General features: G+C 49.7%; 52 protein-coding genes, 1 tRNA gene and 1 other RNA gene (2 of these 54 running past the window's edge). 48 read left to right on the top strand and 6 right to left on the bottom strand.

All coding sequences use genetic code 11. From position 1 onward, the window contains the following. From hisF to L6H98_RS24935, 13 genes are all read left to right on the top strand, one after another. Positions 1–486, top strand: the 3' portion of a protein-coding gene (hisF, locus tag L6H98_RS24995; RefSeq protein WP_236420400.1) for an imidazole glycerol phosphate synthase subunit HisF. The gene continues 276 nt to the left of window position 1, outside the view; only the last 486 of its 762 coding nucleotides appear in the window; its start codon lies beyond the left edge, outside the window; it ends in the stop codon at positions 484–486. After that, on the top strand, positions 479–1,186 hold the full coding sequence (gene hisIE, locus L6H98_RS24990; protein WP_236420399.1) for a bifunctional phosphoribosyl-AMP cyclohydrolase/phosphoribosyl-ATP diphosphatase HisIE: 708 nt from the start codon (positions 479–481) through the stop codon (positions 1,184–1,186). Before hisF ends, hisIE begins: the two co-directional genes overlap by 8 nt. A gap of 13 nt (positions 1,187–1,199) precedes the next feature. Continuing rightward, positions 1,200–2,024, top strand: a complete 825-nt coding sequence (gene hisJ, locus L6H98_RS24985) for a histidinol-phosphatase HisJ (protein WP_236420398.1) — start codon at positions 1,200–1,202, stop codon at positions 2,022–2,024. A gap of 79 nt (positions 2,025–2,103) precedes the next feature. Continuing rightward, complete coding sequence (locus L6H98_RS24980) at positions 2,104–3,051, top strand: ribose-phosphate pyrophosphokinase (RefSeq protein WP_236420397.1); 948 nt, start codon at positions 2,104–2,106, stop codon at positions 3,049–3,051. Positions 3,052–3,313: 262 nt separating this feature from the next. Continuing rightward, positions 3,314–5,584 (top strand): helix-turn-helix domain-containing protein, encoded by a 2,271-nt coding sequence (locus L6H98_RS24975; RefSeq protein WP_236420396.1) that lies wholly within the window; start codon positions 3,314–3,316, stop codon positions 5,582–5,584. Positions 5,585–6,088: 504 nt separating this feature from the next. Beyond that, positions 6,089–7,687 carry an extracellular solute-binding protein gene (locus L6H98_RS24970; RefSeq protein WP_236420395.1) on the top strand — a complete coding sequence of 533 codons (1,599 nt, stop codon included), beginning with the start codon at positions 6,089–6,091 and terminating at the stop codon, positions 7,685–7,687. A gap of 121 nt (positions 7,688–7,808) precedes the next feature. Further along, positions 7,809–8,708, top strand: coding sequence for an ABC transporter permease subunit (locus L6H98_RS24965; protein ID WP_236420394.1), 900 nt, complete (start codon positions 7,809–7,811; stop codon positions 8,706–8,708). Positions 8,709–8,771: 63 nt separating this feature from the next. Next, entirely contained in the window at positions 8,772–9,644 is an 873-nt protein-coding gene (locus tag L6H98_RS24960) for a carbohydrate ABC transporter permease (protein ID WP_236420393.1), read from the top strand. Between the two features lie 48 nt (positions 9,645–9,692). Next, positions 9,693–10,649 (top strand): TIM barrel protein, encoded by a 957-nt coding sequence (locus tag L6H98_RS24955; RefSeq protein ID WP_236420422.1) that lies wholly within the window; start codon positions 9,693–9,695, stop codon positions 10,647–10,649. Between the two features lie 78 nt (positions 10,650–10,727). Further along, positions 10,728–12,509: a hypothetical protein gene (locus L6H98_RS24950; RefSeq protein ID WP_236420392.1), complete on the top strand. Its 1,782-nt coding sequence runs from the start codon at positions 10,728–10,730 to the stop codon at positions 12,507–12,509. Between the two features lie 164 nt (positions 12,510–12,673). Next, entirely contained in the window at positions 12,674–14,419 is a 1,746-nt protein-coding gene (locus L6H98_RS24945) for a tetratricopeptide repeat protein (protein WP_236420391.1), read from the top strand. A gap of 198 nt (positions 14,420–14,617) precedes the next feature. Further along, on the top strand, positions 14,618–15,577 hold the full coding sequence (gene trxB, locus L6H98_RS24940; protein ID WP_236420390.1) for a thioredoxin-disulfide reductase: 960 nt from the start codon (positions 14,618–14,620) through the stop codon (positions 15,575–15,577). Between the two features lie 163 nt (positions 15,578–15,740). Next, entirely contained in the window at positions 15,741–16,772 is a 1,032-nt protein-coding gene (locus tag L6H98_RS24935) for an AI-2E family transporter (protein ID WP_290371491.1), read from the top strand. A 195-nt stretch (positions 16,773–16,967) separates the two neighbouring features. Here L6H98_RS24935 and L6H98_RS24930 read toward each other — a convergent pair whose 3' ends face one another. Genes L6H98_RS24930 through L6H98_RS24915 form a run of 4 tightly spaced genes read right to left on the bottom strand, consistent with a single transcriptional unit; the run spans position 16,968 to position 20,408 of the window. Next, the gene (locus tag L6H98_RS24930; RefSeq protein ID WP_236420388.1) at positions 16,968–17,570 is read right to left on the bottom strand and encodes a response regulator transcription factor; all 603 of its coding nucleotides are present in this window, start codon (positions 17,568–17,570) and stop codon (positions 16,968–16,970) included. Beyond that, positions 17,567–18,703, bottom strand: coding sequence for a sensor histidine kinase (locus L6H98_RS24925; protein ID WP_236420387.1), 1,137 nt, complete (start codon positions 18,701–18,703; stop codon positions 17,567–17,569). The genes L6H98_RS24930 and L6H98_RS24925 overlap by 4 nt, the downstream gene beginning before the upstream one ends. A 9-nt stretch (positions 18,704–18,712) precedes the next feature. Continuing rightward, the gene (locus L6H98_RS24920) at positions 18,713–19,450 is read right to left on the bottom strand and encodes an ABC transporter permease (RefSeq protein ID WP_236420421.1); all 738 of its coding nucleotides are present in this window, start codon (positions 19,448–19,450) and stop codon (positions 18,713–18,715) included. A 7-nt stretch (positions 19,451–19,457) separates the two neighbouring features. Next, complete coding sequence (locus L6H98_RS24915) at positions 19,458–20,408, bottom strand: ABC transporter ATP-binding protein (RefSeq protein WP_236420386.1); 951 nt, start codon at positions 20,406–20,408, stop codon at positions 19,458–19,460. A gap of 364 nt (positions 20,409–20,772) precedes the next feature. On the opposite strand from L6H98_RS24915, the gene L6H98_RS24910 reads away from it, so the two are divergent. From L6H98_RS24910 to L6H98_RS24880, 7 genes are all read left to right on the top strand, one after another. After that, positions 20,773–21,723 carry an ROK family glucokinase gene (locus tag L6H98_RS24910; protein ID WP_236420385.1) on the top strand — a complete coding sequence of 317 codons (951 nt, stop codon included), beginning with the start codon at positions 20,773–20,775 and terminating at the stop codon, positions 21,721–21,723. Between the two features lie 51 nt (positions 21,724–21,774). Beyond that, the gene (gene rapZ, locus L6H98_RS24905) at positions 21,775–22,674 is read left to right on the top strand and encodes an RNase adapter RapZ (RefSeq protein ID WP_236420384.1); all 900 of its coding nucleotides are present in this window, start codon (positions 21,775–21,777) and stop codon (positions 22,672–22,674) included. A 13-nt stretch (positions 22,675–22,687) separates the two neighbouring features. After that, complete coding sequence (locus L6H98_RS24900; RefSeq protein WP_236420383.1) at positions 22,688–23,674, top strand: YvcK family protein; 987 nt, start codon at positions 22,688–22,690, stop codon at positions 23,672–23,674. A 6-nt stretch (positions 23,675–23,680) separates the two neighbouring features. Beyond that, positions 23,681–24,619, top strand: a complete 939-nt coding sequence (gene whiA, locus L6H98_RS24895) for a DNA-binding protein WhiA (protein WP_236420382.1) — start codon at positions 23,681–23,683, stop codon at positions 24,617–24,619. A 137-nt stretch (positions 24,620–24,756) separates the two neighbouring features. Beyond that, positions 24,757–25,026: an HPr family phosphocarrier protein gene (locus L6H98_RS24890; RefSeq protein ID WP_236420381.1), complete on the top strand. Its 270-nt coding sequence runs from the start codon at positions 24,757–24,759 to the stop codon at positions 25,024–25,026. Between the two features lie 147 nt (positions 25,027–25,173). After that, positions 25,174–25,929, top strand: coding sequence for an SIMPL domain-containing protein (locus tag L6H98_RS24885; protein ID WP_236420380.1), 756 nt, complete (start codon positions 25,174–25,176; stop codon positions 25,927–25,929). Positions 25,930–26,310: 381 nt separating this feature from the next. Further along, positions 26,311–27,408, top strand: a complete 1,098-nt coding sequence (locus L6H98_RS24880) for a DUF4163 domain-containing protein (RefSeq protein WP_236420379.1) — start codon at positions 26,311–26,313, stop codon at positions 27,406–27,408. 444 nt (positions 27,409–27,852) lie between these two features. On the opposite strand, the gene clpP is transcribed toward L6H98_RS24880, so the two are convergent. Beyond that, a complete protein-coding gene (clpP, locus tag L6H98_RS24875) occupies positions 27,853–28,449 on the bottom strand; it encodes an ATP-dependent Clp endopeptidase proteolytic subunit ClpP (protein WP_290371490.1) in 597 nt (198 codons plus the stop codon). Positions 28,450–28,627: 178 nt separating this feature from the next. Next, positions 28,628–28,702: transfer RNA gene (locus L6H98_RS24870), tRNA-Arg, on the bottom strand. A gap of 437 nt (positions 28,703–29,139) precedes the next feature. Between L6H98_RS24870 and L6H98_RS24865 the strand changes: the two genes are divergently transcribed. From L6H98_RS24865 to L6H98_RS24730, 28 genes are all read left to right on the top strand, one after another. Continuing rightward, entirely contained in the window at positions 29,140–30,165 is a 1,026-nt protein-coding gene (locus L6H98_RS24865; RefSeq protein WP_236420378.1) for a sugar-binding domain-containing protein, read from the top strand. Positions 30,166–30,275: 110 nt separating this feature from the next. Beyond that, a complete protein-coding gene (gap, locus tag L6H98_RS24860; protein WP_236420377.1) occupies positions 30,276–31,283 on the top strand; it encodes a type I glyceraldehyde-3-phosphate dehydrogenase in 1,008 nt (335 codons plus the stop codon). A 152-nt stretch (positions 31,284–31,435) separates the two neighbouring features. Next, positions 31,436–32,617, top strand: coding sequence for a phosphoglycerate kinase (locus tag L6H98_RS24855; protein WP_236420376.1), 1,182 nt, complete (start codon positions 31,436–31,438; stop codon positions 32,615–32,617). 33 nt (positions 32,618–32,650) lie between these two features. Next, positions 32,651–33,403 carry a triose-phosphate isomerase gene (gene tpiA, locus L6H98_RS24850; RefSeq protein ID WP_236420375.1) on the top strand — a complete coding sequence of 251 codons (753 nt, stop codon included), beginning with the start codon at positions 32,651–32,653 and terminating at the stop codon, positions 33,401–33,403. A gap of 1 nt (position 33,404) precedes the next feature. Then, on the top strand, positions 33,405–34,949 hold the full coding sequence (gpmI, locus tag L6H98_RS24845; RefSeq protein ID WP_236420374.1) for a 2,3-bisphosphoglycerate-independent phosphoglycerate mutase: 1,545 nt from the start codon (positions 33,405–33,407) through the stop codon (positions 34,947–34,949). A 225-nt stretch (positions 34,950–35,174) separates the two neighbouring features. Continuing rightward, positions 35,175–36,461: a phosphopyruvate hydratase gene (gene eno, locus L6H98_RS24840; protein ID WP_236420373.1), complete on the top strand. Its 1,287-nt coding sequence runs from the start codon at positions 35,175–35,177 to the stop codon at positions 36,459–36,461. Positions 36,462–36,645: 184 nt separating this feature from the next. Next, positions 36,646–36,879 (top strand): preprotein translocase subunit SecG, encoded by a 234-nt coding sequence (gene secG / locus L6H98_RS24835; RefSeq protein ID WP_236420372.1) that lies wholly within the window; start codon positions 36,646–36,648, stop codon positions 36,877–36,879. 534 nt (positions 36,880–37,413) lie between these two features. Then, the gene (gene rnr, locus L6H98_RS24830; protein WP_236420371.1) at positions 37,414–40,140 is read left to right on the top strand and encodes a ribonuclease R; all 2,727 of its coding nucleotides are present in this window, start codon (positions 37,414–37,416) and stop codon (positions 40,138–40,140) included. Between the two features lie 279 nt (positions 40,141–40,419). Further along, positions 40,420–40,902 (top strand): SsrA-binding protein SmpB, encoded by a 483-nt coding sequence (gene smpB, locus L6H98_RS24825; protein ID WP_236420370.1) that lies wholly within the window; start codon positions 40,420–40,422, stop codon positions 40,900–40,902. A 293-nt stretch (positions 40,903–41,195) separates the two neighbouring features. After that, positions 41,196–41,560: a transfer-messenger RNA gene (gene ssrA, locus L6H98_RS24820) on the top strand. 287 nt (positions 41,561–41,847) lie between these two features. Next, entirely contained in the window at positions 41,848–42,753 is a 906-nt protein-coding gene (locus L6H98_RS24815) for an ABC transporter ATP-binding protein (protein ID WP_236420369.1), read from the top strand. A 25-nt stretch (positions 42,754–42,778) separates the two neighbouring features. Continuing rightward, positions 42,779–43,522 carry an ABC transporter permease gene (locus L6H98_RS24810; protein WP_236420368.1) on the top strand — a complete coding sequence of 248 codons (744 nt, stop codon included), beginning with the start codon at positions 42,779–42,781 and terminating at the stop codon, positions 43,520–43,522. Further along, on the top strand, positions 43,523–44,695 hold the full coding sequence (locus L6H98_RS24805; protein ID WP_236420367.1) for a sensor histidine kinase: 1,173 nt from the start codon (positions 43,523–43,525) through the stop codon (positions 44,693–44,695). Continuing rightward, a complete protein-coding gene (locus tag L6H98_RS24800; protein WP_236420366.1) occupies positions 44,696–45,301 on the top strand; it encodes a response regulator transcription factor in 606 nt (201 codons plus the stop codon). Between the two features lie 400 nt (positions 45,302–45,701). Continuing rightward, positions 45,702–45,902, top strand: a complete 201-nt coding sequence (locus L6H98_RS24795; RefSeq protein ID WP_236420365.1) for a cold-shock protein — start codon at positions 45,702–45,704, stop codon at positions 45,900–45,902. Between the two features lie 79 nt (positions 45,903–45,981). Beyond that, a complete protein-coding gene (locus L6H98_RS24790) occupies positions 45,982–46,194 on the top strand; it encodes a cold-shock protein (RefSeq protein ID WP_236420364.1) in 213 nt (70 codons plus the stop codon). A gap of 192 nt (positions 46,195–46,386) precedes the next feature. Then, the gene (locus L6H98_RS24785) at positions 46,387–46,584 is read left to right on the top strand and encodes a hypothetical protein (RefSeq protein WP_236420363.1); all 198 of its coding nucleotides are present in this window, start codon (positions 46,387–46,389) and stop codon (positions 46,582–46,584) included. Next, complete coding sequence (locus L6H98_RS24780) at positions 46,577–47,146, top strand: hypothetical protein (protein WP_236420362.1); 570 nt, start codon at positions 46,577–46,579, stop codon at positions 47,144–47,146. The genes L6H98_RS24785 and L6H98_RS24780 overlap by 8 nt, the downstream gene beginning before the upstream one ends. Positions 47,147–47,936: 790 nt before the next feature. Continuing rightward, positions 47,937–48,665, top strand: coding sequence for a YheC/YheD family protein (locus tag L6H98_RS24775; protein ID WP_236420361.1), 729 nt, complete (start codon positions 47,937–47,939; stop codon positions 48,663–48,665). 42 nt (positions 48,666–48,707) lie between these two features. After that, complete coding sequence (gene aepX / locus L6H98_RS24770; protein WP_236420360.1) at positions 48,708–49,607, top strand: phosphoenolpyruvate mutase; 900 nt, start codon at positions 48,708–48,710, stop codon at positions 49,605–49,607. Continuing rightward, positions 49,604–50,767 carry a phosphonopyruvate decarboxylase gene (gene aepY, locus L6H98_RS24765; protein ID WP_236420359.1) on the top strand — a complete coding sequence of 388 codons (1,164 nt, stop codon included), beginning with the start codon at positions 49,604–49,606 and terminating at the stop codon, positions 50,765–50,767. Before aepX ends, aepY begins: the two co-directional genes overlap by 4 nt. Further along, entirely contained in the window at positions 50,764–51,864 is a 1,101-nt protein-coding gene (locus L6H98_RS24760) for a 2-aminoethylphosphonate aminotransferase (protein WP_236420358.1), read from the top strand. The genes aepY and L6H98_RS24760 overlap by 4 nt, the downstream gene beginning before the upstream one ends. 25 nt (positions 51,865–51,889) lie before the next feature. Beyond that, positions 51,890–52,630: a YheC/YheD family protein gene (locus tag L6H98_RS24755; RefSeq protein WP_236420357.1), complete on the top strand. Its 741-nt coding sequence runs from the start codon at positions 51,890–51,892 to the stop codon at positions 52,628–52,630. Between the two features lie 934 nt (positions 52,631–53,564). Then, positions 53,565–54,491, top strand: coding sequence for a metal-dependent hydrolase (locus tag L6H98_RS24750; RefSeq protein WP_236420356.1), 927 nt, complete (start codon positions 53,565–53,567; stop codon positions 54,489–54,491). 216 nt (positions 54,492–54,707) lie between these two features. Continuing rightward, positions 54,708–55,070 (top strand): hypothetical protein, encoded by a 363-nt coding sequence (locus tag L6H98_RS24745; RefSeq protein ID WP_236420355.1) that lies wholly within the window; start codon positions 54,708–54,710, stop codon positions 55,068–55,070. A 59-nt stretch (positions 55,071–55,129) separates the two neighbouring features. Then, positions 55,130–55,756 carry a polysaccharide deacetylase family protein gene (locus L6H98_RS24740; RefSeq protein WP_236420354.1) on the top strand — a complete coding sequence of 209 codons (627 nt, stop codon included), beginning with the start codon at positions 55,130–55,132 and terminating at the stop codon, positions 55,754–55,756. A 142-nt stretch (positions 55,757–55,898) separates the two neighbouring features. Then, positions 55,899–57,155, top strand: coding sequence for a mechanosensitive ion channel domain-containing protein (locus tag L6H98_RS24735; protein ID WP_236420353.1), 1,257 nt, complete (start codon positions 55,899–55,901; stop codon positions 57,153–57,155). Positions 57,156–57,368: 213 nt separating this feature from the next. Further along, a protein-coding gene (locus L6H98_RS24730) for an aldo/keto reductase (protein ID WP_236420352.1) crosses the window boundary here: on the top strand, positions 57,369–57,671 show its beginning. It continues 552 nt past the right edge of the window; only the first 303 of its 855 coding nucleotides appear in the window; its start codon is at positions 57,369–57,371; the stop codon falls past the right edge of the window.

The following is a 57,671-nucleotide window of genomic DNA, read 5'->3' as shown; positions in this document are numbered from 1 at the left end:
TTGCGCGCAGGCGCAGACAAAATCGCGGTGAATACGGCTGCCGTGCTGAACCCGCAATTGATTGCGGACGGAGCACGGCGTTTTGGCTCCCAATGCATCGTGGTGGCGGTGGATGCCAAGTATAACGAAGCATGGGGAGAATGGGAAGTGTACACCCACGGCGGACGCAAGCCATCCGGAATCAAGGCGCTGGAGTGGGTGAAACAGGCCGAAGCGCTGGGCGCCGGAGAAATCCTGTTGACCAGTATGGACGCGGACGGAACCAAGGACGGGTTTGACCTGAAACTGACGGCCGCGGTATCCGAATCGGTACGGATTCCGGTCATCGCTTCCGGCGGCGCAGGCAAGGAGTCCGACTTCTATGACGTGTTCACGGCAGGCAAAGCCGATGCGGGCCTTGCGGCTACGATTTTCCATTACAAGGAAATCGCTGTGCCGGAGTTGAAGAAACATTTGAAAGAACAAGGGGTGGAAATCCGTGAGTAACGTAAGCAGAGAAATCAGGGAACAGTTGTCCCTGGAGCAAGTGGTCGAGCATATCCGTTGGCAGGACGGGCTAGTGCCCGCCATCGTGCAGGATGCAACTACCAACGAAGTGTTGATGATGGCATACATGAATCGAGAATCGCTGAAATTGTCGCTCGAATCGGGAGAGACCTGGTTCTGGTCGCGTTCCCGACAAGAGTTGTGGCATAAAGGCGCAACGTCCGGAAACGTGCAAAAGATTACTTCGATCAAATACGATTGTGACGGAGATACGCTGCTGGTAGCGGTCAAACCGGATGGTCCTGCTTGCCATACCGGCGAGGTAACGTGCTTCCACAACGAAATCGTGGGTTTGCCGCAGCAAACTGACGGCGAAAACGCGGCAGCTTCCCCGGCCTCGGGACGGTTTGATGTGCTCGCCGAGCTGGAGTCGGTCATTGCGGAACGTGAACGCGAGCGTCCGGAAGGAGCGTACACCACATATCTCTTCGATAAGGGCGTCGATAAAATTTTGAAAAAAATCGGCGAGGAAGCGTCCGAGACGATCATCGCCGCCAAAAATAAGGATAATGAAGAGCTCCGCCTAGAGGTTAGCGATCTGCTGTACCACTTGCTCGTCTTGCTGCAGGAGCGAAAGCTGCCGCTGGACGACATCATGTCCGAATTGAGCCGTCGCCATGAGCGGCCACGCCGCGATTAGGGGGCAGCCACTTATGCGGATCGATTATCATACGCACCATGAACGCTGCGGTCATGCCGTCGGCAAGCTGGAAGAGTATGTACAGCGTGCGGTAGAGATGGGCTTTTCCCACATCGGGTTGTCTGATCATATGCCGCTGCTGCACGTCGACCCGGCTCAGTATTATCCGGAGATGGCCATGCCGATGGACGAACTCCCGCGTTATGTGGAGGAATGCTTCTCCTTGAAGGAGCGGTACCGCGGACAAATCGAAGTTCGTGTCGGGCTTGAAGGCGACTACATTGAAGGCTGGGAAAATGAAATCCGCGCCATCATCGAACGATATCCATGGGATTATGTGATCGGTTCGGTCCATTTTCTCGGCGAATGGGACATCACCGACTTCAGGCAGACGCATGGCTGGGAAGGACGCGACGTGCTGGAGGTATACCGTCAATATTATGATGCCGTCGGCAAAGCCGCAGCTACCGGCATGTATGACATCATGGGACATACGGACGTGATCAAACGTTTCGGACATGTACCGGCGGAGGAGCAGACCGGAGAACGCATTGCACTGGAAAATGCAGCGCTTCAAGCTATTGCCCGCAGCGGCTGCGTAATGGAGCTGAACGCATCCGGCTTGACCAAACCCTGCGCCGAGATGTTTCCAAGCCGGCGCATGCTGGAGGAAGCCCTCCGACTGGGCATTCCGCTGACGCTTGGATCGGATTCTCACGATCCGAAGAAGCTTGGCGAGAATCTGGAGCATGCCGAAGCCCTGCTCGCAGAACTTGGTTGTACGGAGGTTGCCGTGTTCGAAGGCCGGCGCCGTTCTTTCGTTCCTTTAAATGTATAGGGCACTGGAGTATAATAAGCTTGAAAGTCCTGATGCATCAAAGGACAATTAAGGGGCGTTAACGCTCGGGAGGGGCATTATGCAACAATCATTACGTATTTTTTCCGGTTCTTCGAACCCGAAGCTGGCGGAAGAGGTATGCGACAAGCTGGGCGTTGAGCTGGGCAAAATCAAGCTGTCTCGGTTCAAGAGCGGGGAAATCTACGTTCACTACGAGGAAACCATTCGCAATTGCGATGTGTTTCTTGTGCAGTCGTTGTCTCATCCGATCAATGAACTGTTTGTGGAGCTGCTCGTCATGATCGATGCAGCCAAGCGGGCTTCTGCCCGTACAATCAACATCATCGTTCCTTATTATGGATATGCCCGGCAGGAACGCAAGTCTGCCCCGCGCGAACCGATCTCCGCCAAGATGGTCGCCGATGTGCTGACCACGGCCGGAGCAAGCCGCGTGGTTACCATTGACCTGCATGCCGCGGCCATTCAAGGCTTCTTTAACATTCCGGTCGATCACATGACTTCCCTTGATTTGATCAGCGATTATTTGCTCAGCAAAGGGATCGAGAATCCGGTCGTCGTATCGCCGGATGCCGGCCGGGCCTCCATGGCCGAGAAGCTGGCGAATCGCCTGGATTCCCCGTTCGCGATCATGATCAAAAAGCGTCCAAGCCATAACGAATCGGTGATTACGCATGTCATCGGGGATGTGGAAGGCCGGACGCCGATCATCATTGAAGATTTGATCGACACGGGCACGACGATTCTGAACGTGGTTGAAGGATTGAAGGAACGCGGATCGAAAAATGTGTACGTGTGCGCAACGCACGGTCTTTTTTCCGACGGCGCATTAAGCAAGCTGGATCACCCTTCGATCGCCGAAGTGGTCGTTACGGACTCGATTGCTCTGCCGGAATCGCATCCGAATTGCGTCACCGTACTACCGGTCGCACCTATGCTGGCCAGAGCGATACGCATCATCGTCGATGGCGGCTCGATGGCGACGCTGTTCAGGGATTCCGGAATTTAGTGAAGGCGGCAGCGCCTTGTTTTCAATCTCCGTGTCGGGGCGGTCGCCGCTCTGCACGGTTTTTTGTCATGCGTGGTTAAGGTATCCGGATCACATCCGCCAGAATCTCTGCTTTGTCTCTCCATGCGATGTGTTATAATACAGAAAATTGGTACGGAATCACCTGCTGGTTACCCATTTTTGTGGTGTTGCACCAGATCTTTCGAATACAGCAGAACCGCAGCCGGGCGAAGTGGCAGCGAGAAATGAGGAGTGGGTTCCATTGTCACGTACATGGTATTATCGCTTACTGTTTTCGTATTTTCCCATTTTTCTGCTTACCGTGACGATCATCATCTTTATTGCCTTTGTATTTGTAAACGACATTTCCAGGGAGGAGACCCGGAAGGCGGACCGGATATCGTCCAGCTATCTCGTGGACAACGTGGACCGGATTATTCGGGATATTGAGTTATCCGTCCTAAACTCGGTGGAAGCTAACCCTGCATATAAACTCTATTTCAACAACCAAGGCCAGGTCAGCCGAGATGCGGTGTATGCCATTGCGCAGAATTTGCGGGAATTGACCAATTCGTCTTCCAACATTCAATCCATCTACTTATATGACAAGATTAATGAAAGCGTTTTAACAGTTAGCGGGTCCAAAGAGATTGAGGGTTTTTCCGACAAAGCCTGGATTGACGAGATCGCCTCAGGGGCTGTAGGACCGGGCTGGCAGCCTGTCAGGGAATACAATGCCGGGTTGGTCCAGCGGACGCCGGTTCGCGTACTGACCGTCAACAAGGAGATGCCTCTGCCGTTCGGCTCGGAAGGCGTGCTTGTCATCAACGTAAAGATGAGCAGCATCGAACAGAGCATTGATAGCATGGTGAACGGACAACTATCGTTTATGACGATCCTTGACCATAACGGTCAGGTCGTATACGACGCGCATTCAGACCACGAGGGCGTGGCGAACGGAAGAAAACTGAACACCCTGACGCTGGAAAGGCTGGGATGGACATTCACCAGCGGCATTAAGGCAGGCAATCTTTTTGGATGGGTATCCGTCATTTCCTATGTGTGGGTGGGCATTGCCTTTGTCACCGTCGTGTGCTCCATCATTTATATCGTTTATATCACGCGTCGCAACTACAAACCGATCCAGGTCATCATGAACCGGATCGAGGCCCATCAGATTCGAACGATGGAACAATCGGGCTCCCGCACGGATGAGATGAAGCTGATCGACGGCGTTCTGGAGAACCTGATTAACCACATGATGGACTACGACAAAAAAAGCAGGGAAAATATGCTGCTGCAGCGCAGCAAGCTTTTCAACGACCTGCTGCACGGCGAAAATCTGGACGGCATTATGGAGCGTCTGCAGGAGCTCTCCCCGCTATCGGGCTTCGATGATTCGAATTCGGCGCGGTTTGCCGTCGTTGTGGGGGAGATCAACCGGTTTGAAAAAGTATTCCAACAGAAATACACGCGAAGCGAGCAGAACACGCTTCGATTTGCGTTAATGAACGTATTGCAGGAGTTGTCCCGCGATCAAGGGCTGCAATGCTGGACAGAGTGGATCGGCGCCGACCGGGCCGCCATTCTGTTCTTGTCAACGGGGAACGAAGCAGAAACGACGGAGCAGATTAAAGCGGTTGCCGAGGAGTGTCGGGATTGGGTCGAGCAGAATTTGCGCATCCCGCTGAGCTTCGGCATTGGACCCATTGCGGAAGGGGCGGAACATATCCGTCATTCTTATGCAGCGGCAGAAGCGGTCCTGCACCGCAAATTGCTGATGAACGGAGACGTAGCACTGGCCGCCGAAAGCGGCGAGACGCCCCAGCGTTTATTGGTGACCTATTCCTGTTTGCAAATGATCTCCGAGTTCGTGAAACGGTTCCGCATGTCGAGCAGTCAGTGGCGGGATCAACTGGAGGAAATGTTCGAGGCGTTCGAGCAGAACCAACTGCAGGATGACCAGATTCGTTCCTTGATCCAGGCGATGCTGCAGATGTTGAGCCGCGAAGTAGCGGTCATGTCGGAGCAACTGCAGGAGCAATTGTCCGAAGAACGGATCGGGGAACGTTTGAAACGAATGGATGAGGCCGAAACATTCGAAGAGGTCAAAGCGCTGCTGCTTGATGATCTGACCGACTTATTCCGAACGTATGTCTCCGCCAGCGAAACGAAGAGTTACCGGGCCATGGTCAACGAAATGAAAAATTACATCGAAGAGCAGTTTGCCAATCCGGACCTTTCGCTGAAGCATTTGAGCGAGCGCTTCCAGATCTCCGGCAAACATGCGAGTTATTTGTTCAAGACCGAGTTCAACATGAAGTTCGTTGATTTTGTCACCGAGCTCCGCATGAAGGAGGCCGAGCGGCTTCTGCTGAATTCGGATCTGTCGCAACAGGATATCGCCCTGAAAGTGGGATATGCCAATGCGATCTCCTTTGGGCGCGTGTTCAAACGGATCGTCGGCATTACGCCGGGAGACTATCGCCGTTTAAAGCGTGAGCCCCCGGCAGCAGCCGATGCGAATCACTAAAAAGCTGCGGGGAAATCAGACGTACTTTGTTTCGTCATATTCTCGAAGGAACTCTGCTAATTTCGGATCATGATTATTGAACCAGAGGGGCGGAATCCGTGCAGGCGCTCTCCGTCAGGAGATCCGTCCTGCCGGATCGCCTTTTTGGTTTACCGGCGTAATCGCTCTTTCAAGGCGTCACATGGGTTTTGTCCGTTTATTGTGTGAGGGCGTACCTTGTTATCATGGCTCTCATTTCGTGTCTTTACGAAAATAGGCAGTGCATGAAAATGGTTTATTCGTTCAAACCACGGGAATAACATCCGGTAGGACGCAGAGAGCGGTATGTGCGGTCAGAGCGGTCATGGTTATGAAACGGGAACATCTGCGAAAATAGGCAGCAGGCATAAACCATAATCCGTATGTAAGCGTTTCCGAAACTGGTTTATTGCTGAAGTGCGATGCCATATGAAATACTCGGTGCAGGCTTCAATCAATCACGCAAAGTCAAAGGAGATGACACAAATGACAGGAAGAGCACCCAAGGGGAGTCTAAAGAAATGGGTTGGGATGGCGCTTACGATGGTTATGGCCGTATCCCTGCTTGCAGGCTGTTCGTCTTCATCGGAACAAGGCACAGCAGATAACGGCTCGTCGGGCGATCGTGTAACATTAAAGGTCGAGATTTTTGATCGCGGAAACAGCCCTGCTCCGCAAACGATTACCAGCAACTACTTGCAAAAGCTGGTGCAGGAACGTTTTGGGGATCCGAATAACATTGACGTACAATTCGTGCCGATCCAACGTTCCGAAGAAGTAACGAAGCTCAACGTGCTGATGGCCAGCAACACCGATGTTCCTGATATCGTATTTGTGTATGACTCCAGCGTGTTTTACCGTTATGCCCAGCAGGGCGGTCTGACTGACGTCGGCGAGCTGCTGGACCAGTATGGACCGAATCTTAAAAAATTCCTCGGCGAAGATACATTGAAGTTCGGCCAGGTGGAGGGCCAGCAATTCGCGATCCCGGGCAAACGCGCCATTACGGGCCGCTACAGTTCCTACATCCGTCAAGACTGGCTGGATAAACTGGGCTTGCCTGTACCGAAGACAACCGATGAGCTTTATACCACGTTGAAAGCGTTTAAAGAGAAAGATCCGGGACAGCTCGGAAGCAAAAACATTCCGATGGGCATGGCGCTGGCACCGGCTCAATTCGAAACGTTAATCTATTCTTTCATTAAACCGGTGAGCGGAGACCTGACTTACGGACAGCGTTACGAGCTGCCGCTTCATGACGGATTCAAGGATGCGATGCAGTTCCTGAACAAGCTGTACAACGAGGGACTGATTAGCAAGGATTTCAGTTTGGACGAGGACAAGGCCCAGTTGGCCAAAGATATCCAAAACGGAAATACGGGGTACTGGTCCGAAGACGTCGACGCGATGTTTTATGCCGACGGTACCATCGACAACTTGAAGAAGAACGTGCCTGATAGCAAAGTGCTGCCGGTAGACGTATATACGAACCCCAATGCGGACAATAAGCATATCAAATCACGGTACGGAACGAACGGGATGTACATCATGATTCCGAAGAGCAGCAAACGTGCCGTAGAGGCCGTCAAATACTTGGATTGGATGGCGTCCGACAATAACTTGAGAGACATCTACAGCGGCGTTGAAGGTGAGAACTATGAGCTGGTTGACGGAATTCCGGTCGTTAAAGAAGACGCTTCTCAAGAAGCCAGGGATCGCCTGTTCAACGCGGGAGACATGGCAATCATCTCGAACGGTAAAAACATCGGCGACCAGGCTACCAACGAAAAGGCATGGATCATGGGCTTCCCTGAACGAAATCAGGGATTGTTGAGACAGTCCATCGACATCGCCAATACCGATACCGTGGGTCCGATCATCTTTGACAAGCCGATTCAGGCCGAGATGAAATACAGCACCGCACTGAAAGATAAGCTCAACGTCATTATCGTCAAAACGGCAATGGCCAAACCATCTGAATTCGAAGCGGTATACGAGCAGGAAATGAATGATTACATGTCCTTGGGCGGCGCGGATTTGAAGAAGGAGCTTGAGGAGGCATTACAGGGAACTGCAGCCAAATAATGCGTGGTGTAATGCACCGCTGAACGGTTTAGGTTGCCTTTGCCTGTGGCTATTAAAAAAAGAGACGTGTGCCGCCGCTGCCGGCGGCACGCAGTTTCTCCGTAGATAGGAGGAGAACGACTTGACCACATCATACTTTAAACGGTATTGGCAATTGTATGCACTGCTTTCGCTGCCCTTGCTCTATTTCCTCATTTTCCGTTATGGCCCGATGTACGGCGTGCAAATCGCCTTCAAAGATTTCAACCTGTTCCAGGGCATTAACGGCAGCGAATGGATCGGTTTTGATGCCTTCCGCGAAGTGTTTGCCATGAGGGATTTCTATACGACTCTTCGCAACACGTTTATGTTGAATTTTCTGGATCTGGTTGTCTCGTTTCCGGCACCGATTATTCTGGCCATCATGCTGTATGAAATCCGCTTCAAATGGTTCAAGAAAGTATCGCAAACGATTCTGTATATTCCGCATTTCATCTCCTGGGTCATTATCGGGGGGATCGTGTACCAATTGTTCGGCAATCAGTCCGGTATGGTAAACGGCGTGCTGGAAAGCATGGGACTGAACACCATTCCGTTCCTGACCGAAAAAAATCCATGGCTTGTCACTTATCTCTTCACTGGCGTGTGGCAAAGCGCGGGTTGGGGCACGATTCTTTATCTAGCTGCGCTTACCGGCGTGAATAAAGAATTGTTCGAGGCAGCCGAAGTCGATGGCGCTTCGCGTCTGAGAAAAATATGGCACATTACGCTGCCGGGAATCCGCACCACCATTGTCACGCTGCTCATCCTCAATTTGGGGAAAATGGTCAGCATCGGCTTTGACCGCCCCTACATCATCGGGAACACGGCCGTACGCGAGTACTCGGATGTTCTCAGTACCTTCGTATACCGGGTTGGTCTAGAATCGGGCCAATATACCATTGCGACCGTCGTTGGCTTATTTCAGGCCGTGGTCGGGCTTGTGTTCGTGCTTGGTTCCAACTACATTTCGAAAAAAGTGACCGGAGACGGCATTCTATAGCCCCTGGCGGGCAATATCGCATATGTCTGTTTGGAAGAACTGTATAAAGGAGTTGTGGAGCCTATGAGTGAACGCACCTCAAACCGGATTTTCGATATCGTTAATATCTCATTTGTTGCTTTGTTTGTGCTGTTCTGCCTGGCACCGTTCTTGCACACGATCGCAATCTCGCTTAGCTCCAACCGCGCGATTACGTCCGGGGAAGTAACCATTTTCCCTAAAGAGTTCAATTGGGATGCCTATGTCAAAGTGTTCTCCGATCATTCGATGCTCTATTCGCTTGGGTACACGATCATTCTGACCATCGTGACTACGGTGCTGTGCATGGTCTTCACGATTGCTGCTGCGTATCCCCTCACCAAGAAAAAACTGAAGGGGCGCAAGCTGTTCATGTACGTCATCATTATCACAATGTTTTTCAGCGGCGGCATCATTCCCGAATACCTGCTGATTCGCGATCTGCACCTGTTGAACTCGGCATGGTCGCTAATTCTCCCGGGCTTGGTCAGCCCATTTAACTTGATCATTATGATTTCTTTCTTCTACAGCATTCCGGAGTCGCTCGAAGAATCGGCCGAAATCGACGGCAGTTCGCATCTGCATACGTTGTTGAAAATTGTATTGCCTTTATCGATGCCGGTGATGGCGACCCTTGCTCTCTTCTATGCGGTCGGACGCTGGAACGGATTCCAGGATTCCTTGATGTATATCAACGACCCGCAGCTGTACCCGCTTCAACTGAAGCTGTTCCAGATGGTGCAAAACAACATGGTGAGCGAGCTGACGCAAATGGAAGGTGCCAACCGCACGGCGCTGACGCCGGAGAGCCTCAAAGCGGCTACGGTGATCTTCGCTACGGTGCCCATCCTGCTCGTTTATCCTTGGCTGCAAAAGTACTTCGTCAGCGGTGCGATGCTTGGGGCCGTTAAAGGCTAAGTTGGCGAGAAGAGATATCCATGTATTCGAAAGGAGTGCAAGCTGATGATGAACGGGACGGACAAGGGCGAGTATTCGTTCTCGACCTGCTGGAATATCAAGCGTCATACGTCCGGAGCCGATATGGTGCAGGAAATCGCCGATCTGGGATTCCGCCGGGTGGAGCTGAACTATAATGTGACGAAAGATATGCTCGCAACCATTGAGCCGATGATTGAACGTGGGGAGATCGGCATATCCAGCGTGCATAACACGTTCCCCCACGTACCGGATCCCGATTACGGCACGGATTCCGTGCTGCTCGGATTTGAGGATGAGGAAAAAAGGAAAAGGGCGATCGAGCTGCTCGTCGGGTCGGCCGAATATGCCCATCGTTATGATGCGGAAGCCGTCGTGGTACACCCGGGGGAAGTGCCGTTCGAGCCGGACATCAGCAAAGAACTGTCACGGTTGTACCACGATGAAGGTAAAGATTCCCTGGCCTATCGAAGCAAATGGGAAGAATTGATGGAGCGACGCGAGGCGCTTGCTGCCGGCTACGTGCAAAAGATTATCGCCAGTCTCGATGAGGTCTGCAACAAGGCGATATCCAAGGGCATAAAGGTTCGATTCGGCATCGAGACCCGTTCCAGGCCACAGCAGATCCCCACTCTTGCAGAAGCGAAAACGATTATTCAGGCGCTCCGCGGCGCCCCTGTCGGCATCTGGTACGATACGGGCCATGCCATCATGATGGATCGCCTCGGCCTGTATGACAGCGTAGGGGAGATGGATGGATTGATGGATGATATCGTAGGAGTCCACATCCACGAGACGCTGGGCCTTTCCGACCACTGGTGCCCGTATGTGCACAGCAAGGACATGAACTTTTACGACGCATACTTGCCGATGATCCGGCGGGCGCAGGTCAAGGTATACGAGCTGAAAGCCGCCTGTAAGCCCGAAGAAATCCATGAAAGTCACGCGTTGTTAATGTCCAAATTGGCGGAAGCGGCGTATTCATAAAACATCGCGCATGCGGGCCAAGGGTAAATGCAGAGCTTTGGTAAAACGATAAATGCCTGGGTACGGAGGGAAAGACGCATGTACAAACAACTGGTGGAGCGCAATGACAAGGCTGTAGAAAAGGGATTATCCCGGCAGGTGCTTGATCCGGACAGCCGTTATTACGGAGGAACGATCGATCCGTACACGGGAGTGGCCTGGGTAAACCATACCACAGGCACGCCGACGGATATGTGTTACTGGGGCACCGCGCTCGTGAATCCGGCATCGGCCTATTACCGGGACGAGGCGCTTTTGGAACGGTTGTTGCTGGCGACGGAGTTTGTGCTTCGCCACCAGCACGAGGACGGTTCCATCTCCCCGGGCTGGACGAATTATCACTCTCCGCCGGATACGGCGTTTGTCGTTGTAGGGTATGCCCAGTTATATCTGGTATTGCAGCAGCAGGCATGGCCGCCGCTGCAGCCGGTACTGCACAACATGCGCCTGTTTCTGGAACGAACCATGCCGGTCATGTTGACCGGTGGCTGCCATACGCCCAATCATCGCTGGGTTCTATGCGCGGCGCTCGGTTTTCTGTACCGGATATTCGGGCAGGAAGAGGCGCTGCAGCGCGCCGGGCAATGGCTGGCAGAGGGCATGGACATTACGCCTGCCGGGGAGTGGACCGAGCGCAGCAACGGCATATACAGCGCAGTGAGCGATATTATGCTCATTCATGCCGCGCGATTGCTGTCCCGGCCGGAATTGCTTGAACCGGTGAGGCTCAATCTGCGCATGATGGCATATCTTGTGCATCCTTCCGGCGAAATTGTGACGGACTACTCGGGACGGCAGGATCTGGGGCAAGTTCATGATCTGTCGCCTTATTATCTGTCCTATGCGATCATGGCCAAACTGGACGGCGATCCGCTGTTTGCCGGCATGGCCGAATGGGCGGCAGAGTCGCTGACGGATCCGGGCGTTTGCTCGGTCAACGCACTCGTCAGGCTGATGCTGGAGCCCGATTTGCAGGAAACGCAAGGCGGCCGACTTGATCTGCTCGATCAGTATGAGGTCATGTTGAACGGAAATTTTGATCGGGAGCAATATTTGGGACGGATGGATGAAGCAGGCCATCATGGCCGCATCAGCCACAGTCGCATGCATACGGACTTTGGCGCGCCGGTGGCCCGCATTCGCGATGGAAAAACGAGCGTGACCGTAATGACGGAGGTGCCTTCGTTCTTTGCGCTGCGGCACGGAGCCGTCCGTTTGTTGGCCGTGCAGCTGGCCTCCTACTTTAACCCCGGTTATGTACCCATGCAGCAAATGAGGCAAACGGAGTCCGGTTACAGTCTGATCGGCGAACAGAAAAAAGGATATTATGGCCCCGTGCCCACAAACCGGTTGCCATTGTCGGCCAACACACCAACCAGCCCGTGGTACTTGCTTCCCCATCAGGAGAGGGAGCTTACCCATGAGCAGACATTTAGCGTGCATGCCGAGGTGGCGCAAACGAAAGACGGTTGGACGCTGGACCTGGCAGGCGAAAACCCGCAGGAGATCATGATGCAGCTGTCCTTCGTGTTTGGCAGCGAAGGCGAGCTGTCCTCAAACGGGCTGGTGGAAACGAAGAAAGGCGGCCCTTATTTCTGGGAAGGCGGCACATTGCGCTATGCCTGCGGCGGGGACTGGATCGAATTGACCGGTGGCGAGCTGGGTCATCTGGCGGCAACGGTGCGTGAAGCCAAGCTGCCGGACGGCTGCCAGGTTGTGCTGGTCAATTTCATGACGCCGTTTCGCAAAACCATTCATATTTCGCTATCGCCGTCCATGGCGGCAAATACCCTAAACACGATATTAGACGAAAAGCGCTGATGCAGACCCAAAAGATGACGTGCCCTTCAACAATCAGGAAGGAGCCGTCATTTTTTTTTGCAATTTTTGCATAAACCCCATGAAACTGCATATTGAGATGAGGCCCTCAAGATGTGGTATACTGGAGAGTATGAATGAAAAGCTAAGAGGAGGTGCCTTGGTGGATGAAGGGCAAGCTACTGCGGGCTAAGGGACACCTTGCCAATATTATACCGATTCATTTGGATGCGTCTTTCTTTTTCGAAAGAGCGGTCCGCTCGCTGGACCGAAATCATGTCGACAAGGCATTGAAATATTTTCGCAAAGCGGTAGAATACGAGCCGGACAATCCGGTCAATCATTGCAATATGGCAGGCATTTTATCGGAGAAGGGAGATTACGAGGGCTCCAATGCCGTGCTTGCACACGTACTTGACATTGTCGATCCGTCGATGACGGAATGTTATTTTTACATGGCGAACAATTATGCCAACATGAACCGTTTCGAAGAGGCGGAGCAGGCGTTGGTAACCTATTTGGAGGAGGACCCGCAGGGTCAGTTCATGGCCGAAGCGGAGGAGATGATGGAGCTGCTCTATTATGAGCTCGATCGTCCGGCGAAGCTGAATCAGATCAAATCGCGCAAAGGCGTGGTTGAGCACGATCAGGCACGCGAGTTTCTGGAGCAAGGGAAGTTTGCCCAGGCTGCCGAGCTGCTGGAGAGCATGCAGCCGGACTACCCCGATTATTTGGCTGCCCGCAACAATTTGGCGTTATCTTACTATTATATGGGGCTGTTCGATAAAGCGCGGGAAACGATTGCCGAGGTGCTGAAACAGGAACCGGGCAATTTGCACGCCTTGTGCAACCTGGCGATTTTCTACCAGAACGAAAACCGTCCGGATCAGGTGTTGCAGCTCATCCACAAGCTGCGCGTCATGGTTCCGTTCCAGGAAGAGCAGGTATACAAACTGGCGACCACGATGGGTATTCTTGGACAGCACGAACCGGCATACGGCCATTTCCGACGTTTGCTGAAGAACGAAGAGACCGCTGCGGATCCTGCGCTTGTGCATTATGCGGCGGTTGCGGCTTTCAATACCGGACGATATGATGCGGCAGAACGGTTGTGGCGGCATGCGGGCAGGCTTGACCCGACTTCCGAGGTTTCCGGATTCTATCTGTCCGGTCTGGAGCAGGTGCGGCAAGGAGAGGCGGAGCCCCAAATGCTGAGCTACCATTACCATTTGCCTTTTGATGAGCAGTTTCGGCAATGGGAGCATGCCGGCGACGGCATTCCGGAGGAAATGAGAAACGATCCGCTCATCCGCTCGTCATTCTTCTGGGCACTGCGCCACGGGGATCGCGCAACGAAGCTTCAGGTTATCCAAGCGCTGGCCATGATCGGCGATTATGAAGTGCAGCAGGCACTTCAGACGTTTGTGGATGAAGCTGCCGATGAAGATGATGAACTGCTTCACGTTGCCAGCTCGGTTCTGAACCAGCTTCGCCAATCCGAGGCTGAGACCAAGGGGAAGAAAACGTCTTCTCCGGTGCTCGTCACCATGGTAAGGGGCCAATCGGCTTCAAAGGAACAGCTTGCCGCAAAGAAGGAGGATCCGGCTGGATCTTCCCCATCATGGCAGGCCGTAGTGGAACGCGTGGTGCAAATGACCGGATCTGCCGCAGAGCTGCGGCAGGAGGCGGAGCGGGTGTGGAACGACTTTGTGTCCCGGATGCCTTCCGAGAAGCCGAATGCAAAGCAGATTGAGTGTTGGGCAGCCGGCCTGGAATATGTTGCCGCCAAAGCGTATCATCGTTCCGTAACTTATCAGAGCATTGCGGAACGTTATGGCATCTCGGCCGCAACCGTGAGCAAATATGCCCGCCAGATTAGCCAGGTCTGCAATGAAACGCTGCCAACCGTTTAGAACATCGAAATGGCTTTGCTCGGTTGAACAACGGAAGATCGAGTGCCTGGTAAAGAGGGTTTGTGGAAAGATTCGATCCGTTGTGGAAGGATATAACGGGTTGGAAAACGGGTAAACTTAACTGATGGGCTTAACAGGGTCATTATTGAAGTTCACGGGTCAATCCATTCTCAACCTTACCAAGGAGGCTGAATCTATATGTCTAAGCACAGAGCAATCGTGATCGGAACAGGCCCTTCAGGGCTGACAGCAGCGATCTATCTGGCACGGGCCAATCTGAACCCGCTGGTGATCGAAGGTCTTCAACCTGGAGGTCAATTGACGACGACAACCGAAGTGGAAAACTTCCCGGGGTTCCCTCAGGGAATCATGGGGCCTGAACTCATGGATAACATGCGCAAACAAGCTGAGCGTTTTGGAGCAGAGTTCCGAAACGGATGGGTGGAGGAAGTCGATTTCAGCCAACGTCCCTTTAAGATCAAAGTAGAAGGCGTTGGCGAGCTGGAAGCCGATGCCGTGATCATCTCGACCGGTGCTTCTGCGCGTTATCTCGGCATACCGGGCGAGCAGGAAAATGTTGGGCGTGGCGTCAGCACATGCGCGACGTGCGACGGTTTCTTTTTCCGCGGGAAAAAGCTGATTGTCGTTGGCGGAGGCGATTCCGCCATGGAGGAGGCGAGTTTCTTGACCCGCTTCGCAACCGAAGTGACGCTGGTGCATCGCCGCGACGAGCTGCGAGCTTCGAAAATCATGCAGGATCGGGCGCGCAGCAACGAAAAGGTGAAGTGGGCATTGAACCGTACACCGCTTGAGGTCCAAGCGGAAGGGCTGGGCGTCAAAGGCCTTAAGGTACGGAACAACGAGACCGGGCAGGAAGAGTTTTTGGAGGCGGATGGCGTCTTTGTGGCGATTGGACATACGCCGAATACAGGCTTCCTGGGCAACCAGATCACGCTGGATGACCATGGGTATGTTCTCGTCAAACCGGGAACGACGGAAACCAACGTTCCAGGCGTGTTCGCTTGCGGAGACGTGCAGGACACGAGATATCGTCAGGCCGTTACGGCTGCGGGCTCAGGCTGCATGGCGGCCATGGATTGCGAAAAGTTCCTTGAGGGCGAAATGGTTCACGACTGGAGCGAGACGTTGGATCTCTAAGCATGGCGAGGGTGTTTTTTTGCATAAACTATAGGAAAGAGACGTCGGGAAGTCTCATGGATTGACGAGAGAAGCCGGAAGGCTTCTCTTTTTTGAAACCAAATAAGCTGGAGATCGTATACATAGGGCGCATACTAGGTGTGAGGTGAAGAAATTGGGGGAAATGGTAAGGGAGTGGCTTCAGAACGCAACAGTGAGACGGTTTCTAATCCTCCTGCTGTTCTGTTTGATCCTATTTAGCATGGGAAGCATGCTGCACATGATTTTGCTGCTGTTTTTGGTGACGTACGTCATGAACCGGCTGCAACAATTCATTACGGCAAAGCTGAACAAATTGTTTCCGATAAATTATAAAGTGGTCGTCATTCTGTTATACCTGATTGTGATTGCGGCCATTGTATTGGGGATTTCGAGGTATTCACCGAGGATCGTGGACCAGGTCATCCAGTTGACCAACGAGATCATCAAGTTTCTGGATAGCGCCGACGGCGACAATTTTACGTCCAAAATCGCAGGTTACCTGCAATCGTTTGATATCAAGAACTACACGAACGGAGCATTGAAATACATTCTGGCGCTGAGCAAATGGCTGGAATTCATTCTGCTCGTCATCATTCTAAGCTTGTTCTTCCTGCTCCAAAAGCAAGAAATCTTCAAATTTACATCCAAGTTCAAAGAGAGCAAAATTGGCTGGTTTTATAAAGAGGTTGCATACCTGGGGGATAAATTCGTATCTTCCTTTGGCAAAGTGATCGAGGCCCAGTTGATGATTGCCGTATTCAATACGATTTTGACCATTCTGGGGTTATGGATTCTCGGATTTCCGTACCTGTTCGCATTGACCATTCTGGTGTTTGCACTCAGTCTGGTTCCTGTGGCGGGGGTGATCATCTCCCTGGTGCCATTGTGCTTGATCGGATATCAAATCGGCGGACTGCAAATGGTCATTATCGTCGTTCTCATGATCATCGTCATTCACGCGCTCGAAACGTATTTCCTGAATCCGAAGCTGATGGCGCACAAAACAAAATTGCCGATGTTCTACACCTTTATCGTGCTGATCCTGTCCCAGCATTTCCTCGGCATCTGGGGCTTGATCATCGGGATTCCGATTTTTGTCTTCCTGCTGGACATTCTGGATGTGAACCGCATGGAGAAAACGGACGAACCGGTGCGGGTGGAATCGAAGCCATAAAGCTTGGATCTCAGTACGCTGACATTGCAGCAATGGTTGAAATTTGGAAAAAAGGAAAAACGCCTCCCATGTCGGGAAGGCGTTTTTTCGCATGCATGCCTGCGGACCATATGCGCCGGAAACCAAAGCCGGATCGGCCTGCAGCAGACGGCATGGCCCATCCATGGTATCGTATCGGCTTCCGTGGCATTCCGGCTACAGCCAGCCCTTTTTCTCGGCAATGCTGACGGCCTCCATGCGATTTTTGGCTTCCAGCTTATTGAATGCCTCGGACAAGTAATTTCGTACCGTACCGTACGAGAGGTGCAAGGAAGCGGCAATATGGTTGGCATTCAAGCCTGTAGCGGCCAGCCGCAGCACCTCTTTCTCGCGTTCGGTCAAGGGGTTGGCTTCCTTTGATGCACCGAACACAAGCTCCGGGGACACTTCGCGCCCGCCGTTCATGACGCGGCGGATGGCTTCGGCGAGCCTGTCGCTCGGCTCGTCCTTGAGCAGGTAGCCTTTCACGCCCGCTTGGATGGCCCGTTCCAGGAAGCCGGGCCGGGCAAAGGTGGTAAGAATGATGACCTTGCAGGACAAGCCCTGCTGCTGAATGCGTTCAGCCACGTCCAGCCCGGTCATGACGGGCATTTCAATGTCCATCAGGCAAAGGTCGGGTTGGAGGGAAGCAATAAGCTGCAATGCTTCTTCGCCATTGCCGGCCTCGCCGACCACCTGCAAATCATCCTCCAGATCAAGCAGGGAAGCGAGCGCTCCCCGCAGCATGCGTTGATCTTCGGCGATCAGTATTCGAATCATGATGACACTCCTCCTTGCATTTTACTGGCGATCAGCGGAAAGGAAAGGACAAGCTCCGTTCCGGTTTGGTCGGAGGAGATTCTCAGTGAACCGTCAATGAGGCCGAGCCGTTCACCCATGCCTTTTAATCCGTTCCCGGCTGTTTCCTCCGGGTTCTCCAATCCAATGCCGTTGTCCTTTACGGTGATGCCGATCCCGTAACGGGTCCGTTCCATGCGGATCATGCTGCGTGTAGCCTGGCTGTGCTTGACGATGTTGGTTACCGCTTCGAGCAAGCATAGACCGATCATGTTTTGCGTCAACTCGGGCACGTCGCTCCAAGATTCCTGTTCCCCCGCCATGTGAAGCTCGATTTCAGCGCTGCGCAGCATTTCTTTGGCATCGGCGAGAGCCTCGGGAATGCTGATGGCCCTCATGTCCGACACCAGCTGCCGGACTTCCCGGAGCGCCGCGCGGGACGTGCGTTCGATTTCGCGGGCTTCCTGCAGTGCCCGCTCGGGATTTTTGGGGATCAGTTTGGCGACCAGTTCGCTCTTGAGCGTGATCAGGGATAGCGTATGTCCCATCGTGTCGTGCAGATCCCTGGCGATGCGCATCCGCTCTTCGCGCTTAACCAGCTCTTTGATGTGCTGCTGCGCCTCATCCAATCGTACCTCCAGGTTCTGCCGGTCGATCATGGTGCGTATGCCATAGGGGGACACGAGCATGATCAGGTAAAACGGGGTAAAGAACATCAGCTGGTCCGCGGTCAGTTCGGTGATGCGCAGCGCGACGGGAACCGTCTGTACGATGGCAAAGATCAGCAGAAACAGTCGAAACAAACGTTTGTCTGCGTACCATCCGATAAAATTGGCCGAGAAGAACCCCAGGAAGAACATATTGGGGTCGATGATCAGCGACAGCACCAGAACGGTCAACATTTGCAGGCAAAGCCAGTACGAAAATTTGGCGGTTCCGGCCGTCATGTACAGCTGCCTGTAAGTTACGATAAACACGATAAAAGCGGTCAAGCCGACGTAGAGCACGGTTCCCCGCGAATTCCACAAGTAGTAGACCGGCATGGCGAGATAAATCAACCATATATAAGGATAGAAGCCGTACCGGTTCGGGAAAAGTTCAAAGCGCCGAAGCATGCGTGTGTGTTACGCCTCCTTTTGCTTTCTGCGGATATATGTGGATAGTAACATAAAACCCGCCAAGTATGCCGCCAAAATCAGGATATCGCGTAAAGCGGGCGCTTGGCCAGCTGCGATATTCCATGCCCCGTTGCCAAAGCTGTTGGATGGCAGCCAGCTGCCGATGCGTGCCAGCCATTCGGGCATAACGTCCAGCGGCATCCACATGCCTCCGAGCAGGGCAAGCGCCAAGTACAGCATGTTGCTCAAGCCGCTCGCCGTGTCAACCCGGCGGAATGTGCCGATGCAGGTGCCAAGCGCCAGAAACGGCAGCGATCCGGCGAGAATCCACAGCGCGGAGCCGATCCATTGAGAGGCAGTCAGTTCTACGCCGTTGATGAGGTAGCCGGCGGTAAAAATGATGACGATGGAGCAAAGATGAATGGCGGTCTGGCCGACCATTTTACCGGCGAAGTAGATGGAGCCTGGCAGCGGAGTGACCTGCAGGAAGGTTGACCAGCCGTGTGCGCGTTCCTGTACGAGCCGGATGCCCAGCGTCATGATGGAGGAACCCATGATGCTGAAACAGGTCATGGACATCAGGTAATGCGCGTTCCACGCTTCCGCATCGCTGGTGCCCGTATCGAAGATTCGGGTGTACAGCACATAGAACGCAACCGGGATCATCAGGGACCAGAATACAAAATAAACGTTGCGCGACATGCGGAGCATTTCGACTTTGGATTGGGCAATCAGCATCGACATCGACATGTTAAACGTCCTCCTTCAGGGTTTCGACGAATTGGGCATAAGCTTCATCGAGCTGTCCGGCTTCAATGCGGATGTCCCGCACCGGAAGCTGACGCTCCACAATTTGGCGAATCAGTGCATCGGTATCGCCGGCGTACAGAACGCAGCGACCTTTCTTGTATTCGATTTGGTCCACGCCGGGCAGATCCTCCACGAGTTTGCGCATATTCGGCGAAGGCTCAGGTGAGCTGCTCGGGCTGCTTTCGGTCTTTAATGGATCCGAGATGGCGAAAGACAGCGTGCGCCGGGACATTCCCGCTTTGATGCTGTCAGGCGTTCCGTCCGCTGCAACCTTGCCATTATGGAACAAGATAATACGATCGGCAGCTTCGTCCGCCTCCTGAAGATAGTGGGTGGTGAAAATAACGGTCTTTCCCCTTCCCGCCAGTTCGCGTACATGGTTCCAGAAATGTCTGCGGGCTTCCGCATCCAGGCCGACGGTCGGTTCGTCGAAGAAGAGCACTTCCGGATCTCCCGCCATCGCCAAAGCAAAACCCAGGCTGCGCTTTTGGCCGCCGGACAGCTTCTCTGCGCGCTTGTTCATGTCTTTCGGCTGCAAGCCGGTAAGCTGCATGATCTGTTCCGCATCGAGCGGGGAGGGATAGTAGCCGCGCACCAGGTTGATCATTTCGCGGACGGTAATACCGTCCATGACGCTTACGTCCTGGAGCATGACGCCGATTTTTTGGCGGACGGCCTTGTCTTCGGGCGCTTTGCCGAGCACCGTGATGCGGCCCGAGGTAGGGGTGGAGAGGCCGAGCATCATTCGGATCGTCGTCGTTTTGCCTGCTCCGTTGGGGCCCAGGATGGCCACAACCGTTCCTTGTTCCACGTGGAGAGATATATCGCCCACGGCATGTTTGCTTCCAAATCGTTTACTCACATGATCAAGCTGGATCACTGCCGGTTTCATTATGGATTCACGTCCTTTTGTTCAGTTCTAATGGCTGATTTCATCATACGAAATGAGAGGACGTGACATTAGTAAGGGTTGTCATGACATTCGGATGACAACTGTCATGTTTTGGGCATGGAACGAATGATTGGGCAATATCATGAGTTGAGGCTGCCGGCAGCATGGTGCCGGAAGGGCGAGCTTGCGTTTGAATAAAAGAAGGAGGGTGAAAAGGGGTGTTTCGGCAGAGCTGTGATGCGGCTCACAAGAGGGCTCGGAACGCGTTCTATCACAGTTTCTATCGTCTTGACCCCGGGGTATCCTTCAATTATAGTTGGTAGGTAGGATAAACTATTTTAGATAGATAAAGGTGGCTTGCAGCATGTCTGAGAAAATCTACGTTGGGGTCGATCTCGGCGGAACAGCAATCAAGGTCGGTATATGCGATGATCAAGGTCAGCTTTTGCATACGTACGAAGGGCCGACAGAAGTGAGTCAGGGCGTGGACCGCGTTGTCGACAACATTGAGAAATATGTCCGTCATATCGTTGCCGAGTCCCCATACAGCTGGGATCAGCTTCAGGGTGTAGGAGCCGGCGTGGCCGGTTTCACCAATGTACGCGAGGGCATTATCGTTCTGGCCCCTAACATCGGATTTCGGAATGTGGCCATTCGTTCCATTTTGGAGGAACGTTTGGGCAAGCCGGTCAAAATAGATAACGATGCAAACGTGGCTGCACTTGGCGAGGCATGGGCCGGGGCCGGTAAAGGCGTGGACAATTGCGTCTGCTATACACTCGGTACGGGTGTAGGCGGGGGATTGATCCTGAACGGCAAAATCTATCAAGGCTTCTCCGGCATGGCAGGGGAGCTGGGACACATCAGCGTGGTGCCTGATCTGGAAGCGATCCAGTGCGGATGCGGCAAGATGGGGTGCGTGGAAACCGTTTCCTCCGCGACGGGAATCATTCGCATGGCGAAAGATGCGGTGGAGCGCGGCGATCATACGTCGCTGGCACTGGTTGACAAGATTGCGGCAAAAGAAGTGTTCGACGCTGCCAAAGCAGGCGATGAAGTCGCTCTGCGCATCGTGAACCGTGCAGCATTTTACCTGGGCAAGTCCATGGCAGCCGTTGCGGCGGTCATCAACCCGGAACTGTTCATTATCGGTGGCGGCGTATCCAAAGCTGGGGATTTCCTGTTTGACGAAGTGCGTTCGGTATTTTCCCAATTGACGCCGGAACCGCTGCAGGAAGGCGTACGCATTCTGGAAGCTACGCTGGGCAATGATGCGGGTATCGTAGGTGCGGCAGGTCTTCATCTTCGTTCGTAGTGTACGTGCAACAAGACGGTAGGGCGGCAATATGATAAGGAGGGGAACATTATGCTTGAGAGTGAAGTTTCATCGGGCAAAAGCGCCACGCTCATTATCATTACGGGCATGTCCGGAGCGGGTAAAACCATTGCGGTGCAAAGTTTGGAGGATCTCGGCTTTTTCTGCGTCGACAACCTGCCGCCCGTGCTGATTCCGAAATTCGCGGAGCTGATCGAGCAATCGAACGGCAAAATCGGCAAAGTGGCGCTGGTGATCGATCTGAGGGGACGGGAGTTCTTTACGGCGCTGTCCGAGTCCTTAAGTTACATCAAGGATCATTTTACGATCCACTGCGAAATTCTGTTCCTGGATGCGACCGATTCCGTGCTTGTACAGCGCTATAAAGAGAGCCGGCGCAGACACCCGCTTGCGCCTGAAGGCATGCCGCTGGACGGCATACGGCTTGAACGAAAAATGCTGGAGGAACTCAAAACTTCGGCGACACAGGTACTGAATACAAGCACGTTGAAACCGGCTCAGTTGAAAGAGCGGATCATTTCCCGTTTTTCCCATCTGGAAAGCAATATGCTGTCAGTAAACATCACGTCATTCGGATTCAAATACGGCATTCCAATTGACGCAGACCTTGTATTCGATGTTCGTTTCCTGCCAAATCCGCATTACATTGATCATTTGCGTCCAAACACGGGTCAGAACAGCGAAGTGTATGAATACGTCATGAAATGGCCCGAAACGCAGTCGTTCCTGACCAAATTGCTCGATATGCTGCACTTTTTGATTCCGCAGTACAAAAAGGAAGGCAAGAGCCAAGTCATAATCGGAATCGGCTGCACGGGCGGGAAACACCGTTCTGTCGCGATCTCGGAATATTTGGGCAAAATGCTGGGTACCAGCGAAACCGAGGCTGTGACGGTGAGTCACCGCGACGCTGATCGGGATCGTCATTGAAGAGGGTGAAGGGATGAAAGAGGCCGGACCACGAAGAGAACGTCCGAGAATTGTCGTCATGGGCGGCGGAACGGGATTGTCTGTGATGCTGCGCGGCTTGAAGGAAAAACCGATGGACATCACGGCCATCGTCACGGTTGCCGATGACGGCGGAAGCTCCGGCATCCTGCGCAATGAGCTGCAAATGCCGCCTCCGGGCGACATTCGCAATGTGCTCACTGCGCTGGCCGATGTGGAGCCATTGCTTTCGGATATGCTCAGCTATCGTTTCAATACAGGCTCGGGGCTTGCAGGCCACAGCCTGGGCAACCTGATTTTGGCTGCCATGACGGATATTTCGGGCGACTTCGTAACCGCAGTGCGGGAGCTTAGCCGCGTGTTTGCCGTTCGCGGGCAGGTTCTTCCTGCTGCCGGGCAGGCCGTTGTGCTGCATGCCGAGATGGAAGATGGTACGATTATTACGGGCGAATCGAAAATCCCCGAGGCCGGGGGACGGATCAAACGTGTTTTCCTTGAACCGGATCACGTGGAGCCGTTGCCAGAGGCCGTCGAGGCCATCCGTCAAGCCGACGCCATTCTGATCGGACCAGGGAGTTTGTATACGAGCATTTTGCCTAATCTGCTTGTCCCGAAACTGGCCGAAGCGGTCGTTGAGGCCAATGCGGTAAAATTGTTTATATGCAATGTGATGACGCAGCCTGGGGAAACCGACGATTATACGGTGAGCGATCACCTTAAAGCCGTATATGATCATGTCGGGCACCAGCTTTTTGACTATGTCATCGTAAATAATGGTGATATTCCGCTGCAAGTTCAGAATAGATATGCAGAAAAGGGATCAAAACCGGTCGTTCTGGATATGAATGTCCTGAAAAGCGCAGGCTATCAGGTAGTTGCGGATACGCTGGTTCTGTTCCGGACTTATCTGCGCCACGATGCTGAGAAACTCAGCCATCATATTTTCCAGCTGGTACAAAATTGGATGTTACGGAAGAGGTGAAGTCTCATGTCGTTTGCAGCACAGACCAAAAAAGAATTAACGCTGATCGAAAGCGAGCCGTGCTGCGAAAAGGCGGAACTTTCAGCCCTTATCCGTATGCTTGGTGCGGTGCAGCTATCGAATAGAAAAGTCATATTGGATATTTCGACGGAGAATGCCGCCATTGCGCGCCGTGCATACTCTTTGCTCAAAAAGCACTTTCCGGTGCATACGGAACTGCTCGTTCGCAAAAAAATGAGGCTGAAAAAGAACAATGTGTATATTGTTCGGATTCCGTCCATGGTTCAGGAGATTTTGAAGGAACTGTACATCGTGTCGGAAGGTTTCCTGTTCACGCCAGGCATTAATCGGGAATTGCTGAAAAAAAATTGCTGTAAACGCGCATACCTTCGCGGAGCATTCTTGGCCGGGGGATCGGTCAACAATCCGGAAGGCTCCTCCTATCACTTGGAGATTGCATCCATGTACGAAGAGCACTGCCAGGCCTTGGTGGATTTGGCGAATGAGTTTCATCTGAACGCCCGGTGTATAGAAAGGAAAAAAGGATTCATCCTATACATCAAGGAAGGCGAGAAAATCATTGAACTGCTCAGCATCATCGGGGCGCATCAGGCGTTGTTCAAGTTCGAGGACGTACGCATCATGCGCGATATGCGCAACTCCGTAAACCGGATCGTCAATTGCGAAACGGCCAACCTGAACAAAACGATCGGCGCCGCGGTAAGGCAAATCGATAACATCAAGCTGCTGCAGAAGGAGATCGGCCTTGAAGCGCTGCCCGAGAAACTTCGGGAGGTGGCTGAAGTTAGGCTTGCGCATCCCGACATCAACCTGAAGGAAGTGGGCGAGCTGCTCAAAGGAACGGTAAGCAAATCCGGAGTGAATCACCGGCTGCGCAAGATCGATGAACTGGCTGAGAAAGTACGAAGTGAACGCCATGGTTAACGCGTGGAGGGAAGCTGCGGAATCTTTTGGGATTGTCCAATGTTTTTTTTGTAGTTTCCTTCACGGGTTAATGGTATAATTGCTATAAATATAATTGTGTATTTAATGTCCAGATTTCCTATAGGGGGGTAAGTTATATGACAAAGCACCCGGTAGTAGTCCGTTTGAAAACGGGTCTCCATGCCAGACCTGCTGCATTGTTCGTTCAAGAAGCGAATAAGTATTCTTCTGAAGTGTTTGTTGAGAAAGAAGACAAGAAAGTTAACGCGAAAAGCATTATGGGGATCATGAGCCTTGCGATCAGCACTGGTACGGAAATCCAAATTAGTGCCGAAGGCGCGGACGCCGAACAGGCTGTAAACGCTTTAGTTAGCCTGGTAAGCAAGGAAGAGCTTGAGAACCAATAAGATAGCCTGAACGTAGGAAGAAGCCCCGAAAGGGGCTTTTTTTTGCGTTTAAGGGGATTGTCCTGCAACATTTTGGCAGTCGCTTCGTCTGTAGAAGTATCAAACCGATTCTGAAATGAAATAGTATACTTCGAGGAGGCTATTGTGATGGGTAAAACGTGGTTGAAACCGCTGGCTGCGGTAATGGTGGCAGGGACGTTGATGGTAGGAGGAACGGCTTGGGTAGCGCCTGGAAGTTATGTTTACGCAGCCGAGGTACAAGGAATACAGCAAAACACCATTAACGTTGTGGGTAAAGGCGAAATTCAGGTGAAGCCTGACGTGGCGTATTTGTCGATCGGCGTGAGCAGCACGGCAGAGACGGCTGCATCGGCGCAGAAAGCGACGGCTGCCAAAATCAACAAAGTGATCAACCTGTTGAAAAACACGTGGAAAATCAGTGCGGACGACATTCAAACCGATCAATTCTATGTACAACCTAACTACACGTATTCGGAGAAAGACGGGCAAAAAGTTAAAGGATATACGGCATACCACACGCTCTCCGTAACGTATCGCGAGCTGGACAAGGTTGGTGAGCTGCTGGATGACGCTTCCCAAGCAGGCGCGAACAGCATCGACAACATCCGTTTCACGGTAGAGAGCCCGGAGAAATACGAAGCTCAAGTCATTGAAAAAGCTGTGGCCAATGCCGACGTAAAAGCTGCGGCGATCGCAAAAGCAGTCAAACGCCAACTGGGCTCGGTATTGTCCGTAACGCAAGGCGATGCGGTAGCTCCGGTATTGTATGCGACGGAAAGCTCCTTTTCCAAATCAAGCGCGGATGCTGAAGCAGGCACGGCTGTTGAAACAGGTCTGGTAAAAGTGAATACGACACTGAGCATTACGTATGAAATGAAATAGGAATTTCACACTAGGTAGGCCATTTTATGGACCATCGCTTCGGAAGCAGAATTCCGGAAGTTATGGTCCATTTATGTTGTTCGGAGGTGGTCGGACCGTTATCCTTCGAAAAATAACAGTGAGGGTTATCCTAGAAGGGATAGTTGTGAGAAGCTGCTGGACGTTGTGGAAAGTAATCCGGTCCATTGGTATCGTTTTTGTGCGTTTGTTCGTGACAAAATATTCATGAACGGCGTCCGGATCGAACAATATTGTAACTGGAGATGTAAACCTTTCCTGAATAGGGTTAATTATAATGAAGAGGTGAGCGTATGAGATATACGATTCATCATTACATACGCAATATAACTCGATGGGATCATGGGAGAGGAGTTTTTATATATGACATCTTTGAAAAAATGGACAAGTGCGTTGTTGGCGGCAGGCGTAATGTTGGGAGGCAGCTCGGTATGGCTGGACCATTCCGTTCAGGCGGCATCGGTGACCTCGAAGGTATCAGCTCCTGCTGAAGTAACGTTGAAATCCGGCGGAAAAACACTCTCGCAAAAAGGGCTTCTGCAAAACGGTTCGACGTGGGTATCCCTTACAGCCGTGAAGGATGTAGCGGGCGGCACGCTTAAATATGATGCAAAGAAGAAAGAGTATTCCCTCTCGGCAGCTAATAATACAATGAGAATCGTTAAATCGGATGGCGAGAACATCGTTTATGTCAATGACTACTATACGCCGGTGGAAGCGAAGCTGATTCAAGGTCGTTTGTACATTCCGTTCTCTGCCATGAGAGATTATCTGGGCGTACAGGGTGATTGGGATGTCAAAACCAAAACACTGACCCTGAGCAAAGTGAAGCAAAACAACATCGTTGTTAAATCGGCAACAACGAAAGTAACGTTGAAAAACGCCACGGTGGATATTAAGTACCCTCAGGTGAGCGGGCTGGCCAATGCGAACGCCGAAAAGGCGATCAATAAAGTGCTGAAGGACGAATCCGACGCGTTTGTGGCAAGCTTCAAAAATCAAGTTAAAGAAATCGGGGCGCCTGAAGCCAACCGCCCATACGGCTTCCAAAGCTCGTATGTGGTTACTTATAATGAAAACGGCGTGCTTGGGCTGATTACCGAACGTTATGAAGATTATGCGGGCGCACATGGCATGACGACTCGCACCGGTCATACGTTTGCGTTAGACACGGGCAAGGCATTGAGCCTCGATGACGTGCTGCAAAACAATGCTTCCATGCGTCAGACGATTGGCAAAAAGGTAGGGGAACAACTGAAAGCGCTGGGTGGTTACCTCGATGGCTACAAAGGATTGAACAAGGATCAGGATTTCTATGTAACGCCTACGGGCATCGTGGTCTTCTTCCAACTGTATGAGTACACGGCGTATGCGCAAGGATTCCCGGAATTCCCGTTTACGTACAAAGAAATCCTGCCGAAGGGCAGCGAGCCATTCAGCAATGTAAGTGCGGATAAATAAGTAGGCAGATCGTATGATGCGATTCGGTCATGTGTGAGTGAGTTGAATCGAATGTGAGATAAGGAGAAGGGCATTGGTTGCCGAACAGAAATGTTTGGTGGCCAGTGCTCTCTTTTTGAGGAACTTCATACACCTTATCGGTTCCAAAAACAGCTGGTTAAAATTCTAATGAACATCATGATCGCTATTATGGTGAAATTGTACTTTAAAGGTGATTTACTGGGTGAATAACGTGCCTCAGGTTCATTAAAGTTCTGTAAGGGCGAAATATCGGCGAATAACGTGTGTGAGGTTCGTAAGATATCACCTTTGTAAAAACGCATCAACTATGCGAAAAGGGCGTCTCCGTCACGTTGTTCACGTGCGGGGCGCCCTTTTGTTGGATCGTCTGTCAGCAAAATGCGACAAGTCGATCTTTAACGATTATAGATGTGGCACTGCGGCTTATACGCCTTGTGCACCTACGTTTTCGATAACTTTATCTACGATACCGTATTCTGCAGCTTCGGCAGCAGTCATGAAGTAGTCGCGGTCGGTGTCTTTCTCGATGCGCTCCAGCGGTTGGCCTGTGCGCTCGGCAATGATGCGGTTCAAGGTATCGCGCATTTTCAGGATGCGGCGTGCGCGAATCTCGATGTCGGAGGCTTGGCCTTGTGCTCCGCCCAGCGGTTGGTGGATCATGATTTCGCTGTTCGGCAGCGCGAAACGTTTGCCTTTGGCGCCAGCGTTGAGCAGGAACGCGCCCATGGATGCCGCCATACCCACACAGATGGTCGATACATCTGGTTTAATAAACTGCATCGTGTCATAGATCGCCATACCGGCTGTGATGGATCCGCCAGGGCTGTTGATGTATAAGTGAATGTCTTTCTCCGGATCTTCCGCAGTCAGGAACAGCATCTGTGCAATGATAGAGTTTGCGACAACGTCATTGACGTCGCTACCAAGGAAGATAATGCGATCCTTCAGCAATCTGGAATAAATGTCATAAGCGCGTTCGCCGCGATTGCTTTGTTCAACGACCATAGGAATGTAACTCACGTGAAAAACCTCCTCGGAAATGTGATGTTAAATTTGGTGGTTATATTTAAACTGTTACCGTATTAACCACATCATAAACAATTTCAATCAAAAAGTCAAAGAAAGTCAAACTAACTTTGAAAAAAAAGAAACCTCTCCGGTTTCACTGGTTAAACAACTTATGAAAGCAAAGTAAAAATGGCGCGCCCGCCAAGAATCGAACTTGGATCTCAGGCTTCGGAGGCCTACGTCATATCCATTGGACCACGGGCGCACAATCAATCAAATATGTGACAGCAATAATGATTATAGCTCATGACCCAATCAATTGCAAGCAGATGATTCGAAAGAAATCGTTTGGAATGTGCCGAAAATGATCATGCTGAAAATATGCGGATAAAGAACTGCTTTCGGTACATGCTATAAGAGGTTTGTTGGTGTGCGGTCTTCTGGTTTGCAAGGGCAATATATAGATGCGAAAGCAGCCGATCTTCTATATATAGTATGCCGAATGCGGACTACAAGTTGCCGTGGCAGGATTGTGAAAAATTGCGCGTGAAAACGCCCTGAAACGGGATGAAATGGGCCTTTGAAACACTTGCATGTCGCGTCAGTTTTAGGTAGAATATACGTGGGACTTAAAAAGTTAACCCGGGACATTTTAGGGCCATGATATGAGCTTGGAACGAGAAGCTTGCGGGAGTGGAAAGCATGCGAAAGATTTTAGAAGTGCAAAAGCAGCTTCTGCCTGATCTCATGGATGTCTTGAAGAAGAGGTATACGATTCTCCACCAGATCATGTTATCGGATGTGATCGGACGAAGAACGTTAGCCAATTCCATGCAGATGACCGAGCGGGTTCTGAGAGCTGAGACCGATCTGTTGAAGGCTCAGGGACTAATTGAAATCGACAGCGCGGGGATGAAGATCAGCGAGGCGGGGCTTGAGTTGCTGCAGCAATTGGAGCCGGTAGCCAAAGAGCTGTTCGGATTGTCCGAACTGGAAGAACGCATCATGCAAGCCTACGGTCTGCAAAAGGTAGTCGTCGTTCCCGGCGATTCGGATGCCTCACCGCTGGCCAAGCGGGAATTGGGCAAGGCCGGAGCGAAAGCGCTGAGCAGTGTTATGAACGATAATGATGTTGTAGCTGTCACGGGCGGCTCAACGACGGCCGAAGTTGCGGAGCAATTGACGCTGCCGACCTCACTCAAAGGCGTCTGGTTCGTGCCTGCGCGGGGCGGGCTGGGAGAAAGCCTTGAAATTCAGGCCAATACGATTGCATCCACGATGGCAAAGCGGGCGGGAGCACAATACAAACTCCTGCATGTACCGGATTTGCTAAGTGATCACGCTTATGAATCGCTGATTCAGGACCCGAGCGTGCAAGAGATTCTTCAGCTGATCCGCAAATCGCGGATAGTCATTCACGGAATCGGCGATGCCGTGGAGATGGCGCGGAGGCGCAAGCTTGCACCGGAGATCTTGGAAGAGCTCAAGGAGCAAGGGGCAGTATCCGAATCTTACGGTTATTACTTCAACGATCAGGGTGAAGTGGTACATACCATGCTCACTCTGGGCATGCGGCTGCAGGATATCGAAAGGACGGACGTGGTCATCGGCATTGCGGGCGGCGCCAGCAAGGCAGCTGCCATTCATTCGGTGCTCCGGTTCGGCCAGGAAGATATTCTGATCATCGACGAGGCCGCGGCGAAAGTCATCGTCGCCGAGTTGGACTGATTGCTTTTCCTATTCGTATCGTAATTCAGTTGTCTTGACGGACCTCACCGTCTGTCTTGAATATATAAAGCTTCATACAAAACTAATCAAAACTTGGGAGGAACTTACTCATGATTAAAGTAGGTATTAACGGTTTTGGACGTATCGGTCGTTTGGCATTCCGCCGCATTCAAAATGTAGAAGGCATCGAAGTTGTAGCAATCAACGACTTGACTGACGCTAAAATGCTCGCGCATTTGCTTAAATATGATACAACTCAAGGTCGTTTCGACGGCGAAGTTGAAGTACACGACGGTTTCTTCAAAGTGAACGGCAAAGAAGTTAAAGTTATCGCTAACCGTAACCCAGAAGAACTGCCTTGGGGCGACCTGGGCGTAGACATCGTTCTGGAATGTACTGGTTTCTTCACAACAAAAGAAGCTGCTGAGAAACACCTTAAAGGCGGCGCTAAAAAAGTGGTTATCTCCGCACCAGCTACTGGCGACATGAAAACCATCGTTTACAACGTAAACCATGACATCCTCGACGGTACTGAAACTGTAATCTCCGGCGCATCTTGCACAACAAACTGCCTGGCTCCTATGGCAAAAACACTGCAAGACAAATTCGGAATCGTTCAAGGTTTGATGACTACAATCCACGCTTACACTGGCGACCAAAACACGCTGGATGCTCCGCACCCTAAAGGTGACTTCCGTCGTGCTCGCGCAGCGGCTGAAAACATCATTCCTAACACAACTGGTGCTGCTAAAGCAATCGGTCTGGTTATCCCTGAACTGCAAGGCAAATTGGATGGTGCAGCTCAACGCGTACCAACACCAACAGGTTCCCTGACTGAGCTGGTAACGGTTCTGGAGAAAAAAGTAACGGCTGAAGAAGTTAACGCAGCAATGAAAGAAGCTTCCGATCCGCAAACTTTCGGATACACAGAAGACGAAATCGTATCTTCCGACATCGTGGGCATCACTTTCGGTTCCCTGTTCGATGCAACTCAAACTAAAGTTCTGACTGTGGGCGACCAACAACTGGTTAAAACTGTAGCTTGGTACGACAACGAAATGTCCTACACAGCTCAATTGGTTCGCACATTGGAGCACTTTGCAAAAATGATCAAGTAATATCTGCATCATCATAGAGCGGAAACAGAGCTATTGTTGTTTCCGCTCTTTATCTATCAACCTTTTGCAAATTTCTCAAAAACACCGGCATGAACAGGGCTATTCTGGCCCCATGATCATGCACAAAATACATGGGTGCGGAGGAACGACCAATGAACAAAAAAAGTGTACGCGATATCGAATTGAACGGTAAAAAGGTATTTGTACGTGTAGATTTCAATGTGCCGCTCGAAGATGGTAAAATTACAGATGACAAACGTATTCGCGAAACCCTGCCTACGATCAACTACTTGATCGAAAAAGGCGCAAAGGTTATTTTGGCGAGCCACCTGGGACGTCCAAAAGGCGAAGTTGTCGAGTCCATGCGTCTGACTCCGGCTGCCGAGCGCTTGTCCGAACTGCTGGGCAAACCGGTAGTCAAAGCTGACGATTCGATCGGTGAAGCTGTAAAAGCGCAAGTTGCCGAACTGAAAAACGGCGACGTTCTGCTGCTTGAAAACGTGCGTTTCCACGCTGGCGAAGAGAAAAACGATCCGGAATTGGCAAAAGCGTTTGCCGAACTGGCTGACGTATTCGTCAACGATGCATTTGGCGCGGCGCACAGAGCACACGCTTCCACAGAAGGCATCGCTCACCTGCTGCCAGCCGTATCCGGTTTGCTGATGGAGAAAGAACTGGAGGTTTTGGGTAAAGCATTGTCCAACCCTGACCGTCCTTTCACGGCAATTATCGGCGGTTCCAAAGTAAAAGACAAAATCGATGTCATCGACAACCTGCTTAACATCGCAGACAACGTAATCATCGGTGGCGGCCTGTCCTACACATTCATGAAGGCACAAGGCTTTGAAGTGGGTCAATCCCTGCTCGACGAGTCCAAACTGGACGTTGCTCTGGGCTTCATCGAAAAAGCAAAAAAACTGGGCAAAAACTTCTACCTGCCGGTGGATATCGTGATCTCCGATGACTTCAGCGCAAATGCTAACACTAAGATCGTTGAAGTAGGCGACATCCCTGCGGATTGGGAAGGAATCGACATCGGTCCTAAAACGCGCGAGATTTACGCTGACGTGATCAAAAACTCCAAACTCGTTGTTTGGAACGGACCAATGGGCGTATTTGAAATCGAGCCATTCTCCCACGGTACTCGTGCGGTAGCGGAAGCATGCGCAACAACAGACGCTTACACTGTAATCGGTGGCGGAGACTCTGCTGCAGCGGCTGAGAAATTCAAGCTGGCTGACAAAATGGACCACATCTCCACAGGTGGCGGTGCCTCCCTCGAATTCATGGAAGGCAAACAGCTTCCAGGCGTAGTTGCATTAAACGACAAGTAAGCTTTAAGCTATAGCATGAAGGAGTTGAAACAGATGAGAACACCAATTATCGCAGGTAACTGGAAAATGTTCAAAACGGTTTCCGAGTCTACTGACTTCATTCAGGAAGTCAAAGGCAAAGCGGAGGTTGATGGCGTTGAAACGGTCATTTGTGCGCCTTTTACCAATCTGCCAGCCCTCGTCGAAGCCGTTAAAGGAACAAACATCAAAATCGGTGCCCAAAACCTTCACTTCGAAGACAACGGCGCATTCACAGGCGAAATCAGCGGCGTTATGCTGAAAGACCTCGGCGTGGACTATGTGATCATCGGCCACTCGGAGCGTCGTCAATATTTCGCGGAAACTGATGAAACTGTTAACAAAAAGATGCATGCCGCATTCCGTCACGGATTGACTCCAATCTTCTGCCTTGGTGAGACGCTTGAAGAGCGCGAAGCGGATCAAACGAAAGACGTTTGCAAAGTGCAAACCGAAGCTGCTTTTGCAGGTCTTTCCGCTGAGCAAGCAGCTCAAGTGGTTATCGCTTATGAGCCAATCTGGGCGATCGGTACAGGCAAATCCTCCACTTCCCAAGATGCGAATGAAGTTATTGCTTACATCCGCAGCCTCGTGAAGGATCTGTACGACGAGAAGGTTGCTGATGCAGTCCGCATTCAATACGGCGGCAGCGTTAAACCTGAGAACGTAACAGAATACCTCGGACAAAGCGACATCGATGGTGCGCTCGTTGGCGGTGCCAGCCTGCAGCCAGCTTCGTTTATCGCGCTTGTTGAGGGGGCGAAGTAAGATGACAGCACCAAAACCGGTAGCATTGATCATCATGGACGGTTTCGGACTCCGTAACACGGTGGAAGGTAATGCCGTGGCACAAGCCAACAAACCGAACTACGACAAATACATGAGCAAATACCCTCACACCACGCTTACCGCTTGCGGCGAAGCTGTTGGTTTGCCTGAAGGGCAAATGGGTAACTCCGAGGTAGGCCATTTGAATATCGGTGCAGGCCGCATCGTATATCAAGACTTGACCCGGATCTCGAAGTCCATTCGCGAAGGTGAGTTTTTCGAAAACGAAACGCTCGTCAAAGCGGTGCGCGAAGCAAAGCAAAACGGCAAAAAACTGCACCTGTATGGCCTGTTGTCCGATGGCGGCGTACATAGCCACATCGATCACCTGTTTGCCATGCTGGACCTGGCCAAAAAAGAAGGAATGAATGACGTGTACATTCATGCTTTCATGGATGGTCGCGACGTTATGCCGGATAGCGGTAAAGACTTCATGAAAAAACTGATCGCCAAAATCGAAGAGGTTGGTATCGGACAGATCGCAACGGTCCAAGGCCGTTATTATGCGATGGACCGCGACAAACGTTGGGAGCGCGTGGAGAAATCCTATCGTGCCATCGTTTATGGCGAAGGTCCGCAGTATACTGACCCGCTCAAAGCGGTCGAAGAATCGTACGAAAAATCCGTGTTCGACGAATTCGTTGAACCAACGGTCATCGTCAAAGCGGACGGTCAACCGGTAGGTCTCGTGGAAAGCGGCGACTCCGTCGTATTCCTCAACTTCCGTCCTGACCGCGCGATCCAGTTGTCGCAGGTATTCACCAACAAGGATTTCCGCGGTTTCGATCGTGGACCGAAATTCCCTGAAGGCCTGCACTTTGTGTGCTTGACATTGTTCAGCGAGACAGTGGATGGTTTTGTGGCTTACGAGCCGAAAAACTTGGACAACACGCTGGGCGAAGTTCTCGTACAGCAAGGCAAAAAACAGCTGCGCATTGCAGAAACCGAAAAATATCCTCACGTAACGTTCTTCTTCAGCGGCGGCCGCGATGTGGAGCTTCCAGGCGAAACTCGCGTGCTGATCAACTCGCCGAAGGTCGCAACATACGACCTGAAGCCGGAGATGAGCGCTTATGAAGTGGCTGACGCAGCGGTGCGTGAGATTGAATCGGATAAACACGATGCGATCATCCTGAACTTTGCCAACCCTGACATGGTCGGACACTCCGGTTTGCTGGAGCCTACCATCAAGGCGGTTGAAGCGACAGATGAATGCATGGGCCGCGTCGTTGAAGCTGTTCTTGCCAAAGGCGGCGTTGTGCTGATCACGGCTGACCATGGTAACGCGGATATGGTATTTGACGAGCAGGGACGTCCGTTCACTGCACATACAACCAATCCGGTTCCGTTCATCGTAACGGACGAAAACGTAACGCTGCGCGAAGGCGGAATTTTGGCGGATATCGCGCCAACGATTCTCGACCTGATGCAGCTGCCAAAACCGGAAGAAATGACGGGAACATCCGTCATCGCTGCCCGCAAATAATTTTTCTATGAGACGTGTGAAGTTTGCACAATGAACGGAGGAAACAGAAATAGCCTGGAGCAGCGAAGCGGTCGCCTTTATCACATGATTTCAACTTATGAAAATAAGTTCAAAGAAATCAGGGGATAATTAGCGATCGGAAGGCGATTCTGCGGACGTAGTGAATCAGTGCAAACGTAAGTGGGTCCCAAATAAAAATTCCAACTACAAAGGAGATTATCACTCATGACTATCATTTCTGACGTGTACGCTCGCGAGGTCCTCGATTCCCGCGGTAACCCTACTGTTGAGGTTGAAGTATATCTGGAGTCCGGCGCAATCGGACGCGCAATCGTTCCATCCGGTGCTTCCACTGGTGCCCACGAAGCTGTTGAGCTTCGCGATGGCGACAAATCCCGTTACATGGGTAAAGGCGTTCTGCAAGCTGTTAAGAACGTAAACGAAATCATTGCTCCAGAAGTAATCGGCATGGACGCTCTGGATCAACTGGGTATCGACAAATTGATGATCACTTTGGATGGTACGCCAAACAAAGGAAAATTGGGTGCTAATGCAATCCTGGCTGTATCCATGGCTGTAGCTCGCGCGGCTGCCGACGCTCTGGACCTGCCATTGTACGTATACCTGGGCGGATTCAACGCTAAAGCACTTCCAGTACCAATGATGAACATCATCAACGGTGGTGAGCATGCTGACAACAACATCGACGTTCAAGAGTTCATGGTTCTTCCTGTTGGAGCACCAAGCTTCAAAGAAGCTCTTCGCGTAGGCGCAGAAATCTTCCACAACCTGAAATCCGTTCTGAGCTCCAAAGGCCTGAACACAGCTGTAGGTGACGAAGGCGGCTTCGCACCGAACCTGAAGTCCAACGAAGAAGCAATCACTACAATCATCGAAGCTATTGAAAAAGCAGGTTACAAACCAGGCGTTGACGTATTCCTGGGTATGGACGTAGCTTCCACTGAGTTCTACAAAGATGGTAAATACACATTGGCTGGCGAAGGCAAATCCTACACTTCCGCTGAGTATGTTGACCTTCTGGCTTCTTGGGTTGATAAATACCCAATCATCACGATCGAAGACGGTATGTCCGAAGACGACTGGGAAGGTTGGAAATTGCTCACTGAGAAATTGGGTGACAAGGTACAACTCGTTGGTGACGACTTGTTCGTAACGAACACTGAGCGTCTGGCTCAAGGTATCGAAAAAGGAATCGGTAACTCCATCCTGATCAAAGTGAACCAAATCGGTACATTGACTGAAACGTTCGATGCGATCGAAATGGCTAAACGTGCAGGATACACAGCGGTTATCTCCCACCGTTCCGGTGAGTCCGAAGATAGCACAATCGCTGACATCGCGGTTGCTACTAACGCTGGACAAATCAAAACAGGTGCACCTTCCCGTACAGACCGTATCGCGAAGTACAACCAATTGCTCCGCATCGAAGACCAACTGGGCGAATTGGCTCAATACAATGGTCTCAAAGGTTTCTACAACCTCAAAAAATAAGTTGTCTTGCGACAACTCCAGGGCAAGCCGGGTCACCGGCTTGCCTGTTTTTGTTCACCGAACAGCGCTCAGCAGCAGGATCGCTTGGGCTTATCCACTTGTGTCGCGCGATTAGCTATGCTACAATTAAACTAACTGTTTTTATGTTGAGATGTTATGCCCACAGGAGTAGGAGGTGGAAAGAATGGATATAGCTTTGAAATTGCTGCTCGTTGTGTTTTCGATCGGTCTGATCACTGTTGTATTGCTGCAGCACGGGAAAAGCGCAGGTCTGGCGGGTGCCATCTCCGGTGGTGCGGAACATCTTTTCGGTAAAACGAAAGCGCGCGGACTCGATCTTTTCTTGCAACGTGCAACGATTGTATTTGGTGCAGGATTCATGATTCTTGCTGTTGCGGTAACGTTTATTTTGAAATAAGAAGTAGACTTGCTGTAAGTTAGGCAATGAACGATTGAATGACAAAACCTTCGTTTCGACAGGAACGGAGGTTTTTTTGTAACCATCGTTAGTGGAATTTTTTTCTTGAACCTGCGTCTATACAGTGGTTTAGTGTTATTAATGCTGAACTTTTCAAAAGATCCGATCCCCTGTGTTGGGTGAGCGCTCCTTTTAATTCCCTCCGCACGCTCTTATCGTATTCCCCGCTTAACATGTATCGACCGAATTTATGTTGATCATGGTTTTTCGTTGATGTACCATCGTTTATGAATATTTTGGTGACCATGATACGGAACGTTTGCAGTCATCTATGCAGGATGTAACCGCTTTGAATGCACAACGGCAGTACGGGGTTAATTTTGCGGAGCACGGATGGGCCGGATTAAATTCGTGTATACTAGGGTATGTGATAAGTGAGGACAACTGCTCGAATTGCATAAAATCCGCGAGGATTCCGATACATACAATAAAGCAAAACAGATTACACTCTTATGTTTCCCGAGGTGAAAATTAATGATTACTGAACAACAACTGCTCGACTTCATGCGGGAAACCGCTTATAAACCGATGACTTATCAGGAGCTGGAACAGCACTTTCAGATCGAGGACGCGGCTGATTTCAAGGATTTTCTGGTTATGCTGAACAAGCTGGAGGATTCCGGGCAAATTTTGCTTACGCGCAGTAACCGATATGGCGTGCCGGAACGCATGAATTTGGTGCGGGGACGTCTGCAGGCCCATGCCAAAGGGTTTGCGTTCCTGATTCCGGAAGATAAGGATCACCCGGATGTATACATTCATGCCAACGATATGAAAAGTGCAATGAACGGAGATATCGTATTGGTAAAAGTAACGTCTCAGGGACCGGCTGGGGGACGTTTGGAGGGCGAGATTATCCGGATCGTGACACGTGCGATTACGCAGGTGGTTGGCGTGTTCCAAAGCCAAGAAGTATATGGATTTGTTATTCCGGATGATAAAAGAATCAATCGCGACATTTTCATTCCACGCACCAATTTCGGCGGAGCCGTTGATGGGCAGAAGGTTGTCGCGAAAATTGTAAGCTACCCGGAAGGCCGTGCTGCGGCAGAGGGCGAGATTATCGAAGTTCTTGGCCATAAAGACGATCCGGGCATCGACATTTTGTCGGTCATTCGCAAACATCAGCTGCCGGAGGCTTTTCCAGACGAAGTGATGGAGGAGGCGGAGAACGCGCCGGAAACCATTACGGACGAAGAGATTTTGCAGCAGGGACGCCGCGATTTGCGCGGTCTCAACATCGTGACGATCGACGGCGAGGATGCCAAAGACTTGGACGATGCGGTCAACGTGGAAAGACTGCCTAACGGCAATTACCGCTTAGGTGTTCATATCGCCGATGTCGGGTATTACGTGCGCGAAAATTCCAAGCTGGATCAGGAAGCCTACAACCGCGGATGCAGCGTGTATTTGGTGGACCGGGTCATTCCGATGCTGCCGCATCGCCTGTCCAACGGGATTTGCAGCTTGAACCCGCAGGTAGATCGCTTGACGCTTTCGTGCGAAATGGAATTCAACGACCAGATGAAGGTTGTGAAGCATGACATATTCACGAGCGTCATCAAGACGAAGGAACGCATGACATATAAGAATGTGCGCAAAATCCTTGAGGGGGAAGATCCAGAGCTGCTTGAACGCTACAAGGATTTGGTGGACGATTTCCATTTGATGAAGGAACTCGCACTGAAGCTGCGCGGAATGCGCATGAAACGCGGCGCGGTGGATTTCGACTTTGAGGAATCCAAAATCATCGTCAACGAAGAGGGCAAGCCGGTTGATATCGTGAAACGCGAACGCTCCATTGCCGAGCAAATCATCGAGGAATTCATGCTGGCTGCCAATGAAACGGTGGCAGAGCATTTCCACTGGCTGAAGGTACCGTTTATCTATCGCGTGCACGAAGATCCGGATCAGGAGAAGCTGCAGAACTTTCTGGCTTTTGCGGCCAATTTCGGACATCATGTCAAAGGCCGCGGCAATTCGATTCATCCTCGCGCGCTCCAGTCGCTGCTCGAGGACATCCAGGGCACGAAGGAGCAAACGGTCATCAGCACGATGATGCTTCGTTCGATGAAACAGGCGAAGTACGATGCGGAAATGTCGGGGCACTTTGGTCTCGCGGCCGAATACTACAGCCATTTCACGTCTCCGATTCGGCGTTATCCCGATCTGGTCATTCACCGGGTCATTCGCGAGGTCATCGAAAACGGGGGGATGCTGCCGGAAAACCGTCAAGAGCATCTGGCTGCACGCATGCCGGACATTGCCCAACAGTCATCCGAACGCGAACGCGTAGCGGTCGAGGCCGAGCGGGATACGGAGAAAATGAAGAAAGCCGAATACATGCTCGACAAAGTCGGCGAGGAATTCGACGGCATTATCAGCAGCGTAACCAGCTTTGGCATGTTCATTGAACTGGAAAACACAGTGGAAGGTCTCATTCGCCTCAGTGCCCTGACGGACGATTATTACCATTTTGACGACCAGCATATGGCCTTGATCGGAGAGCGCACTTCCAAGGTATTCCGCATCGGGGATGAAGCTAAAATCCGCGTTGCGCGCGTCAACATGGATGAGTATACGATCGACTTCGAGATGGTGGACATGAAACCACGGCGCGAACGTGACAGCTCCTTTGGCGGTCGTGGCGCTGGCGGCAAAGGCGGACGCGGCGGAGGCAAGGGAGGTTCCTTTGGATCCGGCGGAACGCGGGGAGGCAAAGGCGACTTCTCGGGTAAAAACGGCGGCAAGCGGCGTGGCGGTTCCAAATCGGCAGAGTCCGGCCGGAAGGGTGGCAGCGTAGAGGCTGGCGGTGTTTCCGGCAAAGGCGGCGGTAAGCCGAGAGGAGAGCGTCATTCTACAGCGGAAACGAACGGTGGAGCAGCCCGGAGCGCGAATGCCGGAGCGGTAAGTTTCAGTTTTGGTTCGGGTAAAGGCGGATACAGCTCACCTTCGCTGACGACGGAAGGTGGCAGCGGTTCAAGCGAACGCAGCTTCAAGAAATCCGGCAAAGCCGGCGGCAAGAACGGCAAAGCAAGCGGCGGCCGCAAGAAGAAAACGTCGCCGAGCGGCATCTTCATCGGTGAAGCGGCAACGCCGGGAAGCGTGCAGGAAGGTGACGCGCCGCGTCGCAAGCGCAAGAAAAACAAAGGTGCAGCGAACAACGGAACGGCCGCGTTTGTGCGCAAAAAGAAAAAGTAATCAGGTAGCCGGGTTAATTCCGCTTTAAGTGAGGTCGGCAGAGTACTTGGTGAGACTTAGAGATCTACGCGGTTGTTGACAGCTTGTTGTTGGATAGAGAGAAACGGCTGTCCAATCGTGAAGGATCAGGTTAAGGGGAGGCGATGAAAGCCTCCTCTTTCTTGATTTTAACCGTCATACTTGCTAAAATTAAGGTCTGACCCGTGATTTTCTAGGCGTAATTGGACGCATTGATCCTGGTTGGATACCGGGGTATTTTTACAAAGAAGGAGTGAGTACATGGGCAAGAATGACGGACAGAACAAAGTGCTTGCACAGAACAAAAAGGCTTCCCATGACTACTTCATTGAAGATACGTATGAAGCGGGCATGGTGCTCACCGGAACGGAGATCAAATCCATTCGCAACGGACGTTCCAACATTAGCGATGCATTTGCCACAATCCGTAATGGCGAGATCCACATTCATAACATGCACATCAGCCCGTTCGAACAAGGCAATCGGCATAACCCGTCCGATCCGACGCGCACGCGCAAGCTGCTGCTGCACAAATCGCAGATTCATAAGCTGCTCGGTTTGTCGAAACAGGAAGGATACAGCATCGTGCCTTTGAAGATTTACATCCGTAACGGCTATGCGAAGCTGCTGCTTGGATTGGGTAAAGGGAAGAAGCAATACGACAAACGCGAATCGGCTGCGAAACGGGATGCTCAACGCGATATTCAACGGGCATTGCGCGAGAAGCAGAAGGTGGCTCGTTAACAGGTTAAGCGTGCCGCGCCTCTGGTAAACTTTACTTCTTTTTTCGGAAGCGGTATAATGATGAAACGAGTTTCTTGCACTGGTGAGATTGGATAAGCCTGCACATGGTGCGGCCAAATGGATCGCTTTCCAGCAATCTGCACTAGAGCGGTGCTCACTGCTGTGGTAACATAATAAATGTAGCCAGCAGGAATGCCGAGATTCAAAGAGCATGCTTTTCACCTTGGAGGGAAAAGACATGCAGCACCTTTGCTCCGTATTCACGGATTAATCCAGGAGCCCTTCTTAATTGAGGGGGCGTTTATGGATTCGACGGGGATAGTTCGAGCATGGGTAGCGGGTAGTGGGGACGCGTCCGCTTCATCAACGCTAAAGCCAATTAACTGGCAAACAACAAAACAACTACGCTTTCGCAGCTTAATAACCTGTGAGCGTGCTCTCGCTCTGTATCGCCCATGTACCGGGATGAGGGCTCAACTTTAGTGGGATACGCTGTCACATCTCCGCCTGGGGTGTGCTGAAGAAGACAATCAGGCTGACCTTTGACGAAGCCGGTTACGGGGCGTCGGCTTAGGTGACATCAAAACTGTGACTACACCCGTAGAAGCTTATGTGGCGTTATCTTCGGACAGGGGTTCGACTCCCCTCGCCTCCATACAAAAAAACCACAATCGCATGCGATTGTGGTTTTTTGCTGTGTTCGATTAAAAGTATAAAATCCTTAGCTATAAGTTTGCAAAGCAAGACACCTCACTCAAAGAGTGTCAAATGCACGTTTTGCTGAAGAAGGACCTTTAGAGGTCCTTCTTTTTTGCTGTCGCTCTTTATTTTCTGACATTTGTCATAACCGGCTTGTGACAACCCACACTAATTGAATCTCGCGCTTTTTCAATATAATGAGGACATCAGGTAACGAAAGAAAAAATTAGCGGAGGTCAGGACAGAATGACAAAAGCCATTGAATGTATAAATCTAGTAAAGAAATTCGGCGATTACTGCGCTGTTGATCATATGAATCTGTCGTTTGAGAAAGGTCAAATAACAGCATTGCTCGGACCGAATGGGGCGGGTAAGACAACAACCATTTCCATGATCCTCGGAATGATCAAGCCAACATCAGGAGAAGTCAGGGTCTTGGGGGTTCCGTCTGGAACAAAGGAATTACGGCAGCGCGTCGGAGCGCTTATGCAGGATGTTAAAGCAGCAGATGGACTTACGGTGAAAGAAGTGCTTCAATTGTTCCGCAGTTATTATCGTAATCCGATGTCGCTCGAGCGATTGTTAGATATTTCGGGTCTCCACGCGGATCAGAAACGACGCGCATCCTCGCTGTCTGGAGGACAACGCCGTAGATTAGCTTTCGCCCAAAGCTTGGCGGGAAATCCAGAGCTTCTCCTGCTTGATGAACCAACCGTCGGAATGGATATCGAGGCTCGTGGCCGCTTTTGGGACACTATCCAAGCGCTGGCAAGTGACGGACGTACGGTGCTCTTAACTACACATCATTTAGATGAAGCGGATGCTGTCGCAGATCACATCGCAGTCATCGCCAGTGGACAGGTTGTTGCGGAAGGGACTCCAGCACGTTTAAAGGCTCAAACAGCACTTAGAACCGTTTCATTTCGAGCGGCGAACGCGCCAGCTGAGCAGGAATGGCTCACATTACCTGGTGTAGAAAAGGCAGAATGCAACGGCGAGCGAATTCGCCTATATGCTCAAGAGACCGATGTATTGTTACTTAAACTGATGCAGTCTGAATGGGGAATTTCCGATATTGATATACAATCTGCCAGCTTAGAAGATACATTCCGAAGTCTTACAGGCTCAAATAAACAAGCGATTATACGATAAAAAACATTTTTAGGAGGAGACAGCTATGTTACATATGTTTGTTGCCCAGACCAAAGCAGAAAGTTTGCGAATTATCCGCAGTCCATTTTTCTTACTTTTCTCCATTGCGATGCCGCTTGCTTTCTACTTTTTATTTGCGAGTATGAATGGGGTAGATAAATCGATTCAATCGACAACTTGGGGCGTCTTTTCATTAATGTCAATGACTGCATTCAGTTTGATTGGTACAGCCGTATCCCAATTCGGTATCCGTCTATCGTTCGAGCATCAAGACGGGTGGGTACGCCTGTTGAAGCTGACTCCACTATCTCCTGCAGTCTGGATTGGCAGCAAAATTGTATCGCAAATGGCAGTTCACTTGATCGTCATTGTGGTTATATTTTTATCTGCTGGCCTTGTTCATGATATACAATTGACAGCCGGGCAATGGATTTTATGCGGATTATGGTTATGGATTGGGAGCATATCTTTTCTGGCGCTTGGTGCCTTGTTAGGAACGCTTAAAAATGCGAATACCTCCGTTGCCATCGGAAATGTATTACAGATGGGACTTGCCATTGTGGGAGGGCTTTGGATGCCGCTTAGTACTTTGCCAAGTTGGATGGGCTCGGTCGGGGAATGGCTTCCATCTCACCGTTACGCCAATGGGGCATGGAATATGATCGCCGGGAAAAATCCAGCAAGTATTGATTTCATAATCTTGACAGGATGCGGTCTCTTCTTTATGCTACTATCAATCTATATATATAATCGACGGGATGCGGTCTAATTGAATAGAGAAAAGTGGCGTCTCTTTCCAAAATCGGAAGGGGTCGCTCCTTATATTTTGTTAACAAATTTAATGATACCCATGTACTTTTTACTTTATGAGCCATCAAGTATACAGTGGCTTGGCTTTGTTCTGTTAGGCATATTCGTTCTATCGTTTCGACAATCCTACTTTTATACAAAGTGGGCCACGCCAATATTGATCGTTCAGGTGGGAATACTTCTAATTTTAGCAGGTGTATTTCACCCTATGTATACGTTTATAGGTTTTATGATAGCTGCTCCGCTGAGCAAACAAAAGCTGCCGATATTACTCTCTATAACGATCATTTTCACTGTGGCTATGGGATTTATCGCTGTTCCTTACTTGGAACGGATGGGCAGCCTAGTATGGATAGGGCTGGTGCCTATGTTTGGCATCTGTATTCTGCCGTATATTATTCGAACTTCGACTCGCTTTCAACAGAAGTCTGCGCGGCTGCGGGCAGAAACGGCTGAACGAATGGCACAGCAGGAGGAGCGCCAGCGGATCGCGCGTGAATTACATGATACGTTGGGACATACGCTGTCATTAATTGCACTAAAAGGGGAGGTCGTTGAGAAATTGGTCAATCGTAACCCCGAGAGAGCGATCGAAGAGGCTCGTGAAATACGAGAAACGGCACGCGCAGCCTTGAAACAAATGCGTGAATTGGTTACGGAGATGAAAGTTACTTACTTCGCTGATGAATATAAGCATGCTGTATCGTTATGTTCAGCTGCAGGCATACCGCTTTTATTTCAATATCAATCGATTTCAGATCCCGGACCTTCTAATGTAGGGACGGAGGACGCTTTAGTAAACAGTCAGCTTCCTTTAACACCCTTGCAGGAGACGATTTTGGCGATGTGTTTTCGCGAGACGATTACAAATGTGGTTCGACATAGCCGAGCAACAAGTTGCAACGTTCTTCTCGACATTCAGGAAGGGGAGGTTCGTGTATCTGTACGTGATGACGGTATTGGGGCAGATACGGAACAATTCTATACTAGCAGTAATGGCCTCGCCGGATTACGGCAACGGTTGGTTATGATCGACGGACGTATGTCACTGTCTTCGTCCCCAGGCAAGGGGACGGAAGTCACCTTACATATACCTAGGGTAATACGAAATGAAAAGGTAGGTAGAGCTTAGATGATTCGTATTGTTTTGGCAGAAGATCAAAAGTTATTAAGGGGAGCGCTGGCAACGTTACTCTCGTTAGAAGATGATATTGAAGTAGTCGGTCAAGCTGAAAATGGGGAAGAAGTGATGTCCATGATCCAGCAATATGAACCAGATGTAGCTGTTCTGGATATTGAGATGCCACTGAAAACCGGGTTAGATATTGCGGAATTGATTCAAAAAAATAAGTCCGCTTGTCGTGTCATCATCTTGACGACATTCGCGCGTCCCGGATATTTCCAGCGGGCGATGCAGGCAGGAGTTTATGGATATCTACTTAAAGATACGGGCAGCGATGAACTGGCTGATGCGATTCGTCGGGTCTATGATGGGAAACGTGTCATCAATTCAGAATTATCCCTCGCGGTATGGGATGATCCATGTCCATTATCACCCAGGGAGCGTGAAGTCATGAAGTTGGCAGCCCAAGGCTTAGTTCTTCAAGATATTGGAGCACAGCTGTTTCTATCCTATGGAACGGTACGGAACTACATGTCCGACGCGATTGGGAAGCTCGGGGCAAATACACGGATCGAGGCAATAGATATCGCGCGCAGCAAGGGATGGCTGGATTGAGGAGAACTGCGAGGTATGGAGGTAAGCGGATCGCCCCACTCAAGGGATGATGTTGCCAGCCCGTAGAGAGCTTTAGAAGCTCTCCTTTTTTAGGACCGCAACTTAGCATACCGTAACCTAATCTATACACTCCGGCGAATTGTGGTTTTAGATAGCCGCGGTTCGCCTCCATATGTAGTCAGTGTCGTACTGCAAGATAGGTGAGGAGCAATTAAACGAAAGCAAAGACAAAACAAACTTGTAAATCAGCTCCAGTTGTGTTAGAGTTAGTTCATTGGAATTTCGACCTAAGATCACATATTGTAGAGGGTTAGATTTTGATTATGTAGCCTTGTACAATATGTGATTTTTTTTTGAATTCGAAGATCATGTAAAAATAAAAATATGGAGGTAATGGATCATGGCACAAGGAACAGTAAAGTGGTTTAATGCAGACAAAGGCTTTGGTTTTATCGAGGTTGAAGGCGGAGACGACGTATTTGTACACTTCAGTGCAATTGTTAGTGACGGCTTCAAATCTTTGGATGAAGGTCAAAGAGTTGAATTTAGTGTAGTACAAGGCAATCGAGGCCCACAGGCCGAGAATGTTGTTAAACTGTAAAGCTGTAGTAGAAGGTCCTGGCACTTAGTGTTGGGACTTTTTTTTCGCCATTATTCCAGAAGAGAAAGAGGGATGCTGTTTGTACTATTCAAGGAAAAGACTGATGATTGATCTTCCAGAGGAAATGACAACGATATGGTCATGCACCAATGAAAAGTGCAACGGATGGATGAGGGATAACTTTGTCTTTTCGATTCAACCCGTTTGTGGCCAGTGTAATTCCTTCATGGAGAAAAGTGAGAAAATGCTGTCTATTTTAGCTAATACAAGTCCTAATCAGACGAAGCACTAATAGTGAGGACCAGTGACATCAAAAATGTCACACTACTACACACACGTAGAAGCCTATGCTGCGTTATCTTCGGACAGGGGTTCGACTCCCCTCGCTTCCATATGTAGTAAGTCAAAGAGCCATCGACCAGTCATCTGGTTGGTGGCTCTTTATGATATAATAAGCGTAATTATAAAGATGGAGGGATTCAAGATGCTTTCAAATCGAGAACAGCTCCAAGAAATTCTTAAAAAAGCTAACCAACATGCACGCAAGCAAGCCAAAGAATCAGGTGCATCAATATATTATATAAAAAATAATAAACGTATACGAGAAGATGCAGAAGGTAATAAATTCGAGATCGTTTTTGATGCAACCGGCAACCGGCGGGAGTTAGAGTATAATGAATGATACCCGACCCATTATGACGGTTTTTGCAGGTACCAATAGGGCTGGCAAAAGCACAATTAGCTTGCAGATGAGAGAATGGCTAGGTGAGCTAGTTGACCCAGACCAGATTGCACGAGAATTAAACCCTGATGATCCAAGAGGTGCCGATTTGTCAGCAGGACGGGAAGCAGTAAAAAGAATTCGTTCCCTTATCAAGGGAAGACACCCCTTTGCTATTGAAACGACATTATCAGGTACATTTGTTTTGAAGCATATGCAAATTGCCAAAGATGCCGGATATAAGATTGTCATGTATTATATCGGCCTCCAAGATGTCCAAATGCATATAGATCGTGTGGCTTCTCGTGTCGAGCAAGGTGGACATTGGATTGCTGAAGAGGATATTCGTTTTCGATATGGTCAGTCGTTACAAAATCTTAAACCTGCTTTAGCCATCGCAGAACAGGTTACCATCATCGATAATACATACGAGCCTTCGATTGTTGCTGAAATCATAAATGGTAATTTGCTTTATTGTGTGGAGTCAATACCTGATTGGTCCAGAACTGTGCTTGTAAGGTAAAGATGATTAATTAGTTGCCAGTAAAACTGTGACTACACGTAGAACCGTTCGCAGTGGATAAGTAACCCTTCAAAAACATCGCCATCTACTGTTTCCACTCGAACAAGTGCATTAGCATGGCTTTTACATATGTTTGCTATATGATCGTGAAAGGATTTTAAGTTATGCATAGTAGTTGGATCCATTCGAAACAGTGTTTGTTCTTGTTGTCCCTGCAGTTGTAAGCTCATGGTTTTGATCTCCAGCTTAGATTCATTCATTTCTCCATTGTATGCAGAAGCCTATAGGGAGTGACGAATCTGTGTATGAGATTTTCTGGGGAAAAATGCAGGAGATCATGGAGAATGCACATCCAGCGTATTGTCGATCAGCCAAACACAATAACTCGCAGTTCGTTGCAGGCACCTAAACGGTGGACCTGCTCTTTTTATGCCCAAAATCGCAAAAAGGAGCGAGGAATTCCATGAAATCAACTATTTATGTACATGTATCTTCAGATCGGTAAGCATAGAAAGAACGGTCCTTCCCAACTTGGAAGCTTCCTGGCATCTGTCGAAGTAAGACTGTATGGTCGCTTGAACGCTTTGCTGAACGATTCGGAAGTTTCGTAACCTGATTCGAGAGCAAATTTGTATGTATGGAAAATTCATACGGAATGGACTTCCGGTGATAGCGATCACCTCTGCGAACACCCATTTAATTTTTTCCCCCACTGGTATTCGTCTATACAGCAGTGAAGTTTGATGAATATGCTCTTGTATCTGAGACCCAAGGGGAGAGATGAATATCAATGTCGATTGGGAAAATGAGGAAGTACAAGGAGATGTTGAGGAACCCTGTCCTGCGTCCATATTTGCCTGAAACTCATCGGATGACGAAATCAAGGACCTTAAGGATGCTGAAAACCCATTCATCCCTCTTTATAAAACCTAATCACGGGAGCGGCGGTAGCGGAATCATCCGAGTCAAGAGACGAAGAAGGGGATACGAGGTTCGGTGCGGCTCAAGTCGGAAAATGGTTCGACGTTCCTCAGTCCTCAAAGCGATTCATTCTTACCGGAAATCAAAGCATCGGTATTTGGTGCAGAAAGGCCTGCGATTAGCGAAGTATCATGGGGTGATCTTTGATATCCGTGTATACCTGCAGAAGCCAAAGAATCATTGGATGATTGCGGGTATGGTCGCCCGTGTTGCCGCACCTCATAAGTTTGTGACCAATTATCATAAAGGGGGGCATGCCAAATCTTTGCGAAGGGTCCTCTTTAGTATTTTCAAGCATAACCATGCCAAAGTGAATGCCTATGAGCGCAAAATAAAAAAACTATCCATTTCCATCGCCAGAACAGTGAATAAGTGGCATTCCATTCATGAACTAGGGGTTGATCTTGCCATAGACAAGAAAGGCCGGATTTGGATCATTGAAGCTAATTCGCATCCGGGTCATATGCTGTTTACTCAGCTCTCCGATCGCACAATGATCAGGACGATTATGGCAAACAAACGATCCATCGGAATATAAGCTCCATATTGATGATTGCAATGGGAAGGGGAAAAGTTTCAAATGAAAAAAACAAAGGAGCTTAGAAACCTGATCAACTCCGATAAGCTGGGGTTTATTATGGAGGCTCATAATGGCCTGTCTGCCAAAATTGTTGAGGAGGCAGGTTTTAAAGGGATTTGGGCCAGCGGTTTATCGATCTCTGCAGCGATGGGAGTAAGGGATAATAACGAAGCCTCCTGGACTCAGGTGCTGGATGTTCTGGAATTCATGAGCGACGCAACGTCCATTCCGATTCTAATGGATGGGGATACAGGATACGGCAACTTCAATAATGCAAGACGCCTGGTCAAAAAGCTGGAGCAGCGGGATATTGCAGGGGTATGTATTGAAGATAAGCAATTTCCGAAAATGAACTCTTTCATAAACGGCCAATTGCAGCCAATGGCCGATATCGATGAATTTTGCGGCAAAATCAAGGCGATGAAAGATACGCAAATGGACGATGATTTTTTGGTTGTAGCCAGAGTAGAGGCATTTATTACGGGCAGAGGGCTTGACGAGGCGCTGCGGCGGGCTGAAGCATACCGGAAGGCAGGTGCCGATGCAGTGCTCATCCACAGCAAACGGCCGGATATTATGGAGATTGAGGCGTTCATGAAGGAATGGGCGGGAAGATTACCCGTAGTCATCGTGCCTACGAAGTATTATCTGACTCCAACCGACAAGTTTCGGGAACTGGGGATTAGCCTTGTCATTTGGGCCAACCATAATTTGAGATCATCCATCAAAGTCATGAAACAAGTATCCCGCAAAATTTATCAGGAAGAGAGCCTTGCCCATATCGAAAAAGATGTTGCAACACTGGACGAAGTATTCGGGCTTCAAGGGGCAGAGGAACTGCAAGCCGCGGAACAAAAATATCTCCCGGCGCCGAACTCCGGCTCGAATGAGGGAATATGATGGACACGAGAATTTTTGGAGAAGAGCTCCGTAATTTAGGATTTACCTTTTTCAGCGGTGTACCCTGCTCCTACCTGAAAAATTTAATCAATTATGCCATCAACGAAACCGATTACGTTGCAGCGGCCAATGAAGGGGATGCGGTTGCCATCGCATCCGCTGCTTCTCTAGGAGGGCAGAAATCCGTTGTACTTATGCAAAACTCAGGGTTAACCAACGCTGTTTCGCCGCTATCTTCCCTGATCCACCCCTTTCGAATTCCACTGCTTGGGTTTGTCAGCCTTCGCGGAGAGCCGGGTGTTCCCGACGAGCCTCAACATGAACTTATGGGCAGGATCACGACACAGCTGCTAGAATTGATGGAGGTGGAGTGGCAGTATCTCTCCAAAGATTTGGAGGAGGCCCGGAAGCAGCTGATTCACGCCAATGAGCAAATTGCCCGGAATCGACCGTTCTTCTTTGTAGTCAAGAAAGGGACCTTTGACGCAGAGCCTTTGAAAAAGCAACAAAACTCCACTCATTCCAACCAGATCATACGGCATGCCCATAAAGACAATCAGATGCCGGCACGATATGAGGCATTAGCCGTAATCAATGCGGTGAAAGACAGGGACACGGTACAGCTTGCTACCACAGGCAAGACAGGACGGGAATTATATGAAATAGAAGATGCAGGCAACAATCTGTATATGGTGGGCTCTATGGGGTGTATCGGTTCTTTTGGACTTGGGCTCGCCCTGAGTCAGCCTGGCAAAAATATCGTCGTGATTGACGGAGACGGTTCTTTATTGATGCGTATGGGAAGCTTGGCGACAAATGGGTACTACAACCCGAGCAATATGATTCATATTCTTCTCGATAATAACGCTCACGAATCGACAGGCGGACAGAGCACGGTATCCCATAATGTTGATTTCGTAAACATTGCTGCTTCCTGCGGTTATACGAAGTCGATCCATGTCCACAACCTCGAAGAACTGAAAGCTTGTTTGCAACAATGGAAAGAGTCTAAAGGACTTACTTTCCTGTATTTAAAAATATCCAAGCAGTCCAAGGCACAGCTCGCTCGCCCGAGCATAAAGCCTCACGAAGTAAGAGAACGCCTACAGCGATTTATCCAGAACGATTCCGTAAAGATCAAGGAAGTGGATGGCTCATGAGTTCTGCCGTAAAGAGAAACATTTTGCTGACCCCCGGTCCGGCAACGACTACAGAAAGTGTGAAATGGTCACAAGTCGTTCCGGACATATGCCCTCGCGAGGCTGAATTTGGCGAGGTGATGGAGCATATTTCCACAGAGCTCACCCGCTTGGTTGCGGATCCGGACCATTATCAAACCGTATTGTTTGGCGGGTCGGGCACGGCAGCCGTTGAATCCATGATCAGCTCCGTCCCGGATAACGAAGCCATGATCATTGTCAATAATGGCGCTTATGGGAAACGGATGTGCGAGATCGCCAAGGTCTATGGAATCGATTATTTAGAATTCAGGAGTCCCTTTGATGATGCTATTAATATAGATGCATTAGAGGAGTGCATCCGCTCCTCCGACCGCATGATTTCTCATCTCGCTGTAGTCCATCATGAGACCACAACCGGCCTTCTGAACAAGGTGAAGGATATTGGCTTGTTATGCCAAAAGTATCATATCAACATGATGGTGGACGCGATGAGCTCATTTGCTGCGATCCCGATTCAAATGAAAGAAATGAACATTTCGTTTCTCGCATCAAGTTCCAATAAGAATTTGCAGGGAATGCCCGGGGTTTCGTTCGTGATTGCAGAAAAAAGCAAATTGGATCATTTGAAAGGCAGGAAACCACGAAATTATTATTTGAATTTGTACGCCCAATATCAATATTTCGCTGAAAATGCGCAAATGCGGTTTACACCGCCGGTACAGACTTTGTACGCGCTCAGGCAAGCCATTCAGGAATTAAAGCAGGAAGGCGTGGCACAGCGTTACGATCGATACAAGGCATCCTGGAAAACCTTAATCACTGGTCTGAACAGGCTGGGATTAACCTATCTCGTTCCAGAAGAGCATCATTCCAAGATCATAACCTCCATTCATGAACCTTATGCAGGTTATGATTTTCAATCCATGCATGATTATTTCTACAGCAAAGGCATTATGATTTATCCCGGAAAACTAGATGAACTGAAGACGTTCCGGATTGCCAATATCGGGGATATCACGCCCAAGGATATCGAGGTGTTTTTGGAATTGCTTGAAAATTATTTAGGCAGCATTTAAGTGAACATGAGAAAGGCGGAGTCCCATGGGATCGGTGACAAAAAATAAATGGTTGAAATATTTGCTTTTGAAGAAGTATGGCCCTCTTGCTCCTTACGTACCCACAACGAAAAGGATGAGCCGACATTCCTTCTGGGCTCTTCTGCGAAAATACCGGCATGTCATTGTTAAACCGGTATGGGGGAGTCGCGGTCGGGGAGTCATTCAAGTCTCGTATTTGGGTAATGACAAGTTTGCCATACACTACGAGAACGTGAGAAAAGTGATTCGAGGAAAAAAGAATATTTATCGTTATATCCGAAAAAAAATAGGGTCTGCCGATTACATGGTTCAACGGAGAATTACTCGCCCGACCATCAACAAACGTCCCTTTGATATGAGAGTCATCGTTCAACGGAAACACCACTCATCCCGATGGGTAGTTACGGGAAAGGTGATCAAGGTTGCGGGCAAAGGTTATATTGTGTCCAATAATACCCGGAGTAAGGGGAAATTGCTTAGGTTTAGGTCGGGTATTCGGAGGTCATCCATCAGGCGTTTGTCTGTCTCCGGTTTGGAATCCAAAATCGATGGAGTTTCAATTCTTTCCGCTAGGAGATTAGGAGCCTTTTTTCCCGGGCACCGTATTTATGGCCTCGACATTGCAACAGATCAGCGAGGGCATGTATCCATTATTGAAGCCAACCTTTATCCGGCCATGTCACATTTCCGTAAGCTAAAGGATAGAAGGGTGTATCGGCGAATACTCTCATATAAGAGAGGTTGATATACTGCCAATGCATTAGGATTGGAAGTCGCAGAAGGTACTGGGCTAAGCCGAGAATTTGTATGTTAAAGCAAAGAAAAAGGAGAACTGTCATTGCAGTCCTCCTTTTTTACGATTCATTTCTTTTTGGTAGGCATTTTTATTACAAAGAATAAGATCGATAAGGCAAACAGAGCATGTGAGGTTGTAACCAATAATCTATAACCCTCACCTAGGTCTTTTATACCGAAGAGAATATTAATTAAGGATACCAAACCTGTAATTATAAGTATCACCAGTGCGAGTAGGTACATGTTTAGTCCCCCTTGAAGATTGACAACTTGGTTTTCCAACCTTGGGTAGTAACATCCGCCTAACATGAGCGCTAGTAAAAGCCGGTAAAGAGAATGAGGACAACAAGAGTGTGGATAGTTGTTACAGGAATATAATAGCATTCAGCGTTTTATTTGTATATATATGTAAAAATAAACGAGTTCGTTGAGTTCTCGCAGCTTGAAAAGGATTCTGGGGATGTGGAAACAATGCATTAGGACTAGCATTCAAAAATCAAGGAGCAGATGAATGCTCACTCTGTATACGGAGCACAAGGTATAAAATTGCATTTGTTGAATCGGAAGAATCCCATGAGTCTATCCCGGCATATCATTGATACATATATGGGAATTTCAACACGACTATACAAGGCTCAGCTTCTTCCTGAACATTTCGACTAGAACATTAGGTGCCCATTTTCCGCTTTGTGATATAATATCCGTAAATTACTAATTAGAGGGCGAAGATGCTTTTAAATAATGACTGCTTTAAGAAATTCCAAAGAAAGCAAATCTTTAGTATGCTCTCAGGAATTTTAGTACCGTGAGTGAACCCAAGCCATGTGTCCTGTATATCCGGATAGAGAATTGACTCACGAACAGACTAAAAAGGAGTAGTTCCATTGGATCCTTATCTATATTTGTTTTTTCATGTCTTATCACATGCCGTTCTTGGGGCAGCAATTGCATGCTGCTTTTTGCCAAAGAATAGTTGGAAGGACCGTATGATCGGCCTATGTTCAGGTGCATTGTGTGGTGTAATTCCTGATATTTTTGGGGACAGAAGTATAGCCCCATGGTCGCATTCTGTATTGATTGCCCCATTTTTAGCTTTAGGTGTAGCATTTTTGACAAAACTGTTCTATAAAAAGACATCTTTCAAGTTAATTTGGGGATCATCTACTTTGTCTGTTTGGTTTGGACACTTGCTTCTTGACTATATGGGACATGATCTACCAGCATTTTATCCAGTTAACGACAAGTCCTATATTATGGGGGCTATTACATTGGGAGACCCATGGATATGGTTTCCGTTAGTTGTCGGTCTTGGATGGAGCTTTTTCTTAAAAAACAAGCCTAGATTACCTGTAATAACCTCAATAATATTCGTAGTGATATATTTAATTTTCCGAGTAATGGCAAAAGAGATAATCGAACATAAAGTGCAAGTTCAGTATCCTGTTTCCGAAAAGTCATATATAACAGTAGAGCCTGATAGTCATTATGAGTTTCCGTTAAACCCCAGCGAATGGTTAAAGTTCAGGTTTGAAATTATTAGTTCTCATTATTCAAGAGGTGGGGATGCAGGTTTTTTGGGGGAGAAATCGGATGTGCTACTTTGGTACGATTTTTATCCAGTTGCGCGTGATATTACCATAATGAATGGAAAACATAGTTTGATGTATTCGGCCGAGTCTAAAGTTAGTCTTTCCGTTACTGACGAATGGACAGAAGCTGGTCTCAACTTTATTAGGGGAGAGTATGAGGGTAATCAGCTTACCTTCAAACAAACGGAAAACGGTCAGTGGGAGGAAGTTCTATCGAAATAGTTTGACGACTGATCCTGGCCTGACGAAATTATAAAACGCAGCGGGTAGCAAAGTACTTCCACCATGACATGAATCTTGGTGATTACTCCGTTGTGCTACGTCTGGCGGCTTTCTGCTCATACCTATGTTCGATTATGGCATTTTTCTTGAAGGCCAGATCTTCTCCTCACGCAATTCTAGTGAAGTATATAATTGTAGATTGGCTGGTGAATCTCAATGGGTGGAAAATCCTGGCTAGTGGTGCAATATCCATTGAAAAGTGCAAAAGGCAACCAGCGTGACCAATGGTTAAAAGAGAAGGTAACGGAATGTTTGGAGAGCTCCCTCGCCAATGCTGACCTGGGATATGTCGATGGTTCAGATATGGGGAGGTGCGTTTCCGACCCCAAAAAGTATGCGCTTAATATATTTTGTGTAGTTACAGAGGAGGAACAGAGCATAGCTTTGGTGAAGAGAGTTTTAAGAGAGAGCAGGCTCGACCATACACGAATTCAAATAGCCACCATGCCCTATGGAGAAGAAGAGACCTATACGCTGAAATATGGCTATAAAAAAGGGGTTGCCGACTTTTCTCTTTAGCGTAATTTGGAGAAGTAAAAGAGCGTTGGCAGGATGTATAAGAGAGGAGACACTCATAAATGGGGAAATTATCGTTGGTAGAACAGGTTAACGTTGGGGAAAAGGTAGTTGCCTTCACATTTGACGATGGACCGCACCCGGTATATACGTATCAGTTGCTTGAGATCTTCCGCGGCGCGGGTGGACGGGCGACCTTTTTTATGATTGGTCAGGAAATGGAAGCGCATCCAGAGCTTGCGGCGGCTGTGCACCGTGAAGGGCACGAGATCGCCAACCACACCTATTCGCATCCCGATCTGACCAAACTGACGCTGGAGACAGCCAGAGAGGAGCTATTGCGGACAGAGGAGCTCATCCGAGAGGTCACGGGGGAAACGGCACGGATCTTCAGGCCGCCTTATTTCGGGGTGAATGATGACATTCTGTCCCTGGCTGCGGAGCGTGGATACCAGACGATCGGAGCGGTCAATGGCGGGGCAAAGGATTGGGAGAATCCTGGCATCGAGTATATTGTCGAGCACACAAGGCCAACCGTCAGGCCGGGCAGCATCTTGATCTTCCATGACGGATACGGGGAGCGCTCCCAGACGGTGGAGGCTGTCCGGACATTGGTCAAGGAACTGGCCGCAGAGGGGTATCGCTTTGTCACGGTCAGTGAACTGCTGGACATGGCAGCTTGTACGTGAAGCGGCGAACAAGCGACGAATGGACACCATCTTAGGTGTCCGTTTTTGTATTTGCGAATATCGTCCATGGTATTTACTCGCAAACTTTGCCCGGCACCGCTCTCAGATGATAAGCTGATACAAACTACATTAGGAGGAGACAATGGACTTTATCAGAAATCAACTAGACGGATTTGGCATCAACGAACCTGCCATTGGATATCTCTCGAATATGATCATGGTCGTTTTTATCGCCGTAGTCTCGGTACTGGCTAATTTTATCGCAAAGAGAATCGTGCTGCGGACGATCCTTCATATCGTCAATAACCATCGATTCAAATGGGGCCATATCATTGTGGAGAAAAAGCTGTTCCACAAGCTGTCGCATCTCGTACCGGCCATTATTATTTATTATTCTGCTTATGTCTTTCCATCCTATCAGGTCCTGATTGAAAAGGCTGCAATGACGTACATGATTGTGGTGACGATCACTGTATTTAATGCGCTGCTCAATGTGTTTGATGACATATATCGTTCCTATGAAGTATCCAAGATCAGGCCGATCAAAGGATATATCCAGGTTGCCAAGATTATTCTTTTCATCATCGGCGGCATTATCGTCATTTCGAGCCTGATCGGTCAGAATCCATTAATCATTCTCAGCGGGCTTGGCGCGTTATCGGCCGTATTGATGCTGGTCTTTAAAGACTCCATCCTAGGCCTTGTGGCTGGCGTTCAGCTATCGTCGAATGATATGGTACGTGTGGGCGACTGGATTGAGATGCCGAAATACAATGCGGACGGCGACGTGATCGATATTACCCTAAACACGGTAAAGGTGATGAATTTCGATAAAACGATTACGATGATTCCGAGCTACGCTTTGATTTCGGATTCGTTCAGGAACTGGAGAGGCATGCAGGTATCCGGCGGACGAAGGATTAAGCGAAGCTTTTATATCGATATCAGCAGCATCCGTTTCTGTACCGAGGAAATGATCAGGGAATTTCAGAAGATCCACTACCTTACGGACTATGTAACGACAAAATTAAATGAGATCCACGCGTACAACCTTGAACATGAGATCAATACGGACAGCAATGTGAACGGCAGACAGCTTACGAATGTGGGCGTATTCAGAGAGTACATCCATCAGTATCTTCGGAATCATCCCAAAATCAATCAGAACATGACGATGATCGTCAGACAGTTGGCGCCGGGAGACACGGGGCTGCCGCTTGAAGTATACGCATTTAGCAATGATACCAACTGGGGAGTATATGAATCGATTCAAGCCGATATCTTTGACCATATTTTCGCCGTTGCGCCGACGTTCGGGCTGCGTGCGTTCCAAAACCCAACGGGGCACGATATTGCGCAGCTTAAGGACAGCAGGGAATTTTCGCGAGGGTACTCATAAATCATTCAATTCATACCATCGCATATGGCGTGAACTGTTGAACGAAGCGATAAGCCGTTGACCAACTTTTGGTTGATGGCTTTTTTTCGATAAAAGTACTCCGGAATCGCTTCTGACCCATGCCGAATTGATTCACTCCCGCGTACAGGGGTAGAATAGACAAGTAGGCAAGTAAATTTTTCCATTATCCCCCCAGCAAAGGAGAGATTTCAGATGAACCATCGCATTCCGGAGCATACGTTGAATGATGGCTTAAAGGTGCCTGCTATCGGGCTTGGTACCTACAGCCTGAAAGGGGAAGCCGGCGTCAAATCAATCGCGGGCGCAATAGATGCGGGTTATCGCCTGATCGATACGGCGTATAACTACGAGAATGAGGGAACAGTCGGCAAAGCCATCCGGCAGAGTTCCGCATCCAGGGAAGAGCTCGTCATTTGCTCCAAGCTGCCAGGGCGTTACCATAGCTATGATAAAGCCATCGTGGCTGTAGAGGAATCGCTGTATCGGGCAGGGCTC

The organism is Paenibacillus sp. JJ-223 (assembly GCF_927798175.1).
Taxonomy (GTDB): Bacteria; Bacillota; Bacilli; order Paenibacillales; family Paenibacillaceae; genus Paenibacillus; species Paenibacillus hubeiensis.
This window is presented reverse-complemented; position numbering and strand designations above follow the sequence as displayed.

What these genes read in the sequence shown, in the direction of transcription:
- gpmI (WP_236420374.1), top strand. Translation starts at nt 33,405, where the DNA reads ATGACAGCACCAAAACCGGTAGCATTGATCATCATGGACGGTTTCGGA.
- L6H98_RS24780 (WP_236420362.1), top strand. Translation starts at nt 46,577, where the DNA reads ATGAATGATACCCGACCCATTATGACGGTTTTTGCAGGTACCAATAGG.
- L6H98_RS24865 (WP_236420378.1), top strand. Translation starts at nt 29,140, where the DNA reads ATGCGAAAGATTTTAGAAGTGCAAAAGCAGCTTCTGCCTGATCTCATG.
- L6H98_RS24815 (WP_236420369.1), top strand. Translation starts at nt 41,848, where the DNA reads ATGACAAAAGCCATTGAATGTATAAATCTAGTAAAGAAATTCGGCGAT.
- L6H98_RS24970 (WP_236420395.1), top strand. Translation starts at nt 6,089, where the DNA reads ATGACAGGAAGAGCACCCAAGGGGAGTCTAAAGAAATGGGTTGGGATG.
- gap (WP_236420377.1), top strand. Translation starts at nt 30,276, where the DNA reads ATGATTAAAGTAGGTATTAACGGTTTTGGACGTATCGGTCGTTTGGCA.
- whiA (WP_236420382.1), top strand. Translation starts at nt 23,681, where the DNA reads ATGTCGTTTGCAGCACAGACCAAAAAAGAATTAACGCTGATCGAAAGC.
- L6H98_RS24785 (WP_236420363.1), top strand. Translation starts at nt 46,387, where the DNA reads ATGCTTTCAAATCGAGAACAGCTCCAAGAAATTCTTAAAAAAGCTAAC.
- L6H98_RS24900 (WP_236420383.1), top strand. Translation starts at nt 22,688, where the DNA reads ATGAAAGAGGCCGGACCACGAAGAGAACGTCCGAGAATTGTCGTCATG.
- L6H98_RS24855 (WP_236420376.1), top strand. Translation starts at nt 31,436, where the DNA reads ATGAACAAAAAAAGTGTACGCGATATCGAATTGAACGGTAAAAAGGTA.
- hisJ (WP_236420398.1), top strand. Translation starts at nt 1,200, where the DNA reads ATGCGGATCGATTATCATACGCACCATGAACGCTGCGGTCATGCCGTC.
- eno (WP_236420373.1), top strand. Translation starts at nt 35,175, where the DNA reads ATGACTATCATTTCTGACGTGTACGCTCGCGAGGTCCTCGATTCCCGC.
- L6H98_RS24955 (WP_236420422.1), top strand. Translation starts at nt 9,693, where the DNA reads ATGAACGGGACGGACAAGGGCGAGTATTCGTTCTCGACCTGCTGGAAT.
- L6H98_RS24810 (WP_236420368.1), top strand. Translation starts at nt 42,779, where the DNA reads ATGTTACATATGTTTGTTGCCCAGACCAAAGCAGAAAGTTTGCGAATT.
- L6H98_RS24930 (WP_236420388.1), bottom strand. Translation starts at nt 17,570, where the DNA reads ATGATTCGAATACTGATCGCCGAAGATCAACGCATGCTGCGGGGAGCG.
- L6H98_RS24980 (WP_236420397.1), top strand. Translation starts at nt 2,104, where the DNA reads ATGCAACAATCATTACGTATTTTTTCCGGTTCTTCGAACCCGAAGCTG.
- L6H98_RS24735 (WP_236420353.1), top strand. Translation starts at nt 55,899, where the DNA reads ATGGACTTTATCAGAAATCAACTAGACGGATTTGGCATCAACGAACCT.
- L6H98_RS24920 (WP_236420421.1), bottom strand. Translation starts at nt 19,450, where the DNA reads ATGTCGATGCTGATTGCCCAATCCAAAGTCGAAATGCTCCGCATGTCG.
- L6H98_RS24800 (WP_236420366.1), top strand. Translation starts at nt 44,696, where the DNA reads ATGATTCGTATTGTTTTGGCAGAAGATCAAAAGTTATTAAGGGGAGCG.
- L6H98_RS24960 (WP_236420393.1), top strand. Translation starts at nt 8,772, where the DNA reads ATGAGTGAACGCACCTCAAACCGGATTTTCGATATCGTTAATATCTCA.
- L6H98_RS24890 (WP_236420381.1), top strand. Translation starts at nt 24,757, where the DNA reads ATGACAAAGCACCCGGTAGTAGTCCGTTTGAAAACGGGTCTCCATGCC.
- tpiA (WP_236420375.1), top strand. Translation starts at nt 32,651, where the DNA reads ATGAGAACACCAATTATCGCAGGTAACTGGAAAATGTTCAAAACGGTT.
- L6H98_RS24950 (WP_236420392.1), top strand. Translation starts at nt 10,728, where the DNA reads ATGTACAAACAACTGGTGGAGCGCAATGACAAGGCTGTAGAAAAGGGA.
- L6H98_RS24775 (WP_236420361.1), top strand. Translation starts at nt 47,937, where the DNA reads ATGTCGATTGGGAAAATGAGGAAGTACAAGGAGATGTTGAGGAACCCT.
- secG (WP_236420372.1), top strand. Translation starts at nt 36,646, where the DNA reads ATGGATATAGCTTTGAAATTGCTGCTCGTTGTGTTTTCGATCGGTCTG.
- L6H98_RS24945 (WP_236420391.1), top strand. Translation starts at nt 12,674, where the DNA reads ATGAAGGGCAAGCTACTGCGGGCTAAGGGACACCTTGCCAATATTATA.
- L6H98_RS24910 (WP_236420385.1), top strand. Translation starts at nt 20,773, where the DNA reads ATGTCTGAGAAAATCTACGTTGGGGTCGATCTCGGCGGAACAGCAATC.
- L6H98_RS24760 (WP_236420358.1), top strand. Translation starts at nt 50,764, where the DNA reads ATGAGTTCTGCCGTAAAGAGAAACATTTTGCTGACCCCCGGTCCGGCA.
- aepX (WP_236420360.1), top strand. Translation starts at nt 48,708, where the DNA reads ATGAAAAAAACAAAGGAGCTTAGAAACCTGATCAACTCCGATAAGCTG.
- smpB (WP_236420370.1), top strand. Translation starts at nt 40,420, where the DNA reads ATGGGCAAGAATGACGGACAGAACAAAGTGCTTGCACAGAACAAAAAG.
- L6H98_RS24925 (WP_236420387.1), bottom strand. Translation starts at nt 18,703, where the DNA reads ATGCTTCGGCGCTTTGAACTTTTCCCGAACCGGTACGGCTTCTATCCT.
- L6H98_RS24880 (WP_236420379.1), top strand. Translation starts at nt 26,311, where the DNA reads ATGACATCTTTGAAAAAATGGACAAGTGCGTTGTTGGCGGCAGGCGTA.
- L6H98_RS24745 (WP_236420355.1), top strand. Translation starts at nt 54,708, where the DNA reads ATGGGTGGAAAATCCTGGCTAGTGGTGCAATATCCATTGAAAAGTGCA.
- L6H98_RS24755 (WP_236420357.1), top strand. Translation starts at nt 51,890, where the DNA reads ATGGGATCGGTGACAAAAAATAAATGGTTGAAATATTTGCTTTTGAAG.
- L6H98_RS24935 (WP_290371491.1), top strand. Translation starts at nt 15,741, where the DNA reads ATGGTAAGGGAGTGGCTTCAGAACGCAACAGTGAGACGGTTTCTAATC.
- rnr (WP_236420371.1), top strand. Translation starts at nt 37,414, where the DNA reads ATGATTACTGAACAACAACTGCTCGACTTCATGCGGGAAACCGCTTAT.
- rapZ (WP_236420384.1), top strand. Translation starts at nt 21,775, where the DNA reads ATGCTTGAGAGTGAAGTTTCATCGGGCAAAAGCGCCACGCTCATTATC.
- L6H98_RS24915 (WP_236420386.1), bottom strand. Translation starts at nt 20,408, where the DNA reads ATGAAACCGGCAGTGATCCAGCTTGATCATGTGAGTAAACGATTTGGA.
- aepY (WP_236420359.1), top strand. Translation starts at nt 49,604, where the DNA reads ATGATGGACACGAGAATTTTTGGAGAAGAGCTCCGTAATTTAGGATTT.
- L6H98_RS24885 (WP_236420380.1), top strand. Translation starts at nt 25,174, where the DNA reads ATGGGTAAAACGTGGTTGAAACCGCTGGCTGCGGTAATGGTGGCAGGG.
- trxB (WP_236420390.1), top strand. Translation starts at nt 14,618, where the DNA reads ATGTCTAAGCACAGAGCAATCGTGATCGGAACAGGCCCTTCAGGGCTG.
- L6H98_RS24795 (WP_236420365.1), top strand. Translation starts at nt 45,702, where the DNA reads ATGGCACAAGGAACAGTAAAGTGGTTTAATGCAGACAAAGGCTTTGGT.
- L6H98_RS24740 (WP_236420354.1), top strand. Translation starts at nt 55,130, where the DNA reads ATGGGGAAATTATCGTTGGTAGAACAGGTTAACGTTGGGGAAAAGGTA.